This is a genomic window from Corynebacterium coyleae, assembly GCF_030408635.1.
GTDB classification, from domain to species: domain Bacteria; phylum Actinomycetota; class Actinomycetes; order Mycobacteriales; family Mycobacteriaceae; genus Corynebacterium; species Corynebacterium coyleae.
Genome location: NZ_CP047198.1, coordinates 735883 through 792871, shown reverse-complemented (window position 1 = coordinate 792871; position 56989 = coordinate 735883). Strand labels below are relative to the sequence as shown.

At 59.4% G+C, this 56989-nt stretch carries 51 protein-coding genes, 1 tRNA gene, 3 rRNA genes and 1 pseudogene (2 of these 56 running past the window's edge); 22 read left to right on the top strand and 34 right to left on the bottom strand.

The annotated features are described in order from the left end of the window. Positions 1-819: the 3' portion of an IS481 family transposase gene (locus CCOY_RS03895; protein ID WP_092100540.1), read on the top strand. The gene continues 411 nt to the left of window position 1, outside the view; the window shows 819 of its 1230 coding nt (coding positions 412-1230); the start codon falls outside the window, past its left edge; the stop codon is at positions 817-819. 26 nt (positions 820-845) lie between these two features. On the opposite strand, the gene CCOY_RS03890 is transcribed toward CCOY_RS03895, so the two are convergent. Continuing rightward, positions 846-918: transfer RNA gene (locus tag CCOY_RS03890), tRNA-Arg, on the bottom strand. 114 nt (positions 919-1032) lie between these two features. Here CCOY_RS03890 and trhA point away from each other — a divergent pair. The 4 genes from trhA (at position 1033) to CCOY_RS03870 (ending at position 8251) form a co-directional block, all read left to right on the top strand. After that, positions 1033-1734: a PAQR family membrane homeostasis protein TrhA gene (gene trhA, locus CCOY_RS03885; protein ID WP_070614200.1), complete on the top strand. Its 702-nt coding sequence runs from the start codon at positions 1033-1035 to the stop codon at positions 1732-1734. Between the two features lie 37 nt (positions 1735-1771). Further along, positions 1772-2599 (top strand): DUF1906 domain-containing protein, encoded by an 828-nt coding sequence (locus CCOY_RS03880; protein WP_244268702.1) that lies wholly within the window; start codon positions 1772-1774, stop codon positions 2597-2599. A 61-nt stretch (positions 2600-2660) separates the two neighbouring features. Continuing rightward, positions 2661-4184, top strand: a complete 1524-nt coding sequence (locus CCOY_RS03875; RefSeq protein ID WP_143028460.1) for a hypothetical protein — start codon at positions 2661-2663, stop codon at positions 4182-4184. A 344-nt stretch (positions 4185-4528) separates the two neighbouring features. Continuing rightward, positions 4529-8251 (top strand): DUF4062 domain-containing protein, encoded by a 3723-nt coding sequence (locus CCOY_RS03870; RefSeq protein WP_092101864.1) that lies wholly within the window; start codon positions 4529-4531, stop codon positions 8249-8251. A gap of 126 nt (positions 8252-8377) precedes the next feature. On the opposite strand, the gene CCOY_RS03865 is transcribed toward CCOY_RS03870, so the two are convergent. From CCOY_RS03865 to CCOY_RS03845, 5 genes are all read right to left on the bottom strand, one after another. After that, the gene (locus CCOY_RS03865) at positions 8378-10030 is read right to left on the bottom strand and encodes a monocarboxylic acid transporter (protein ID WP_070421456.1); all 1653 of its coding nucleotides are present in this window, start codon (positions 10028-10030) and stop codon (positions 8378-8380) included. Positions 10031-10033: 3 nt separating this feature from the next. Further along, positions 10034-10372: a DUF485 domain-containing protein gene (locus tag CCOY_RS03860; protein WP_070421457.1), complete on the bottom strand. Its 339-nt coding sequence runs from the start codon at positions 10370-10372 to the stop codon at positions 10034-10036. A 227-nt stretch (positions 10373-10599) separates the two neighbouring features. After that, positions 10600-11427, bottom strand: coding sequence for an aldo/keto reductase (locus tag CCOY_RS03855; protein ID WP_092101861.1), 828 nt, complete (start codon positions 11425-11427; stop codon positions 10600-10602). Between the two features lie 10 nt (positions 11428-11437). Further along, the gene (locus CCOY_RS03850; RefSeq protein ID WP_070451706.1) at positions 11438-11797 is read right to left on the bottom strand and encodes an FKBP-type peptidyl-prolyl cis-trans isomerase; all 360 of its coding nucleotides are present in this window, start codon (positions 11795-11797) and stop codon (positions 11438-11440) included. Between the two features lie 110 nt (positions 11798-11907). Further along, positions 11908-13203: a citrate synthase gene (locus CCOY_RS03845; RefSeq protein ID WP_083291997.1), complete on the bottom strand. Its 1296-nt coding sequence runs from the start codon at positions 13201-13203 to the stop codon at positions 11908-11910. Positions 13204-13456: 253 nt separating this feature from the next. On the opposite strand from CCOY_RS03845, the gene sepH reads away from it, so the two are divergent. Together sepH and CCOY_RS03835 are read left to right on the top strand one after the other, a co-directional pair. Then, positions 13457-14371, top strand: coding sequence for a septation protein SepH (sepH, locus tag CCOY_RS03840; RefSeq protein ID WP_070570966.1), 915 nt, complete (start codon positions 13457-13459; stop codon positions 14369-14371). 3 nt (positions 14372-14374) lie between these two features. After that, entirely contained in the window at positions 14375-15214 is an 840-nt protein-coding gene (locus CCOY_RS03835) for a DUF6928 family protein (protein ID WP_070820464.1), read from the top strand. Between the two features lie 14 nt (positions 15215-15228). On the opposite strand, the gene CCOY_RS03830 is transcribed toward CCOY_RS03835, so the two are convergent. From CCOY_RS03830 to CCOY_RS03820, 3 genes are all read right to left on the bottom strand, one after another. Continuing rightward, the gene (locus CCOY_RS03830; RefSeq protein ID WP_092101858.1) at positions 15229-16029 is read right to left on the bottom strand and encodes a TrmH family RNA methyltransferase; all 801 of its coding nucleotides are present in this window, start codon (positions 16027-16029) and stop codon (positions 15229-15231) included. Next, positions 16030-17475, bottom strand: a complete 1446-nt coding sequence (locus CCOY_RS03825) for an NCS2 family permease (RefSeq protein WP_092101855.1) — start codon at positions 17473-17475, stop codon at positions 16030-16032. A gap of 91 nt (positions 17476-17566) precedes the next feature. Next, positions 17567-18241, bottom strand: a complete 675-nt coding sequence (locus CCOY_RS03820) for a DUF3027 domain-containing protein (protein ID WP_083308828.1) — start codon at positions 18239-18241, stop codon at positions 17567-17569. 39 nt (positions 18242-18280) lie between these two features. Between CCOY_RS03820 and CCOY_RS03815 the strand changes: the two genes are divergently transcribed. Both CCOY_RS03815 and CCOY_RS03810 read left to right on the top strand, forming a co-directional pair. Continuing rightward, entirely contained in the window at positions 18281-19078 is a 798-nt protein-coding gene (locus tag CCOY_RS03815) for a glutaminyl-peptide cyclotransferase (protein ID WP_070570971.1), read from the top strand. A 15-nt stretch (positions 19079-19093) separates the two neighbouring features. Continuing rightward, positions 19094-19591 (top strand): DUF2771 family protein, encoded by a 498-nt coding sequence (locus tag CCOY_RS03810; RefSeq protein WP_070421465.1) that lies wholly within the window; start codon positions 19094-19096, stop codon positions 19589-19591. On the opposite strand, the gene CCOY_RS03805 is transcribed toward CCOY_RS03810, so the two are convergent. Beyond that, a complete protein-coding gene (locus CCOY_RS03805; protein ID WP_070421466.1) occupies positions 19592-19975 on the bottom strand; it encodes a cold-shock protein in 384 nt (127 codons plus the stop codon). Positions 19976-20259: 284 nt separating this feature from the next. Between CCOY_RS03805 and CCOY_RS03800 the strand changes: the two genes are divergently transcribed. Then, the gene (locus tag CCOY_RS03800) at positions 20260-20991 is read left to right on the top strand and encodes a resuscitation-promoting factor Rpf1 domain-containing protein (RefSeq protein WP_070421467.1); all 732 of its coding nucleotides are present in this window, start codon (positions 20260-20262) and stop codon (positions 20989-20991) included. A 117-nt stretch (positions 20992-21108) separates the two neighbouring features. On the opposite strand, the gene CCOY_RS03795 is transcribed toward CCOY_RS03800, so the two are convergent. Then, positions 21109-21303 carry a hypothetical protein gene (locus CCOY_RS03795; protein WP_092101852.1) on the bottom strand — a complete coding sequence of 65 codons (195 nt, stop codon included), beginning with the start codon at positions 21301-21303 and terminating at the stop codon, positions 21109-21111. A 53-nt stretch (positions 21304-21356) separates the two neighbouring features. Here CCOY_RS03795 and CCOY_RS03790 point away from each other — a divergent pair, with 53 nt between their 5' ends. Beyond that, entirely contained in the window at positions 21357-23390 is a 2034-nt protein-coding gene (locus CCOY_RS03790; protein WP_092101849.1) for a helicase-associated domain-containing protein, read from the top strand. Here the strand turns inward: CCOY_RS03790 and CCOY_RS03785 are convergent. Continuing rightward, positions 23387-26203: an FAD-binding and (Fe-S)-binding domain-containing protein gene (locus CCOY_RS03785; RefSeq protein ID WP_092101845.1), complete on the bottom strand. Its 2817-nt coding sequence runs from the start codon at positions 26201-26203 to the stop codon at positions 23387-23389. The genes CCOY_RS03790 and CCOY_RS03785 overlap by 4 nt on opposite strands. 56 nt (positions 26204-26259) lie before the next feature. On the opposite strand from CCOY_RS03785, the gene CCOY_RS03780 reads away from it, so the two are divergent. From CCOY_RS03780 to CCOY_RS03770, 3 genes are all read left to right on the top strand, one after another. Next, positions 26260-27138, top strand: coding sequence for an ABC transporter ATP-binding protein (locus tag CCOY_RS03780; protein WP_070840351.1), 879 nt, complete (start codon positions 26260-26262; stop codon positions 27136-27138). After that, the gene (locus CCOY_RS03775; RefSeq protein ID WP_092101839.1) at positions 27138-28331 is read left to right on the top strand and encodes an ABC transporter permease; all 1194 of its coding nucleotides are present in this window, start codon (positions 27138-27140) and stop codon (positions 28329-28331) included. Before CCOY_RS03780 ends, CCOY_RS03775 begins: the two co-directional genes overlap by 1 nt. Positions 28332-28750: 419 nt before the next feature. Next, entirely contained in the window at positions 28751-28924 is a 174-nt protein-coding gene (locus tag CCOY_RS03770) for a hypothetical protein (RefSeq protein ID WP_208856585.1), read from the top strand. On the opposite strand, the gene CCOY_RS03765 is transcribed toward CCOY_RS03770, so the two are convergent. Next, the gene (locus CCOY_RS03765) at positions 28921-29163 is read right to left on the bottom strand and encodes a type II toxin-antitoxin system ParD family antitoxin (protein ID WP_070451679.1); all 243 of its coding nucleotides are present in this window, start codon (positions 29161-29163) and stop codon (positions 28921-28923) included. The two genes, CCOY_RS03770 and CCOY_RS03765, sit on opposite strands and share 4 nt — an antisense overlap. A 43-nt stretch (positions 29164-29206) precedes the next feature. On the opposite strand from CCOY_RS03765, the gene CCOY_RS03760 reads away from it, so the two are divergent. Both CCOY_RS03760 and CCOY_RS03755 read left to right on the top strand, forming a co-directional pair. After that, positions 29207-30847, top strand: a complete 1641-nt coding sequence (locus tag CCOY_RS03760; RefSeq protein ID WP_092101836.1) for a DNA repair helicase XPB — start codon at positions 29207-29209, stop codon at positions 30845-30847. 10 nt (positions 30848-30857) lie between these two features. After that, on the top strand, positions 30858-31502 hold the full coding sequence (locus tag CCOY_RS03755; RefSeq protein WP_092101833.1) for a DUF3239 domain-containing protein: 645 nt from the start codon (positions 30858-30860) through the stop codon (positions 31500-31502). Between the two features lie 244 nt (positions 31503-31746). On the opposite strand, the gene CCOY_RS03750 is transcribed toward CCOY_RS03755, so the two are convergent. The 6 genes and pseudogenes from CCOY_RS03750 to CCOY_RS03725 all read right to left on the bottom strand — a co-directional run bounded on the left by CCOY_RS03750 (position 31747) and on the right by CCOY_RS03725 (position 37941). Beyond that, positions 31747-32712 carry an asparaginase gene (locus CCOY_RS03750; protein WP_070483746.1) on the bottom strand — a complete coding sequence of 322 codons (966 nt, stop codon included), beginning with the start codon at positions 32710-32712 and terminating at the stop codon, positions 31747-31749. Positions 32713-32842: 130 nt separating this feature from the next. Next, positions 32843-33484: a hypothetical protein gene (locus CCOY_RS03745; protein WP_092101830.1), complete on the bottom strand. Its 642-nt coding sequence runs from the start codon at positions 33482-33484 to the stop codon at positions 32843-32845. Between the two features lie 117 nt (positions 33485-33601). Further along, a pseudogene (locus CCOY_RS03740) lies at positions 33602-34516 on the bottom strand (IS3 family transposase); the annotation flags it as partial. Further along, positions 34510-34764: a transposase gene (locus CCOY_RS03735; RefSeq protein ID WP_244268753.1), complete on the bottom strand. Its 255-nt coding sequence runs from the start codon at positions 34762-34764 to the stop codon at positions 34510-34512. The gene CCOY_RS03735 and the pseudogene CCOY_RS03740, both read right to left, overlap by 7 nt. A 156-nt stretch (positions 34765-34920) precedes the next feature. Continuing rightward, positions 34921-35589, bottom strand: a complete 669-nt coding sequence (locus CCOY_RS03730) for a DUF5058 family protein (RefSeq protein WP_435383814.1) — start codon at positions 35587-35589, stop codon at positions 34921-34923. 45 nt (positions 35590-35634) lie between these two features. After that, complete coding sequence (locus CCOY_RS03725) at positions 35635-37941, bottom strand: penicillin acylase family protein (RefSeq protein ID WP_070483753.1); 2307 nt, start codon at positions 37939-37941, stop codon at positions 35635-35637. A gap of 458 nt (positions 37942-38399) precedes the next feature. On the opposite strand from CCOY_RS03725, the gene CCOY_RS03720 reads away from it, so the two are divergent. Beyond that, the gene (locus CCOY_RS03720) at positions 38400-39608 is read left to right on the top strand and encodes an IS110 family RNA-guided transposase (protein ID WP_092100328.1); all 1209 of its coding nucleotides are present in this window, start codon (positions 38400-38402) and stop codon (positions 39606-39608) included. Positions 39609-39663: 55 nt separating this feature from the next. Beyond that, positions 39664-40680: a LysR family transcriptional regulator gene (locus CCOY_RS03715; RefSeq protein WP_092101827.1), complete on the top strand. Its 1017-nt coding sequence runs from the start codon at positions 39664-39666 to the stop codon at positions 40678-40680. A 651-nt stretch (positions 40681-41331) separates the two neighbouring features. Here the strand turns inward: CCOY_RS03715 and rrf are convergent. From rrf to CCOY_RS03700, 3 genes are all read right to left on the bottom strand, one after another. Next, a 5S ribosomal RNA gene (gene rrf, locus CCOY_RS03710) occupies positions 41332-41449 on the bottom strand. 141 nt (positions 41450-41590) lie between these two features. After that, positions 41591-44674, bottom strand: a 23S ribosomal RNA gene (locus tag CCOY_RS03705). A gap of 412 nt (positions 44675-45086) precedes the next feature. Then, a 16S ribosomal RNA gene (locus tag CCOY_RS03700) occupies positions 45087-46603 on the bottom strand. The 16S, 23S and 5S rRNA genes sit together here, the layout of an rRNA operon. A 176-nt stretch (positions 46604-46779) precedes the next feature. On the opposite strand from CCOY_RS03700, the gene CCOY_RS03695 reads away from it, so the two are divergent. After that, positions 46780-47184, top strand: coding sequence for a hypothetical protein (locus CCOY_RS03695; protein ID WP_143028459.1), 405 nt, complete (start codon positions 46780-46782; stop codon positions 47182-47184). Between the two features lie 3 nt (positions 47185-47187). Here the strand turns inward: CCOY_RS03695 and CCOY_RS03690 are convergent, their stop codons facing one another. The 6 genes from CCOY_RS03690 to CCOY_RS03665 all read right to left on the bottom strand — a co-directional run bounded on the left by CCOY_RS03690 (position 47188) and on the right by CCOY_RS03665 (position 52295). Beyond that, entirely contained in the window at positions 47188-47943 is a 756-nt protein-coding gene (locus CCOY_RS03690) for an iron ABC transporter ATP-binding protein (RefSeq protein ID WP_070452053.1), read from the bottom strand. Beyond that, the gene (locus CCOY_RS03685; protein ID WP_070483092.1) at positions 47940-48941 is read right to left on the bottom strand and encodes an iron chelate uptake ABC transporter family permease subunit; all 1002 of its coding nucleotides are present in this window, start codon (positions 48939-48941) and stop codon (positions 47940-47942) included. Before CCOY_RS03685 ends, CCOY_RS03690 begins: the two co-directional genes overlap by 4 nt. Continuing rightward, positions 48934-49911: an ABC transporter permease gene (locus tag CCOY_RS03680; protein ID WP_092101824.1), complete on the bottom strand. Its 978-nt coding sequence runs from the start codon at positions 49909-49911 to the stop codon at positions 48934-48936. Before CCOY_RS03680 ends, CCOY_RS03685 begins: the two co-directional genes overlap by 8 nt. A 7-nt stretch (positions 49912-49918) precedes the next feature. After that, positions 49919-50944: a siderophore ABC transporter substrate-binding protein gene (locus CCOY_RS03675; protein WP_092101821.1), complete on the bottom strand. Its 1026-nt coding sequence runs from the start codon at positions 50942-50944 to the stop codon at positions 49919-49921. A 186-nt stretch (positions 50945-51130) separates the two neighbouring features. Further along, positions 51131-51688, bottom strand: coding sequence for an META domain-containing protein (locus CCOY_RS03670; protein WP_167594506.1), 558 nt, complete (start codon positions 51686-51688; stop codon positions 51131-51133). A 52-nt stretch (positions 51689-51740) separates the two neighbouring features. Next, positions 51741-52295 (bottom strand): META domain-containing protein, encoded by a 555-nt coding sequence (locus tag CCOY_RS03665; protein WP_070483084.1) that lies wholly within the window; start codon positions 52293-52295, stop codon positions 51741-51743. Positions 52296-52450: 155 nt separating this feature from the next. Here CCOY_RS03665 and CCOY_RS03660 point away from each other — a divergent pair, with 155 nt between their 5' ends. Beyond that, on the top strand, positions 52451-53518 hold the full coding sequence (locus tag CCOY_RS03660; RefSeq protein ID WP_070828909.1) for an LLM class flavin-dependent oxidoreductase: 1068 nt from the start codon (positions 52451-52453) through the stop codon (positions 53516-53518). A gap of 374 nt (positions 53519-53892) precedes the next feature. Here the strand turns inward: CCOY_RS03660 and CCOY_RS03655 are convergent, their stop codons facing one another. From CCOY_RS03655 to CCOY_RS03635, 5 genes are read right to left on the bottom strand one after another with little or no spacing between them, the layout of a single operon-like run. Continuing rightward, the gene (locus tag CCOY_RS03655; RefSeq protein WP_092101818.1) at positions 53893-54195 is read right to left on the bottom strand and encodes a hypothetical protein; all 303 of its coding nucleotides are present in this window, start codon (positions 54193-54195) and stop codon (positions 53893-53895) included. Then, the gene (locus CCOY_RS03650; RefSeq protein WP_092101815.1) at positions 54171-54647 is read right to left on the bottom strand and encodes a hypothetical protein; all 477 of its coding nucleotides are present in this window, start codon (positions 54645-54647) and stop codon (positions 54171-54173) included. Before CCOY_RS03650 ends, CCOY_RS03655 begins: the two co-directional genes overlap by 25 nt. Further along, entirely contained in the window at positions 54634-54924 is a 291-nt protein-coding gene (locus tag CCOY_RS03645) for a hypothetical protein (RefSeq protein ID WP_092101812.1), read from the bottom strand. Before CCOY_RS03645 ends, CCOY_RS03650 begins: the two co-directional genes overlap by 14 nt. Continuing rightward, entirely contained in the window at positions 54924-55694 is a 771-nt protein-coding gene (locus CCOY_RS03640) for a peptidoglycan recognition protein family protein (protein WP_092101809.1), read from the bottom strand. Before CCOY_RS03640 ends, CCOY_RS03645 begins: the two co-directional genes overlap by 1 nt. A gap of 49 nt (positions 55695-55743) precedes the next feature. Then, complete coding sequence (locus CCOY_RS03635) at positions 55744-56142, bottom strand: hypothetical protein (RefSeq protein WP_092101806.1); 399 nt, start codon at positions 56140-56142, stop codon at positions 55744-55746. Positions 56143-56527: 385 nt separating this feature from the next. On the opposite strand from CCOY_RS03635, the gene CCOY_RS03630 reads away from it, so the two are divergent. Together CCOY_RS03630 and CCOY_RS03625 are read left to right on the top strand one after the other, a co-directional pair. Further along, on the top strand, positions 56528-56653 hold the full coding sequence (locus CCOY_RS03630; protein WP_280137899.1) for a hypothetical protein: 126 nt from the start codon (positions 56528-56530) through the stop codon (positions 56651-56653). Beyond that, complete coding sequence (locus CCOY_RS03625) at positions 56650-56904, top strand: hypothetical protein (protein WP_092101803.1); 255 nt, start codon at positions 56650-56652, stop codon at positions 56902-56904. The genes CCOY_RS03630 and CCOY_RS03625 overlap by 4 nt, the downstream gene beginning before the upstream one ends. Here the strand turns inward: CCOY_RS03625 and CCOY_RS03620 are convergent. Further along, positions 56882-56989: the final stretch of a collagen-like domain-containing protein gene (locus CCOY_RS03620; RefSeq protein WP_092101800.1), read on the bottom strand. Its footprint extends 2886 nt past the window's final position; only the last 108 of its 2994 coding nucleotides appear in the window; its start codon lies beyond the right edge, outside the window — the gene reads right to left on this strand; its stop codon occupies positions 56882-56884. The two genes, CCOY_RS03625 and CCOY_RS03620, sit on opposite strands and share 23 nt — an antisense overlap.

Sequence of the window (56989 nt, the reverse complement as noted above, 5' to 3'; positions counted from 1 at the left end):
GCAGACCAGCCCAACGAAACATGGCAAATGGACTACAGCGACTGGACCATCGCCGGACACAAACGCGTAGCCATCCTGACCATCCTCGATGACCACTCCCGATTCATCATCTCCTGCCGCGCCTACCACACAGCCACCGTCACAAACGTCATCACAAGCTTTATCGCAGCAGTTCAGGTACATGGCTGCCCACAATCAACGCTCACCGATAACGGCCGAGCATTTACCACCAACACCGACCGGAAAAACCCGTCACGAAACGGCTTCGAGCAACTGCTCATCGACTTGGGCATTACCCAGAAAAACGGCAAGCCCTACCACCCGCAAACCCAAGGCAAAGTCGAACGCTTCCACCACACACTCAAACTCGCGCTAAACAACAAGCCACCAGCACAAACCATCGAGGAGCTCAACGAAGATATCAACGAGATCATCGACTACTACAACTACAAACGCCCACACAGAGCACTCGCCCGCATCACCCCAGCCGAGGCCTACAGCGCACTGCCCAAAGCCAAACCGGCAGCAGCAAACTCCGACCACCACTACCGGCTACGCACCGACAAAGTCAGCATCAACGGCAAGACCACTCTGCGATGGGGCGGGAAATTACGCCGCCTCTACATCGGCCGACGCTGGGGCGGCGAACCCATCACCATGGTCTGCGTCGACAACCACGTCGACATCAAAATAAACGCCACCGGGGCACAAATCGCTGCCTACACACTCACCGACGAAAAGATCTACTACAACCAATCAGACAACGAACTAAACCCCAAACGGGGCAACTCCAAAAACAAAAATCTCGAGACACCGTAGGAACGATGTCTCGAGACAACACATTGCGCCCCAGAGAGGAATCGAACCTCCGACACCGGCTTTAGGAGAGCCGTGCTCTATCCACTGAGCTACTAGGGCAATGGGGCTTAGGTTACCGCAGCGGTTTTCGTTCGCGGAATCGGCTGGGCTACCCACATAAGTTACCAAGTAGTAACATAGCGTCACTGTTCCTCCACCCCCAGTGAGGTCACTATGACGATCCTTCAAGAAGGCCAGGTCCAGCGCTCCTACATCATGGCGGACCGCGGCCCGCGCCCCCTGATTCGCGGCTGGGCCCACTTCGTGGCGGCCGCAGCCTTCGCGCTGGCCTCCACCGTGCTGATCACCTACGGGTGGATGACCCTGCCGGCGCTCCACGCCGCCGGGGTTACCGTCTACGGCGTCGGGGTCGTACTGCTGTTTGGGGTCTCCGCGATGTACCACCTCTACCCGTGGCGCTCCCCGTCCACGGTGCAGTGGTGGCGCCGCGCCGACCACGCGACCATCTCCATCTTCATCGCCGCGACCTACACCCCACTGTGCCTGATCGTGTTCGAGCCGCGAACCGCCGCGACCATCCTCGTCGTGTCCTGGATCGGCGGCCTGGGTGGTGCCGCGCTCAACCTGGTGTGGATCAATCACCCGCGATGGCTGGACGTTGTGGTGTACGTGGGGCTCGGCTGGGTGATCGTGCCGCTGATCCCCACCCTGTGGGCCAGCGCAGGGCCGGCGGTGGTGTGGCTCCTATTCGCGGGAGGCGTGCTCTACACGGTTGGCGCCATCGTGTACGGGGCCCGCTGGCCGGGGCGCGAGGCGCGCTACTACGGCTACCACGAACACTTCCACACTGCGACGATCGTGGCGGCCGTGTGTCACCTCGTCGCCATCTGGATCGTGGCCACGCAGGCAAACTAAGGTGCACAAGAGGCAAAACGAGACTAATGTTACGCAAGTGACTACTTTTGATCGCCGCTCGTTCCTGAAGTCTGCGGGCGCACTCGCGGCAACCACCGCCGCCGCCGGCGCCGCAGCCACCGCCGCCGCCGGCGCCGCAGCCACCGCCCTCTCCCCTGCCGCACAGGCTCAGCAGCGCCGCGTGCTCGGCACCGTGATCGACTACTCCGCCGCCGTCCCATCCGCCCGCGCCGTGAAAGCCGCCGGCCACATCGGCGCCGTGCGCTACGTATCCCAGCCCCGCCCCGACGCACTCTGGATGCGCGGCAAGCCCGTCACCCTCGACGAAACCCAGGACTACAAGGCCAACGGCCTGTCGGTGGCGTCGGTCTACCAGTTCGGCCGCGCCGACACCGCCGACTGGCTCCAGGGTCCGCTCGGCGCTGCCAAGCACGCACCCCAGGCCATCGCCCTGCACCGCGCCGCAGGCGGCCCGACCGGGCGCCCGATCTATGTGGCTATCGACGACAACCCGACGCTCGCCCAGTTCAACAAATTCATCAACCCATACCTTTCCGCCATGGGCGCTGCACTCAGCGCCGCCGGCTACCAGTTGGGCGTGTACGGCAACTACTACACCATCGCCTGGTGCCTGGAGGACGGCATCGGTAGCTACTTCTGGCAGCACGACTGGGGCTCGCGCGGCAACATCCACCCGCGCGCCAACATCCACCAGGTCGCCGGCCGCCAGGCGTACATCCAGGGCATCCAGGTGGACATCAACGACGTCTACACCGCCGACTGGGGCCAGTGGACCCCCGGCCAGAGCGACTCCCTGTTCCAGATGAGCAGCCTGCTGTCGTCGAATGGACTGTTGGTCCGGTAGGTCGTCGATAAGCACTTAGGCTCAATGCTTCTTCCGGAAGCGAAACTTTTATCCTGACACTATGCGGCTCGATTCAAATCGTCTGGTCATCGCATTGTCTGCCACTGCGATTGGCCTCTACAACTGCGGCGTCACGCTTTCGGAGTCTCATAACGCGTCCGTCGTCTCGCTCATCTACGCGAGCATCGCGCCTTTTGCTGCATCGTATGCCCCAGCGCCCGGCCAGCCGGCAGCACCAACGACCTGGATGACGATAGGTTTAATCCTCTCACTCCTCGTCACCTTCGGTGCAGTCATTTCTGCCCTACTAGGAATATCGCGTATCGGGTGGGCGAGAGCAACGAGCAAGCGTCGCCGAGGAGGTCCAGTGGTGATCGGCTCCTCCGAGGAAGCGAACAGCATCGTCCGCTCAGTCCTTGACCAAGAAAGGGAGCTCCCCGTTCATATCTTGGAGAAGGGAAACCCAACAGCCAAAGGCACGCTTGGCTTAGGGTACAAACAGCATCTGAGCGATGATCGGCTCGTTGCTCAAACTGTCAAACATGCTTCCCACGTGATCATCGCTGCCGAAAATGACATCGAAACAGCTCGCCTGAGTTCTGAGGCGCAGGACCTCCGTCACGCACAATGCGGTGAGGCGGTATCAATATTCCAGCTTCTTCGGTCCCCCGAGTTAGCAACCTCAGCACGCTTTACCCACATCGCTCAGCGACGACCCGTTGAAGCATTTCATCCAGCCGACCTCACAGTTCGCGCAATCACAGACAAAATACTCCACCTGCTGACCACACTCGAAGCTCACACTGTTGAGGTCAAGCAATGCGGCCCGGGAGATGAAAAGCGTGAGTTGGACGCGTGGATCCACAATTACAACCGGTTCGCTAACGAGCTGGAAGTTCAACAGATTGTGAGCCCTCAGGTAGAGGGCCTGGCAGATATGGTTGTCCTCGTCGGCGATCCAGTCCACGTCGCTGCTCAGATCCCCTCCCTCAGGAAACGTCGAGCGATTATTGCGGTGACTGACCACATACTGCAGGGTCTTGTCTGGAACGATGCCGAAGCCGGAACAGTTCTGGAAGTTATTGACCCACAAAAGGTTGGGTTGAGCATCGACGCCATCCGCGATTCCGCCTTCTCCGTCTGGGGCTGGGCATTCGACATCGCCTACACGTCGCTTTATGGCCCGCCATCCCCATCGCAGAAGCTTTCTCACGACGACATCCTGAAGGCACGACAAACTTCTGAAGCAGCCGCTCGGTACATGGTTAAAAACCTACGCCTACACGGTTTTCAGCTTGTGAAGGACGGCTACGGGTGGGAAGAGCATCCCGCGGAACAGGAGATCACCTCGATGGCGGAAGCCGAGCACAATGATTGGATGCTCAAGCGCACATGGATTGATAGCAACGGAACCGAGCGTCGAGCATCCTATGACTACAGCAAGGAACCTCCTGCTCGGAAACCCTCATACAAACCGTTTGCAGAGCTCGACTCGCACACCCAGGATTACAACCACAAGATCGTGAAAGTTGTGTACCCCGCCCTGGCGGGGATGTTCGGTTACGGCATTTCTAGGATCTCGTAGGCCTCGGAAAACTCCGCATCTGGCACTGGCCAACACTCTCCTGTTACGCCACGGACCACCCAATCACCTGCGTGTGCGTGAGCCTCTCCCTCCAGCGTGGGGATCATAGCGTCCTCTTCGAGTCGGCGGGCTTGGACCCTTCCCGTTTTCCTGTATTCACCCGGCGCGACTTGGCTGTATGACTTGTCGAAAACCTCAGACGCAACTGTCCATGTTCGTGTCCCGTCAGTGACCTCCCAGTCCCCCGCCTTTGCGTGAAGGACGCTGCCAGTGGAAGTCCGCCACTGCGCGTCTTTGTCCAAGCGTCGGGCCCTAACCTTGCGGATCGGTTTATACCATGCAGCATGCGCGAGATGCTGGTCAAGGCGCTCTTGGGACCATTTTTTCATGCAGGCGATATTAGCGGGTTGAGCGAAAACCAAGCGGTCGTCGGCCTCCTAATATGCTCCGGTTGGCGCATAATGAGTGTTCAAACACTGACTGCGCTAAGGGGCCTCATGCTCAACATTCCTGTTTTTGTGTCATCGACCTTTCGCGATTTCCATACGGAACGTGACATTCTCAATGGTCCCGTAAGTGACCGGCTCAACGAATCTTTGCGCCGATTCGGCGCAAAGATGCACTTTATTGACCTGCGCTGGGGAGTCGACACCAACGACATGGATGAAGAGGCGGCTGGGCGCAAGGTATTAGACGTATGCCTTGACGAAGTCGATCGCGCGGCCCCGCTCTTCCTCGGGCTCATCGGAGACCGCTACGGTTGGATTTCAGACGACAAGTCTCTCCTCGAATGGACGGCACAGCGCGTTGGACTCGACCCCGAGAGGTCTCGCGAGTGTTCTATCACCGAGTTGGAATTCGCCAAAGCTGGTCTTTGGGACGCAGATGATACAACCACACCGTTCATCCTTTTCCGGCAGGTCGAAGGCACCCCACCGCACGGCTGGGCCGACTCAGACCCAACCCGAATTTCTGACTTCAAAGACGAGGTATCTCAACGATGGGGCAATGCGGAGACGGTGAAACGCTACTCCGTTGCCTTCGACCAGAATGGTCAGTGGCCCACTGCTTCAATGCAGCACTTCGAGGATCTTGCGGTCAGTCTGCTTGAACCGCAGCTTCTGGAGCGAGCCCGCAGCATCCCGCGCGACGGTACCGCGGAGGAGGTCCTGTTTCGAGGTTCCCGCACTCGTAATTTTGGGTCAGAGGAACTGCTCAAATCGATCGATTTTTTCCTCCGCATCGATTCGCCTGTCGTAGTTTATGGCGAGTCGGGCGCGGGTAAGTCTTCACTTCTGTTGGCACTCGAGAAGTATTTGGCGGCCTCCGGAGAATCTATATCCGGCAAGTTGCCTATCACCGTCATTATGGGGCTGGACGACCGCATTTGGACGGGGGACGAGCTCGCATTCGAAATTACGCGATGCATAAACGCAACCTTGGGCCTGTCGCTTTTCGACGATTGGCGGGGCTCTCCCGAAACTTGGCGTGCGCGCTGGAGACAAGAAATGGAAAAGGTTGTAGCTGAGTATCCTGATCTGCTTTTCATCGTCGACGGTTTAGAGCAGCTTGTGGATGGAGCCGGCGGATTCTGGCCAGTGGAATGGCTCTCGTCTCGCACCGCGTTGGCTGTATCTTCTTCCTCGCGCTCGGACGTCACTCTGTTGAAGAACTCCGATTTCAAAGAAGTCTTGGTTGGGCCAGTGCCAGCCAACATTGCGCGAGAATTCGTAGAGGACTGGGAGCGCAGAATTAGGCGCGAGATCGGAGGCGGCGCTCGCCAGATCATCGCGTCCAAACAACGCTTACCTCTTTGGATAGAGCTTGCGCTGGATCTACTTCTCGATATCGATGGTGATGATTTCAAGTCCATCGAGGATGAACCTGATCAAGCCAGCGCAATCCAAAACATGCTTGCAGACCGCGCGTGGCTCATCCCCGATGACCTGTCAAGCGCTGCCCACCACTTTTTGGAAACCTCCATCGCATCTACCGATCGTGCCCTCGCCCGCGCTGCAGTAGGTCTCTTGGGTGCTTCTAGGATCGGGCTTTCGCAAGAACAAACCGTCAACGCGCTGCGCGACGCTGGCTTCACAACAAATACTGAGATTTCGGTTGCCCGACTTTTCCGTTCTTTGTCGAATCAATTAGCACCAAATGGGCCGGAGAAACGGATGCGCTTTACGCACCGAGTATTTGGCGAGGCCGCGGAGAGTTTTGGTTCACCGCTCACGCATTCCCTACTCATGCGCATTTATGAATCCGATCTGCGCAACAGTGTCGAGACCACCCCAAAGTATGCGGCGCTCGAAAGCGAGGATTATTACGACATTGAGCATCAGTGGAAGAACCAGCGCAAACTCGCGGAGGCGTTCCTGTTCCACCTCTTTTCATCGCCTGCTCCCAAGGGTCCTCAAAATCTAGAGAGCATTCCGTTGGCGCTCGACTGCCTTCCGCAAACCACAGTGTACGACGCAGCAATTGTGACCAACTTGCTTCACTTGCCCTACGCAATCGAACACCTTCAGCATCTGCGTACGGCCGGTGCATCATTCGAAGCGCTGCGAACGCTCTTAGCGGCTGCTGATCTTTCCCCTGACCCACAAGTACAAACAAGTGTGGCCTCAATTTGTTTTGAGGTATTGAACGATTTCCCTGTCACGGCGAAAACGGTTTTATTGCGCTGCCAAGCTCTCACGATTGCCGCTTCACACACCGAAGATGTGGAGGAAGCTCGCCTACTGCTGTACCTGGCGTTTAAGAATATCGACCCCCTGTACGACGCCGAGCCAAATCGGGTTTTACCTGCTGTTTTCTATTCCCGAGCCCAACGTGAGATGGCACTTCTGGATGCAAAGGCGGGAGACACCAAATCAGCCCTCGAACTGCTATTTAGCTGCCAAGACATGCTTGTTCCTGCGCTCCAAACCAGGGATCCTAGAGCCATCGAAGAAGCGATACGCGTGCTCATTCAGATCGCAAATATCCATGGGTCTACAAACAATGGGCTTGTGATCCCCACCTTGGATGAAGCCATGGAGATCGCTGCCATCCTGGTTGACGGCGGCGACGGGCCAGCTGCTTCCTTCGCATTGGCAGCGGAAGCCACGGCGATAAGAGCACAGTTTGTCCGGAAGCTTTTTCCGAATATGGCCCCACCGGTGGAGCTGCTCGAGGATGCTGTCAACCAATTCGTCGTAGCAACGCAGAAGGTTCCCTTCGGCGGCAAATACTCAACCGACATACTTCGGACCAGCATCGAACTAGCGAATATTTACATCGAGATGCAGAAAGAAATGGACGCTTTCCTACGGCTTCGCGCTTCGGTGGTGGCGCTTGTCCCCTTCCTCAACTCCGCCCCGCCGGCCGGCTGGAACGAGTTGGCTAAGGTATTTGCTCTTCTTCTTGAGCTCTGTGAGAGCGCCCATTCAAGGGAGGTTCGCGTCGGGGCAGCAAGGTTTGTTCGCGTCCATACTTCTCGAGTACTTGCGGAAGCATCAAGCGTTAACCTGCCTGAGGCGTTCGCCATTGCAAATGCTGCGCATCACGCACTGCTGATCGGTCTCTCCCAAGCCGAAAACCTAGAAGCAAGGCTCCGCTTCATGGAGGCACTTACCGATATTGCAAAGTGGATCGCACAAACACACCCCGATGTTCAATGCCAGCTCAACTACAGCTACTCGTTGAGGAAGCTCTACGAGCACTACGCACGTGTTGGCCGTCATGAAAAAGCCCGGGCAGCCCTTGATACCGTGCGCAAACGGGACATAGGTTTGGCCGAACTTCCGGAGGATGGGCAGGCGCTTTCTCAAACGTCGCAGGTGTTGACCCAGTACTGCACCGCGCTCGTGTCAGAGTATGACAGTCCCGATGCGACGGTACCGCGCTTTGCCCATACGGTTGTGCTTGCAGCACCACTGATCCTTCGTGGGGTTCCTGATTCTCTCCGCCAGGAGTTTGCTTCCGCCGTGCACGATTCTTGTGTCACCCTGCTGCAAACTGACAGCGGTACACCCGAGCAGCGCAGCATGTGGGAAGCGATGAAGGAAATCGCAGAGCAGATGTAGTCATCGCGGTACTTCCCGGTGTTCCTCAGTGCGCGCAAGCTTGAGTTGCGCGGCTGGCTAAAACAAAGCAAACGCAAAAACGGGCTCAGCATCACACTGAGCCCGTTTCTTGTTATTCAACCAGGATTAGTGGTCGACCGGAGCCTCCACACCAACACCGGTGAGGGAACGAACCTCCATCTCGGCCTGGAGTTCATCGAAGTTGTCCGGCTTGCCCAGGAAGGTGCCGATAAGACCACCCAGGAAGCCGAGCGGGATGGACACGAGGCCCGGGCTGGTCAGCGGGAAGATGGACCAGTCGGCGTCCGGGAACATCGCGGTCGGGCTGCCGGAGACCGCCGGCGACAGGGCGATCAGCACCAGCGCGGAGATCAGGCCGGTGTAGATCGACGCAACCGCGCCGGTGGTGTTGAAGCGCTTCCAGTACAGGGAGTACAGGATGGTCGGCAGGTTTGCGGATGCCGCGATCGCGAACGCGAGGGACACCAGGAAGGCCACGTTCTGCTGCATCGCCAGGATGCCCAGGACGATGGAGACGATGCCGAGCACCACCACGGTGATGCGGGAGACGCGGACCTGCTCATCCTCGGTGGCCTGGCCGTCGCGAAGCACTGCGTTGTACACGTCGTGCGCGATGGATGCGGAGGCGGTAATCGCCAGGCCTGCCACCACGGCAAGCACCGTTGCGAAGGCGACCGCGGAGATCAGCGCCATGAAGATGGAGCCACCGAGCTCGAATGCGAGCAGCGGTGCCGCGGCGTTCGCGCCACCAGGTGCGGCAAGGATGCGGTCCGGGCCGACGAATGCTGCAGCAGCGTAGCCGAGCACCAGGGTCAGCAGGTAGAACGAACCGATGAGAACGATTGCCCAGGTCACGGACTTGCGGGCTTCCTTGGCCGTCGGCACCGTGTAGAAGCGCATGAGCACGTGCGGCAGACCCGCGGTACCAAGCACCAGGGAAAGGCCCAGCGACAGGAAGTCGAGCTTCGAGGTGGTGGTCGCACCGTACTTCAGGCCCGGCTTGAGGAGATCCTCGGCCTGGTAGCCCTTCTCCGCGATGTACTGGGACGCGGCGTGGGTGTCGATCGCCTGGTTGAGCACCGCATTCATGCCACCCTTGGCCATGATGAAGGCGAGGATCGACATGATCAGCACGCCGGCGATGAGCAACACGGCCTTGATCATCTGCACGTAGGTGGTGCCCTTCATGCCGCCGATAAGGACGTAGGCGATCATGATCACGCCGACGATGGCAACACAGATTGCCTGTGCGGCGAAGGAGTGCAGGTCCAGCAGCACGGACACCAGCGAGCCGGCGCCGGCCATCTGTGCGATGAGGTAGAACAGCGACACGAACAGGGTACCGAAAGCGGCGGCCACACGCACCGGCTTCTGGCGGAGGCGGAACGACAGCACGTCCGCCATGGTGAAGCGGCCGACGTTTCGCAGCGGCTCGGCGACCAGCAGCAGGGCGACCAGCCATGCGACGAAGAAGCCGATGGAGTAAAGGAAGCCGTCGTAACCGCTCAGCGCGATGGAGCCGACGATGCCCAGGAAGGACGCGGCGGACAGGTAGTCGCCGGCGATGGCGAGGCCGTTCTGGGTGCCGCTGAAGGATGCGCCGCCGGTGTAGAAGTCGGCGGATTCGCTGGTGGTTTTGCCAGCGCGGGTCACAATGAAGAGGGTGACCACGATGAACGCGCCGAAGATGGCGATGTTCAGCAGAGGGTTGCCGGTGGCGGTGCTTTCAGCCGCTGTGGCGTTGATGTACGTCTGCATGGCTTAGCCCTCCATTTCCTGGCGAATGTGCGCTGCACGGGGTTCGATGTTCTTGTTTGCCCACTTCACGTAGACCCAGGTGATCAGGAATGTGGTCAAGAACTGTGCAAGTCCGAGCCACAGTCCAAGGTTGAGGCCTAGGAAGGGCCGCGCCATGACATCGGGCGCGAAGGTAGCAAAGACGACATAGAAGACGTACCAGAGGAACGCCGCAATCATCACCGGGAAGGTGAAGCCACGGAATGTTCCACGCAGATCTTGGAATTCGGGGCTCTGTTGCATTGCCACAAACTCGTCTGGCGTGGGCTCGCGGCGCTGCGGGACAGCGGGGGAACCTGTCATTGCCTCGATCCTTTCTTGTTCACGGGATTGGGTCTTGCCTTGCCGACAATTCGCGATTCTCGACTCAACAATGTGGAGTGTAACGTATCACACACTCACGGAGACTTGTTTAAATCCTCTCACCCCTACCCCTACCCCCGAAAAGTCACGCTTTTCGTTGCGACGAGAAAAGCCCGCCCGGCCGCTTCCACGGCCGAACGGGCTCAAATCCACTCCCAGGAAAACCTTTATCCCGGGAACGTCAGGGGATCCCCTGACATACGCTCCCCTTGCACCGCATCGAGGGTGGCAACATCTTCGTCGGTGAGCTTCACATTTACCGCGCCAAGATTTTCGACAAGGCGCTGCGGGTTCTTCGTCTTCGGCACCACGGAGCAACCAAGCTTCATCAGATACGCCAGGCATACCTGTGCGGGCGTCGCCTCGTGGGCCTGCGCGACCGCCTGGATCGCGGGGTCGTCGAAGTTGGAGCCGCGAGCAATCGGCGCCCACGCCTCGGTGAGAATGTTGTGCTCCTCGTGGTAGGCACGCAGCTCTGGCTGCGTGAAGCCGGCGTGCAACTCCACCTGGTTGAGCACGGGCGTGATACCGGTGGCGTTAATGATGTCGTCGAGAACCTCCGGGTAGAAGTTGGCGACACCAACCGACTGGAGCCGACCCATGCCCTGCAGTTCGGCGAGCTGCTCGAAGGCCTTCACATACGTGCCGTTCTGCGACCAGGGCCAGTGCACGAGGTAGAGGTCGATGAACTCCAGGCCGAGGCGCTCGAGAGACTCGTTGTACGCCTCAAGGGCACGCTCCTGGTCGTCGTTCCACAGCTTGGTGGTGATGAACAGTTCCTCGCGCGTGACATCCCCCGCCTTGATCGCATCGTTGACGGCCTTACCTACCTCCACCTCGTTGCCGTAGAGCGACGCGGTGTCGATGTGGCGGTAGCCCAATTCGATAGCGGTGCGCACGGTCCGCTCCACGTCCTCGCCCTGGAGCTTGTAGGTGCCCAGGCCAAGCAGCGGGAGATCGTAGCCGTCGTTGAGCGTAGTTACCGGGATTCGCATGCGCTTTCCCCTAACGGGCGTCGAGCAGGTCGATAATGAAGATCAGGGTGCGGCCAGACAGCGGATGGCCGCCACCTGCCGGGCCGTATGCCTTCTCCGGCGGGATGGTGAGCTGACGGCGGCCGCCAACCTTCATGCCCGGGATGCCTTCCTGCCAGCCTGCGATGAGGCCCGCGAGCGGGAACTCGGCTGCTTCTCCGCGGTCCCAGGAAGAGTCGAACTCTTCGCCGGTTTCGTAATCGACACCCAAGTAGTGGACTTTGACGAAGCCGCCAGCCACCGCTTCTTCGCCCTCGCCGACGGTGATGTCCTGGATAACCAGATCAGCTGGTGCCGGCCCCTCGGGGGCTTCAATGAATGGCTTTTCCATTTCCATGAGTGAGAATCTCCTTGAGGTTTGTGCGGTCGGCATTAAAAAACCGCCGGGAACTTCCCCCGCGAATTATAGGGGACGTGTTCCTCGGCGGTTGAAACGTTTGGTTAGCGCTGGTCGCGCGGGACGAAGTCGCGCTTCTGGTAACCGGTGTAGATCTGACGCGGGCGGTTGATCTTGGTGTTCATTTCAAGCTGCTCGCGGTACTGTGCGATCCAGCCCGGCAGGCGGCCGATGGCGAACAGGACGGTGAAGAAGTCCGTCGGGAAGCCCATGGCGCGGTAGATCAGGCCGGTGTAGAAGTCGACGTTCGGGTAGAGCTTGCGCTGGATGAAGTACTCGTCGTTCAGCGCGATCTCCTCGAGCTTCATCGCCAGGTCGAGCAGTTCGTCGCCACCCAGGTGCTCGAGCACCTCGTGTGCGGTGTCCTTGACGATGGCCGCGCGCGGGTCGTAGTTCTTGTACACGCGGTGGCCGAAGCCCATGAGGCGGACGCCCTTTTCCTTGTTCTTCACGCGGTTCATGAAGTCGGTTGCGTCGCCACCGTGGTTGTTCTTGATGTCCTCGAGCATCTCGAGCACGGCCTGGTTTGCGCCGCCGTGCAGCGGGCCGGCCAGGGCGTTGATGCCGCCTGCGATGGAGACGAACATGTTCGCCTGTGCCGAGGCGATCATGCGCACCGTGGAGGTGGAGCAGTTCTGCTCGTGGTCGGCGTGCAGGATGAGGAGCTTGTCCAGGGCCTTCGTCAGGACCGGATCGACGTGGTAGTCCTCGGTCGGGTAGCCGAACATCATGCGCATGAAGTTCTCGCGCGGGTTCAGGGAGTTGTCCGGGTACATGTACGGCTTACCGCGGGATGCACGGTAGGCGTATGCGGCGAGCATGGGCACCTTAGCCATGAGGCGCACGGTTGCCTTGTCCAGCTGCTCTTCGTCGAGCGGGTTGAGCTGGTCCTGGTAGTAGGCGGAGAGAATGTTGACCGAGGAGGCAAGGACGGCCATCGGGTGCGCGTTGCGCGGGAAGATGTTGAACGCGGCCTTGAAGTCCTCGTCGAGCAGCGTGTGGTGGCGCAGGTCGGAGTTGAAGTTGTCCAGCTGGTCGGTGGTCGGCAGTTCGCCGTTGATCAGCAGGTAGGACACCTCGTTGAAGGTGGCGTTTTCTGCCAGGTCTGCGATGTCGTAGCCGCGGTAGCGCAGGATGCCCTCTGCACCGTCGATGTAGGTGATCTTGGACTCGGTGGAGCCGGTGGAGACGTAGCCCGGGTCGAAGGTGACCAGGCCAGTTTCACCGAGGAGGTTCCCCAGCACGACACCGTCATTGCCTTCGGTGGCGCGCATGATGTCCATTTCATACTCGCCGCCCGGGTAGTGGAGTACGGCCTTGTCCTTGTTCTCAGTAGCCACTGGTTTCCCTTTCCTACGTTGGGTGTTGCTCTCGTTTTTCGGGCAACCTTTTTACGTAACGCACTCTAGCAAATATTGTGATGCGTCCGACAATGCTGCGATTGTCCTGGATGTACCACATATTTTTATGGCGTCATTGGTCGTATTGGGATGGTATCGCTTTGCGCCGTCGGGTGTCTTGGGGCTGGTTGCCTGATGTGGGCACGTGCGTCCGATAGGCTTAGTTTTCGTATTGCCAGGCGGAAGGAGTCCTATGCGCGAGCTTGTTTTCTTGGAAGACGAGTCGACGGAGACGTTTTTTGTGCTCCGCGACGAGGAGGGTGTGCGCTATCAGCTTGCCCGTGAGGAGCTTGCGCCGTTGCTTATCGACGACTCCCCCGCCCCGGAAGAACCAGCCACCGATACCGAGGTGACTGAGGAAGAGCAGCCTGCGCAACCGGTGGCACCCGCCCCGGAGCCGCGCCCACTGCCGGAGCCGGATCCGCTCTACGCCACCCCGTTGTCGATGCGTCCGAACGAGATCCAGGCACGCATCCGCGCCGGCGCGACCGCCGCGGAGTTGGCAGAAGAGATGGGTGTGGCCGAAAGCCGCCTCGAGTCCTATGCCCACCCGGTACTGCTTGAGCGCGCCCAGGTTGCGGAGGCTGCGAAGCAGTCCCATCCGGTGCGCGAGGATGGCCCGGCGAAGCAGACGTTGTTGGAGATCCTGGCTACCTCCTTTGCTGCCCGTGGTCACTCGATTTCGGATGCGGAGTGGGATGCCACCCGCGAGCAGGGCGACACCTGGGTTGTGCGCGTCACCTGGCAGGCGGGCCTGACGGAGAACGAGGCCTTGTGGTCGTTTAAGCGCTCCATGGGCGCCGCGGCCCAGACTGAGGCGCGCAACGCTATGGCTGCGGATCTGACCGATCCAGATTTCGCCCAGCCGGTGCGCTCGCTGTCTGCGGTGCGTTCCTTGCACGGTGAGCAGGATGAGGATGCGCCGGCCGCGCCCGTCGAGATCCTTCAGGATGCACCCGCCGAGGAGGGCGAGGTGCTCGAGGGCGATTTCCTGCGCCACCCGGATGAGGAGGAGCAGCCGCAGAAGCGTCGTCGCAAGTCGGTGACGCCCCACTGGGAGGACGTGCTGCTCGGCGTGCGGACCAACACGAAGCGTCCGAAGCGGTAAGCCATGAGTTTCAACGCCGTTGTCACGTTGTGGTTTGTCAACACTGCTGAACCTGCGGAGGTATTGCGCCGCGAGCCGAAGGCCGACCGCGGGTTTGGCCGAAAGCTGCTGGCTCAGGTGAATCCGGCGTGGCCAATCACGCCGATTGGGTCGTTTCCGTTGAACCGCTCGTCGGTGCCTGGCCGCGACGAGTTTTATATTGCGGGCTTCCCGGGGATTTCGGTGGTGCGCATGCGTGTGGACGTCACCGAGTTGTCCTCCCCTACCCAATGGCACACCGCGCTTCCCGCAGCGGACGTGTTCGTTATCGCGCTGGGTACGGATAGCGACTTTGGCGGCTTCGCCCACTTCAATGGCGAGAAGGTGTCGCGCAGTTTCTGCGCCACCCGCACCAGTGTTATCGAAGACATCGGCCTACCCGAGCCGTTTGAGGCCCCCTACTGGGCGGGCGAGAAGGCGGAACAAGCAGGCGGGATCGCGCTGCCGTTTGAGCCGAAGGACCTTGCGCTTGCCGCCGAGGAAGCCTGGCTGGGTGCGGAGATCGGCCAGAACGGCCCGGACATCAACGTGGTGGGCTATGCCGTTGACGGCCGGCCTGAGCCGAAGATTGAGGAGCCGAAGCCGGCCACCAAGTCGGTCAACGAGGTCGCCGCGAAGTTCGCGGAGCGCGATAAGGCTTACGACGACTACGAGGCCGAGCAAGAGAAGCAAGAGGGCGACGAGTTTGCCGAGTTGGCGGACGCGTCCGTCGCCGCCGCGAAGCGCATCGGCCGGGGTGTGCGCCGCCGTGCGGTGCAGTGGGCGTCTGCGCTGAAGGAGCGCATCCGCCACATCGACCGCTAACCGGGCTAGCCCGGTTAGCGCATGCGCTCGTAGAACGCGATCGCGGCCGAGGTGGCCACGTTCAGCGAATCGGTGCCCGGCGCCATCGGAATCTTGGCGCGCACGTCGGTAGCACGCATGGCGTGCGGGGTCAGCCCCGGGCCTTCCCCACCAACAAGGAAGGCAACTTTGTCGTGGCCCTGGATGGCTTCTTTAAGTTCGACGGCGTCGTCAGCGGGGGTCAGTGAAATGAGCCACCAGCCGTCGTCGTGAAGTTCGGCGAGCGAGCGCTGCCACGTCGTCGGGGTGCCCTCCAGGTGCGCGAACGGGGTGCGCAGCACGTGCCCCATGGACACGCGCACACTGCGCCGGTAGAGCGGGTCGGCGGTCGCCGCTCCGAAAAGCACGCCGTCGACCCCCATGCCGGCGGCGTTGCGGAAGATGGACCCGATGTTTTCGTGGTCGCCGACCCCTTCCAGGATCACCAAGGTGCGCGCCCCGTCGAGCACCTCGGCAACGGTGAGCGGCTCCGGCTTATCGGCGGAGACCAACAGGCCGCGGTGCATGTCGTATCCGGCGACCTCCCCCATGATCTGGCGGGTGATCTCGTAGACCGGGATGCCGCGGCGCGACAACTCCTCGCCGTAGTCGGCCATGAATGACTCGAGCCGTCCGCCGAAGCCGAACACGGCGCGCACCGGGAAGCGCGACTCGACCAACCTGCCTGCCACCAGCGGGCCTTCGGCGAAGACAAGGTTTTTCTCCTTGTCGGAGTGCTTCAGGTCGCGGATGTCGTCGAGACGGGGGTCGAGGGGGTCGTCGATACGCAATTGCATTTAGCCAATCGCTGCCATGATCGGGCCCTGCGCGAAGTACACGACGAACAGGGCGGAGATGAGCCACATGATCCAGTGGATGTCCTTCGCCTTACCGGCGAACAGGGACAGCAGTGCAAACGAGATGAAGCCGACGCCGATGCCGTTGGCGATGGAATAGGTCAGCGGCATGGTGACGATGGTCAAGAATGCCGGCAGCGCGACCGAGAAGTCGTTCCACTGGATCTGGCCGACCTGCATCATCATGAGCGCACCGACGACAACGAGGACCGGTGCGGCGGCCTCGATGGGCACGACCTCGTAGAGCGGGGTGAAGAACATTGCGAGCAGGAACAGCACACCGGTGACCACGTTGGCCAGGCCGGTGCGTGCGCCGTCGGCGATACCCGCCGAGGAGTCCACGAACACCGTGTTCGACGACGCCGACGCGCCACCACCCACGACTGCGCCGAAGCCTTCGACAACCAGGGCACGCTTCATGTCGGGCAGGACGCCGTCATCAGCGGCGAGGCCAGCCTGACGGCCAAGGGCGGTCATGGTGCCCATGGCGTCGAAGAAGTTGGCCAGCACCAGGGTAAACACGAGCAGCGACGCGGAAATGACGCCGATGTTGATGAACGCGCCGAACAGGTCGATGTTGCCCACGATGGACAGGTCCGGGATGCCGCCGAAGGAATCCGGCAGCTCCGGCACGGCCAAGCTCCAACCCTGCGGGTTGTCTGCGGAAGAACCGGAACCCGTGATTGCCTCCACAATCATGGCGACGATGGTGGTCAAAATGATGCCGATGAACAGGCCGCCGCGCACGTTGCGCACAACCATGAAGCCACAGATGAACAGGCCGACGATGAAGACGAAGGTCGGCCAGGACGCGATCGAACCGCCGGTGCCCAGCTGGACCGGGACGGTGGTCATGGCGGCGTCCGGGATGCGGCGGACAAAGCCGGCGTCCACGAGACCGATGGTGGCGATGAACATGCCGATACCGACACTCATGGCCACCTTCATCGAATTCGGAATGGCGTTAAACACGGCGGTGCGGAAACCGGAGATGGCCAGCAGCACGATAATGATGCCGTCGATAACCACCAGGCCCATCGCTTCCGCCCAGGTCAGACCCTGCTGGCCCACCATGGTCACGGCGACGAGCGTGTTAATACCCAAGCCGGCGGCGATGCCGAAGGGGTACTTGGCAACCAGGCCGAACAAGATACACATCACGCCAGCAGCCAAAGCGGTGGCGGCCGCTACCTGCGGGATGCCCAGCACGGTGCCTTCGCGGTCGGGGCTGGTGCCGATGATCAGCGGGTTGAGTAGCACGATGTATGCCATCGCGAAGAAGGTCACTACCCCGGCACGCACTTCGGTGCCCACCGTGGATCCGCGCTCTGTGATGTGGAAGAAGGCGTCCAGCCCGCCGCGCGGCTGCGGCTGGTCCTTATTCATTTTTGCTCCCGTGGTCGTACTCACGGGGGCTTAGCTTTTCACTCCCCCTGGGCAAACGCAACTATTTTGCTGCCCCAGTGATTGGAATTACTTAGGAGTTATCTACTTCCGTGTCCGAGTGCGCGCCGCAACCGTAGGAAGACGCAACGACATGGCCGTCGGCGGAATACTCGTTGGTACAAGCACCGAAGTGCTCCCCCACCGGTTCCGCCATGGGGATATAGAAGGCGCAGGTGCGGCACGACAGGGCTGCCTTTTCGGCAAACTCGCTGTTTGGCCCGTAGTCGCCAGTGCGCCAGCGGTACTTCGCGTCCTCCAGGCCTTGTTTGGTCAGGTAGTGCTTGGTTTCGCGGCCCGGGAAGGTAATGGCGTCGCGGGCAAAGGAATCGTCGGTGACGCGTTCGTCGTCAGGCAGGAGCTCCAACACATCGCCTGGGCCCAGGTCGCCGGGGCGTAGCCGCTCGGAGTACGGCACCCAGTCGGGCGCTTCGAGCGCACCTTGGGAGGGTACGAGCGCGACCTCGTTGACGGTGACCACGTTGGAGCCGTCCGCGCAGGCGATGACGGCGTTCCATTCCCACCCGGCGTATCCGGGCACGTCGGCTTCGAAGCGGTGCGTGGCAACATTGCGGGTCAGCCCGGTAACACCGATGTGTTCGCCGATGTCGCCGTCTGCGATTTCTTCAAGCGCCTCGAGCGCAATAGCTATTGCATCGTTGCCAAGCAACGGGTTGCGGGAGCGAGTGCGTTTTCTGGATCGTGACACGCTTACCCATTATGCGCGATGTAGTGCAGGATGTAACCCATGGGTCATCGTGAAGCTTTGTCCGCTCTGTCTGTTATCGCTGCGCTTTCGGGCGGTTTGCTTGCTGGCTGCGCGCCGGAGTCGTCCACCCCAAGCGTCGAGCACCTTCGCGCCGAGGTGATCGAGCGCCTCCCGTTCGACCAGACCAGTTTCACGCAGGGCCTCGAGGTCACCGCCGACGGCAACCTCTACGTTGGCACTGGCCAGGAGGGCGAATCGCGCCTGTACACCCGCACTATCGCTGGCGATGAGCTCGCGTCGGTTGATTTGGATCCGCAGTTTTTCGGCGAGGGCATTACGCGTATCGACGACACCCTGTGGCAGTTGACGTGGCTCGACGGGACAGCGATTCGTCGCAACGCAGAAACGCTCGAGGAGATCGGCCGCGCCTCCTATCAGGGCGAAGGCTGGGGGCTGTGCTCACGTACGGAAGCGGACGAGGTGATCTTCTCCGACGGCACCGAAGAGCTGCGCCGCATGGATCCGGAAACGCTCGAGGAGCGCGAACGCTTCACCGTCACGCTTGATGGCGAGCCGGTGGCGGGCCTCAACGAGTTGGAGTGCGTCGGTAACGATGTCTACGCCAACGTGTTCACCACCACCGACATCGTGCGCATTGACGCGGAAACGGGCGAGGTCACCGCACGTATCGACGCCTCCGCCCTGCCCAATAACGCCACCGACGACCCGAACCACGTCCTCAACGGCATCGCCCACATCCCGGGCACTGACGAGTTCTTCCTTGCCGGCAAGCGCTGGCCGGACATGTACCGGGTGCGCTTTACCCAGGCTGACTAGTTAGGATTTCTCGCCATGGCACAACGTTCAGGCAGCAAGCAGTGGAAAACCATCGTGGTCGCCCTCGTGGGCGTCCTGGCACTCGTCGGCGTGGTCTACGCCGTCATGGAGTACCAGCGCACCCGCCCCACCACTCCGGTCGATGAACTGACGGTGTCGGTGGCTGCTAACGGTGAGCGCGAGGACATCGGCGTGTACACCGTGTGTGAGTTGGACGAGGAGTGTGCCGGCGGCGACGCCCCCACCATGCAGCGCGGCGAGGGTGATGTGGTGGTTACGGTTCCTGACGAGATTGCGTCGAATAGCTGGCGCCTGCTGCTCATTTACGACGACCCGGAGGCCAACTCCGAGCGCGTCTTCACCTCCGGCGAGGCAACCGAGGAGACCGTGCCGGCTACGACCGAGTCGGGCGCGAAGCTCGTCGTTGCCGAGGTGACCACCCTGGACATTAAAAAGGGCGATGACGGGGAGGAAACCCCTGTCATCGCCACATGGTCCGTGGGCTTTAACTAATTACGCATCCAGCTCGCGCGCAACGGCCCGCAGGATCTCCGCCACCTGGCGGCCTTCCTTGCGGTCCGGGTAGCGGCCGTTGGTCAAAGCAGGCTGGACCTGGGTCTCGATGAGCGTCATCACGTCCGCGAGCATGCTTCCCAGCTCCTCCGGCTTACGGCGGTGCACTGGGCGGCGCTTCGGGGTGTCCAGCACCTTCACGCGCAGCGCCTGTGGGCCGCGACGGCCTGCGGCGAAGTCGAACTCGATGCGCTGGCCTGCGACCAGCTCCTCAACTCCCTCAGGCAGCACGGACTTACCGATGAAGACATCCTCGTCTCCCGGGTTGGATGCGAAGCCGAACCCTTTTTCGGCGTCGTACCATTTCACCTTTCCGACAGGCATGGCGCTCTCCTTCCGTAACGCATCACTTATGCAGTATCACTCGTGCAGATGTACCGCCAGTAAGTAAAACAAAATCAAAACCTTACTATTTCCGCCCGAAAATCAAGCAGTTCACGCCAGTGTGACCCAGAACACATATTTTGCATGTCGCGCCTTCGAGCTGGGGAAATGTGAGGCTTTTTCGAGTATTGCGCCCCAAAACGACACCGTTACGTGACACAATCGTTATACAACGTTAGGCTGTCCCGAGAAATTGGCGGTCAACGATGAGAGGAAACGAAACAATGGGACGCCACTCTAAGAAGACCACCTCCATGGGCAAGAAGGCTCTGGCAGGTTCTGCAGCAGCAGCTGCACTGGCTGGCATTGTTGCCCCGCAGGCAACCGCAGCACCGGATTCCGACTGGGACAAGCTCGCACAGTGCGAGTCCGGCGGCAACTGGGCTATCAACACCGGCAACGGCTACTACGGTGGCCTGCAGTTCTCCTACGGCACCTGGCTGGCATACGGTGGCGGCGAGTTCGCCCCGACCGCTAACCTGGCAACCCGCGAGCAGCAGATCGCTGTCGCCGAGCGCACCCTGGCAGGTCAGGGTTGGGGCGCATGGCCGGCTTGCTCCGCTCGCTACGGCCTGAACTCCGCACCGACCAACCGCGACGCGCAGGTATCCAAGCCGGCCCCGCAGCCAGCACCGGCACCGGCACAGCAGGCCGCTCCGGCTCAGCCGGCAGCACAGGCCCAGGCTCCGGCCGCACAGTCCCCGCAGGTCGATGCCCTTTACGCACAGGTGCGTAACGCTATCCAGGCATTCGGCTTCCAGGTTCCGGCTTCCGTGCAGTCCAACTACGTTGCTAACCGCAACGACTACAGCGCGTTCTACGCTGCAAACCAGCCGCTGATCGACGCTGCCCTCTCCGGCGACTTCGCAGCCGTGGCAAACCTGGTCGGCGCTAACTTTGCCAACCAGGTCAACAACACCGTTGCTTCCGTGCAGCAGTCCTTCCAGGCTCGCTAAGCAATAGCGCACAGCAATCGTCCGCCCCGTTCAGGTTGTGAACGGGGCGTTTTGCTTTACGGCACAACAAAAACCGGCACGGTCAGGCACCGTGCCGGTTTTTTAAGTTCCGCTGGTTTAGCGGTTGATGCGCGTCGTCGGGTGGACGTAGCCCGTCTCTTCTGCCGGCATCGGCAGGATCAGGTCGTCGCCGAACGGGCTGGAAGCACCGGTTAACGTCGAGGTGATCTCGGTGACCGGGTGCAGGTTACCTGGGGTATTAGCGGGCCATGCGGGGTTTGCGCGCCCAATCTTCTTCACATCTTTAGCCATGCCCCTCATTCTTTCACGACGGAGACAAAAACGCACGTAAACTCACCCCCGCAATGTCTACGTTCCCTAAATTCTTGAGTTCGCTCGATGACGACGCGCTGCACGCCCTCATCGAGGCACGCCCCGATGCCTTCTTCCCCGCCCCGCCGTCGGTGGGCTCACTCGCAACCAGGCTCGGCCTTCCCGGGTCGGCATCGCGCGCGTTGCGTCTCCTCAACGCCGCGGATCTGGCGGTGCTCGAGCAGCTCGCGGATGCCGGAGCGGAGCTTGAGCCTGTGAACGCCACCGGCTTCGGCTCCACTCACCACCTGCGCGAGTTGGCGCTCGTATTCGGTCCGGATGAGGCGTTGCGTATCGCCCCCGGCACGCTGACTGCCCTGCCTCCCGGTTGGCGCGTGACCGATACGCTGCCACCCGGCGCGACCGAGGCGCTGGCGTCACTGCCTGCGCGTGAGCGCAAGGTGTTGGACACCCTTGCGGCGTCCGGCGGGGTGGGCACAACCGCGGCGGCTGCACCCGATGCGGACCCGGATGCGCCGGTGGCCAAGTTGCTCGCGCTTGGCATGCTTGTGCGCGTCAACGAGACCACGGTGCGCCTGCCCCGCCCGGTGCGCGACGCGATGCGTGGCGCAACGCCGCGCGTGTTCCCGCTTGCACCACCCGCCGCACCAGAGATCGATCAGGCCACTATCGACGAAACCGCAACCGCCCAGGGCCTCGACGCGGTGCGCCAGATGCGCCAACTGGTCATGACGCTGATGGATACCCCGGTGGTACTGAACAAAGACGGCACTGTCGGCGTGCGCGCGGTGGCAAACCTGGAGAAGGCACTTGGGTTCGACCCGAGCCTGCTTATCACCATCGGCGAGTCCGCGGGTCTTGTTGGCCGCGGCAACGTCGACGACGAGGACGTGCTCGCCGCTACCCGCGACGCCCTGACCTGGCTTGACGCGACACTGTCCGACCAGTGGGCGATTGTGCTCGCCGGCTGGGTGGCCTCCCCGTGGCGCGTGGATACAGGGGCGAAGTTGCTTAGCGACGACGCCCACGCCCCGGCGCTTCGCCACGCCCGCATGAGCATTCTGCGCCATGCGGGCGACATGGACCGGCTGCTCTTCCACGCCCCGCTGGAATCGTCGGGGTTCTCCGACAACCTCATCGCCGCGGTTGTCCGGGAAGCCGAGTTCGTCGGCGCGCTGGCCAACCATGCACAGCCGACGCCAACGCTCGCGCTGCTCAACGGCGAGGACGTCGCCGCCGCAACCGCTACGCTCGTGCCTGCCTCGGTGGACACGTTGATCGCCCAGGCCGACATGACGGTGCTGGCCCCGGGCCCGCTCGAGCCCGCAATGGCTGGGTTCATCGAACGCATCGCGGACCTGGAGTCGCCTGGTCTTGCCAGCGTGTGGCGTATCTCGGAGGCGTCGGTGCGCCGTGGCCTGGACAGTGGACTGACCGCCCCGGAGATCCACTCCTGGCTCGCAGACCACGTGCTCGGCGAGGTCCCCCAGGCCATCACCTTCATCATCGACGACACCGCGCGTACCCACGGTGCCATCCGCGCCGGCGAAGCACTCTCCTACATCCGCTCGGAGGACCCGGCGCTCATCGCTACCGCAGCAGAGAAATTAGGCCTGCGGGTCCTCGCCCCCACCGTCGCCATCTCACACCTGCCGCTGGCAAAGCTCATGACGGCGCTGCGCACCGCAGGACTACAACCCACCGCAGAGGACGACCAGGGTGTTTCCGTCAACATGGCTCCCGAGCCCGCCCTGGTTGCGCCGACGCCATCGACGCTTCCGAAGTCGCGGAGGGTGGCGCCGGAGCAGGTGCGTGCGATCGTCGCAAAGCTGCGCTCTGCCGAAAGCACCGATGCTGGCAGCGGGGATGCGTTTGAAACGCTGCGCGCGGCGGCGCGGGCGCGCAGGCACGTCACGGTGGGGTACGTGGACAAGCAGGGGCGCGGCAAGACGATCACCGTCCTGCCGCTGAGCGTGACCGCTGGGCAGGTGGACGCGCTCGACGAGGCCAAGGACCGGGTCGTGCGCATCGCCCTGCCGCGGGTGACAAAAGTGGTGCTGGCCTAGCGGCTGGCGCGCTCCAGGATTTCCAGGATGTGCTCGTAGTCCGCGCCGGTCGCGGCCGTCAGGCCCAACTCGCAAGTGCGGTTCGACGACGCGTGGCACGCCGAGCCGAACTCCTTCGCCTGAGCTGCCTCGCGCTTGGTTGCCGCGTGGGTGAGCTCGGGGTGCAGCATGCCGCGATCCCCCGCGTAGCCACAGCAGTTCCACTCGGCCGGAACGTTCACGTCCTCTGCAGCGGCGGCCGCAACGTGCTTCAGCGTATCGACGATCCCCAGGTGGGTTGCAGAACACGTCGGGTGCAGCGTCACCGACGGCACCTTGTGGTTGACCGTAAGGCGATCGAGCACGTGCTCGTCGACAAACTCGATGGCGTCGATGACCGTGATGCCGATGTTTTCGGCCATGTCGCGGAAGCCGTGCGTACAGCTCGACGCGTCCACCACGACCGGCAGGCGCCCGCCGTCGGTGGCGGCGATGAGCTGGTCGTTGACACGGCGCTGCATTATGTCGTGGCCGGTGCTCATGCCCTTCGAGGTCCACGGGGTGCCGCAGCACATGCCGTCGATACCCTCCGGCACCACCAGCGACAGGCCGGCGCGCTCGACGAGTTTCGCAAACGCCTCCGAGGCGCCGACGCCATCGCCCTGCGGGCCGAACATGGAGTTCACACACGCCGGGACAAACACACCGACAGGCTCCGCGCCCGGCGCGCCGACCTGCGTGCCAAACGCCTTGGAGCGCTTCACGCCACCCTTGGAAAGTTCGGGGCGGTACTGCGGAACGGTGTCTTCCCCTACGAGGGCGCGGGCGACGTCAGTAACCTTCTGCACCAGGCTCGTCGGCATGACGTAGGCGCCGGTTAGCGCTGCAGAAGCCAGGGTGTTGCCCGGGCCCCACACCTTCGCGGCGGCCGCCCAGCCGGCGGACTTCACAGCACCGGCCTGGCCGCGGCGCAGCGACTTGATGAACTTGCCGGTGTCAATACCCACCGGGCACGCGGTGACACACATGGAGTCCACCGCACAGGTGTCGATGCCGTCGTACTGGTAGGCCTCGTCGATGTGCTTAACCAGCTCCATGTCGCCTTCCTGCAGCGCCTTCGCACGTGCGCGGCGCACGACGATGCGCTGGCGCGGGGTCATGGTCAGGTCGCGCGAGGGGCACACCGGCTCGCAGTAGCCACACTCCACACAGGAGTCGATTTCGTCTTCCACCTGCGGGTTGAGCTTGAAGTTCTTCATGTGCTCGCGCTCGTCGTCAGTGATGATCACGCCCGGGTTCATCACCCCGCGAGGGTCGGCGGCGCGCTTGAGCGCCGCCATCACGTCGTAGAGTTCCTCGCCGTACTGGCGGCGCACGTACGGCGCCATGACGCGGCCGGTGCCGTGCTCAGCCTTGAGGTTGCCGCCGGCACCGAGCACGAGGCCCACCATGTCCTCGTTGAAGCCGTCGTAACGCGTGAGGTTCTCGTCGCCCTCGAAGCGGTCGGTGATCAAAAAGTGGATGTTGCCGTCCTTGGCGTGGCCGAAGATGACGGCGTCGTCGTACCGGTAGGCGTCGAAAAGCTGCTGCAGCCCGCCGCAGGTGTCGGCGAGATCCTCAACGGGCACCGCGATGTCCTCAAGCAGCGCGGTGGTGCCGGACGGACGTGCCTCCGCGACCTGGGCGTAGAGACCCTTGCGGAACGCCCACGCCTTGGCGGCCTCGATGGGGTCGGTGCTGAACTGCGCCGGGGTCTGCAGGTCGAACTCGCGCAGGAGTTTGGAGCCAGCCTGCTCGTATTCGCACAGCTGCTCGGCCTCGTTGGCGTGGTATTCGATGAGCAGCGCCGCCTGGCCGCCGAGTTCGAAGCCGGTGATCTGCTCCGGCACCGAATCGAAGGTGCGGCCAACCTTAATGGAGCGCGAGTCCATCAACTCCAGCGTCGCCGCCTTCGACTCAAACAGTGCCGGCAGCGAGCGCGTCGCGGCGTCCAGCGTCGGATAGACCGCGATGGTGGTCGTCTTCAGTTTCGGCACCTCGATGGTGCGCAGGACCGCCTCTGCGATGAACGCGAGCGTGCCCTCGGATGCGACCAGCAGGTGCATGAAGATGTCCAGCGGCGAGTCGTAATCCAAGAACGAATTCAGGCTGTAGCCCATCGTGTTTTTCAGCGCGAAGTGGCGCTCGATGGTGTCTACGGATTCCTTGTTGTCGCGCACACGTCGCTTGAGCTTCTCGATCGTGTCCACGAGCTCCGGCTCCTGGCGCGCGAACTGCGCTTCCGCATCTGGGTGGGCGGTGTCGATCACCGTGCCGGAGGGCAGGACGAAGGTGACGGACTCGATGGTGTTGTAGGTATTGAACTCCGTACCGCACGCCATGCCGGAGGAGTTGTTGGCAATCACGCCACCCATCGTCGCGGCGCCCTCGGACGCCGGGTCCGGGCCGATCTTGCGGCCGAACGCGGCCAGGTGCGCGTTGACCTGGCGCACCGTGGAGCCGGGCTGGACGCGCACGCGCTTGCCACCGTCAAGTACCTCCACGCCGCGGAAGTGCTTGCGCACGTCCACCAGCATGCCCGCGCCGCCTGCCTGGCCGGACAGGGAGGTACCGCCGCCGCGAAGCACCACTGGGGCGCCGGAGGATGCCGACGCGCGGAACGCCGCCGCGACATCATTCGCGTTGCGCGCTTCGACCACCACATCGGGGGTGTAGAGGAAGTGGGATGCGTCGTGGGCGTACTTGATGCGGTCGATCGGGCGCGTGGACAGCGCCTCGTCGGAGCCGAGTTCGCGGGCCAGATGCGCCGCTGGGGATGAGATGGTTGCAGTCATGGGTTCATAGTAAACCCGCCCTGAGCGATGTCGTATCTTTTGGTAGTTTTTGTCGGGTGACTACGTTTCAGATTCAGGACCTTCACAAGCGCTTCGGCGACGTCCAGGCCCTCGACGGAATGGACTTCACCGTCCGCGACGGGGAGATGTACGGCTTCGTCGGTTCCAACGGCGCCGGTAAATCCACCACGATGCGCATCGCATTAGGCGTGCTCAGCGCCGATTCCGGCGAGGTGCTCCTCGATGGGCGCCCGCTTGACGACGACTCCCGTCGCCGCATCGGCTACATGCCCGAAGAGCGTGGCCTCTACGGCAAGGAAAAGATTCTCGACCAGTTGGTCTTCCTGGCCAAACTCCACGGCGTGGACGGCGCGGCCGCAAAGCAGCGCGGCACCGAACTGCTGGAGGAGTTGGGCCTCGGCGAGCGTCTGGGCGACAAGCTCGACGACCTCTCCCTGGGCAACCAGCAGCGCGTGCAGTTGGCCGCCAGCCTGATCCACGACCCGGAGGTGCTCATCCTCGACGAGCCGTTCTCCGGCCTGGACCCCGTCGCCGTGGACGTGATGAGCACGATGCTCACCGACCGCGCCCGCGCCGGCGTACCGGTGATCTTCTCCTCCCACCAGCTCGATTTGGTGCAGCGGCTTTGCGACCGCATCGGCATCGTCACCCGCGGCCGCATGGTCGCCGAGGGCACCGTCGACGAGTTGCGCTCGGGTGGCCCGGTGCGGTTCCGCGTCGGCACGCAAGCGCGCGGCTGGATTCCCGCAACTGCCACGCTTATTAGCGACACCCCAACCCACGTCATCGTCGAAACCACTTCCGCCGACAACGACCAGGACATCCTCCGCGCCGCCATGGCCGCAGGCCCCGTCCACGAGTTCACCCGCGTCGTGCCGGATCTGGCCGAGCTGTTCAAGGAGGTTGTGAAGTAATGAAGACCTACTCCCCCATGCACACCATCACCACCACCGCGAAGCGCGAGGTGCAGATTCTGCTGCTGAAGAAGGGCGTCATTGTCACGCTCGTGATCATGCTGCTGGCCATTCTCGGCATGATCGGCTTCGGCTCCTGGATGCAAAACAAGGGCGAAACGGAAGCAGAGGCCGGCGGCCCGGCCGTTGCCGCTGTGGGTATCGCAGAGCAGCTTCTCGACGACGCCGGCTACGACGCCCGCACCGCCACCGACCGCACCGAGGCCGAACAGTTAGTCCGCGACGGCGACGTGCAGGCCGCCCTGATCGTCGAGGGAGACACCTGGGAAGTCCTTGCAGACGGCTCCCCCTCCACCACCATCCTCACCGGCCTCGACGCCCTCTCCCAGCAGCAGGCGCGCGCCGAAACCCTAAGCACCCTGGGCATTAGCCCCGCCGATTACGAGGCTGCCTCCCCGCAGATCAACGTTGTGCCGGTGGACATCAACGACACCGAAGGCGACGACACCGCAGAGCAGTTGACCCGCCTGCTGACCACCTTCTTCGCGCTGATCATCGTCATGTTCACCGTGATCACCTTTGCCGCCCAGGTGGGCAGTCGCGTCACCGAGGAAAAGTCCTCGCGCGTCGTCGAGCTCATCTTGGCCTCCGTTCGCCCGCTGGACTTCCTCGCCGGCAAACTGCTGGGCACCGTCATCTTCGGCTTCCTCGCCACAGCAGTGTTGCTCGCTGTCGGCGGCATTGGTCTGAAGGTCTCGGGGCTTATCGACGATGTCGAAGTCGACTGGTCCGCCCTCCCCATCCTGCTTATCGCCTGGCTGCTGTCCATGCTGTTCTTCGGCGGCCTCTACGCCGCCGCCGGCGCGATGGTGCAGCGCACCGAGGACCTGCAGTCCACCCAGATGCCGATTCTGATCCTGCTGATGGCGTGCGTGTACATCTCGTCGTTTGGTTGGTCCAACACCGACTCAACCTTCATGCAGGTCGTCAGCTGGATCCCGCCGTTTTCGATCTTCAGCGCGCCCTTGACCTACGCAGCTGGCGACTTCACCGCCATCCAGCTCGCGGGCTCCTTCGCACTCGCTGCGGTCACCACTGTGCTCGTCGTGTGGGGTGCCGCCCGCATTTACAAGCGCACGATCCTCAACAACGGCAGCGTGACCAAGTGGTCACAGGTGCTGCGGAGGGGTTAGGATCTTTCGCGCATTTTGGCGGTGAGCTGTCGAAAACGGAGATTCTACGAAGGTACAAAAGTGGCACAAAAGCATTGCCATACCAATTAGGACAATTTAAACTGTGGTCCAGGTAACTGTACAACTTCGAGGATCGGGGCGGAATGTGAAGAAAACTAGTATTTTAAGTTTGGTCTTTGCCCTAGCTTCCATTCTCATTCTCGTGACGGACTCTGCCCCTATGCTTGTCCCGCTCGCGTTGGCTTCCCTTGCACTCATTGTGTTTGCGCTGGGCTCTGAGATAACGAAGGATCTCCGCTAGTTTGAAATCTGCCTAAACTACATTTCTAGTTACACGGTCGGCCAGAGTCTGGCGCAACACATGGGAACGGTCCTTACCGTTCCTGCAGTCCCCGCTGGCCTTCCTTGCCTGCAAACCGTTGGGTACCGTCAACTTCATCTCCCTCGCCGCCACCACCCAGCTCGCGGGATCCTTCGCACTCGCTGCGGTCACCACCGTGCTCGTCGTGTGGGGTGCCGCCCGCATTTACAAGCGCACGATCCTCAACAAGGGCAGCGTGACCAAGTGGTCACAGGTGCTGCGGAGGGGTTAGGACCTTTCGCGCATTTTGGCGATGAACACATCGGGGTCGAAGTCGTGGACAACCTCGCTCAACTCCCCTTTTTCCAGAGCATCGTTGAGTGCCTTAAACTTCTGCTCTCGCTCCTCCACTAGCCGCAGGCCTTCGCGCAGGACTTCGCTGGCGGAGGCGTAGCGGCCGTCTTCGAGCAGTTGGGCGATGAATTTGTCGTAGCGTTCGCCGAGGACAACGGATGTGTTTTTCGCAGCCATGCCCGTAGACTACCAACGCCTACTATCAGGAGGAGTAGATCGCATGGCTCTCGGCGACGGCCCGCTCATCGTCCAGTCGGACAAGACTGTGCTGCTCGAGGTCGCACACCCGGACGCACCCAAGGCCCGTGCTGCGCTCGCCCCGTTTGCGGAGCTCGAGCGCGCACCTGAGCATATCCACACCTACCGCATCACCCCGCTCGCGTTGTGGAACGCGCGCGCTGCCGGCTTCGACGCGGAGCAGGCCGTTGACGTGCTCGAACGGTTCTCCCGCTTCCCCGTCCCGCAGCCGCTGCTCGTGGACGTCGCCGAAACCATGGCGCGCTACGGCCGCCTCAAGCTGGTCAAGCACCCCGCGCACGGGCTCATCCTCGAGACCGACGACCCGGCAATCCTCACCGAGGTCACTCGCTCCAAGAAGATCATCCCGCTTGTCGCATCGCGTATCGACGACACCACCATCCCCGTCCACCCCTCCGCCCGTGGCCAAATCAAACAGGAACTGACCAAACTCGGCTGGCCTGTGGAGGACCTCGCCGGCTACGTCGACGGCGAGTCTCACCCGATCGCGCTCAACCACGACGGTTGGGAGTTGCGCGACTACCAGCAGTACGCCGCCGAGTCATTCTGGGAGGGCGGCTCCGGCGTCGTCGTGTTGCCGTGCGGCGCGGGCAAAACCATTGTGGGCGCGGCGTCGATGGCGCAGGCGCAGACCACCACGCTGATCCTGGTCACCAACACCGTCGCTGGCCGCCAATGGCGCGACGAACTGCTGCGCCGCACCACGCTCACGCCCGAGGAGATCGGCGAGTACTCCGGGGAGAAGAAGGAGATCCGCCCGGTCACCATCGCCACTTACCAGGTGGTCACCCGCAAGACGAAGGGTGAATACCGCGCGCTCGAACTTTTCGACTCCCGCGACTGGGGCCTCATCATCTACGACGAAGTCCATCTCCTGCCCGCCCCCGTCTTCCGCATGGCCGCCGACCTCCAGTCCCGCCGGCGCCTGGGCCTGACCGCCACGCTGGTGCGCGAGGACGGCCGCGAGGACGACGTGTTCTCCCTCATCGGCCCCAAGCGTTACGACGCCCCCTGGAAAGAACTCGAAATGGCCGGCTACATCGCCACCGCCGAATGCGTCGAAGTGCGCACCACACTTGGCGACGACGAACGCCTCACCTACGCCACCGCCGAAACCCGCGAACGCTACCGGTTGGCGGCGTGTTCGAAGGCGAAGCTTGGGGTCGTCGATAAGCTGCTTGCAAAACATGAAGGCCAGCAGACCTTGATCATCGGCGCCTACGTCGACCAACTCGAGGAGATCGCCGCGCGCATCGACGCCCCACTTGTCGACGGCAAAACCACCACCAAGAAACGCGAAGAAGCCTTCCAGGCCTTCCGCGACGGCGAAATCTCCACGCTGGTGGTGTCCAAGGTGGCGAACTTCTCCATCGACCTGCCCGAAGCCGCCGTGGCCATCCAGGTTTCCGGCACCTTCGGCTCCCGCCAAGAAGAAGCGCAGCGCCTGGGCCGGCTGCTGCGCCCTAAGGCCGACGGCGCAGAGGCCGTGTTCTACACCGTGGTCGCCCGCGACACCCTTGACGCCGAATACGCCATCCACCGCCAGCGCTTCCTCGCCGAGCAGGGCTACGCGTATCGACTCGTCGACGCCTCCGACCTCTAAACTCTTCCCCATGAAGGTTTTCAAGTTCGACGTCGACGAAGACTACGCAAAGCAACACAACGAAATGATCCGCGACACCCGCAGCCTCGTCGCTTCGGGCGTCGCCCTCTTCGTGATCTCGCTCGCCGGCGCCGTCGCCGTCTGGTTCTTCGTCGACCCCGAATCCCCCTGGCACACCCTAGGCACGTACGGCCTCGCCCTCTTCGGCCTGATGATGCTCGTCGTGGGCCTGCTCATCCCCCGCAGCGTGGGCAAGACGCAAGAACTTTACGACGCCAACCCGCTGGCCCCAGCCATCATCACCGAACGCGTCGGCACCACCATCACCCTGACCGCCCTGGTGAACATGAACGTCGAGCCCTCCCTGCCGCCCCGCTGGGGCATCACCTCCCGCGTCTATCACCCGATCCCGAACACTTCCGACAAGGTGGGCACCAAGGTCCCCGTCGCCGCCGTCGGTGCGCAGCGCTCCGCACAGAACAAGAAGATGTGGCAGATGATCACCCCGATGCCGATCGCCTGGGGCACCCCCGACGTCGCCGTCATCGACGAGGCCCGCAACGCCGTCCCCGGCGACCAATGGTCCAAACTCGAGCGCGCCCGCAAGAAGAAGGACCTCCTCGAGCAGTCCAAGAACACCGTCGTGGAGTTGTAGTTCTGTCCTTTGCGGGCCCTCAGGCACCGCCTGCTTCGGTTGCTCTGGCGGCTCCGCCAGCTCTGCGCCATGCTGCGCCACGCCTCGCTGCGCCACGACGCGCCAAAATGTAAAACGTGACATCATACCTTTCGCTGACCTGGGCGGAGTGTAAAATCACGCAGCCAGCTGAGCTACATTTTGCACCGGTGTCAACGGGAACCCGCGCTTCTGTCTAAAACTCCAAGTCCCCTAGCCGAGCATCTCAACCGCGTAAACGGATAAATCTTTCGCGGAACGCCTGAAAATTTTCTGCGGTACTTGCGGCGACTGCGGCCAACACCCTGGCCTGAAAAACGCTTAGGGTTCCTGCAGTAATTGCCCCTGCTCTGACCAGGTCAACACCTCCACCGTTCCCATACATCGGAATCACTGGACCTTCTTCAACGCGTGTTGCAAGAATAACGGGAATATCCGATTCAGCAGTTTTAGCAATAGCCTCTGCAAACCCTATTCCCGCATTGCCAGAACCACAGCCTTCAAGAACTATTGCCGTAGGATCTGTAGCGCGTGCCGCTTCGAATAGGACTGTATCGGTTCCAATGCCATAGGTAATGATTGGAATGTTTCCCTCAGAAAATTTACCAGCATCAAAATCAAGAGTCTCGTTCGTCTCAGGCAAAGCAACGAGCGTAAAGGCGTCCTCGTAAACCTCCCCTACTTTCGTTCCAGTGAATGCCTGCGACTGGATCGTGTGACACTTCCGAACCCCTCGAGCGTTCCAAACATTTCCTGCAAAACACACCACAACTCCGAGATTACGAGCCCTCGGCGATGCAGCAACCGTCAAAGAATCTTGGAGATTCCGTGGTCCATCAGAGTCCGGTGTATCGAAAGTACGTTGGGCACCAGTAAGCACGATAGGCTTATCAGTCGCAATTACAAGGTCAAGAAAATAAGCAGTTTCCTCCATCGTGTCTGTCCCGTGCGTGATCACGGCACCAATGCAATCAGAGTCCTTGAGAGATCGGTTTACGACATCGGCAATCACTGACAAGTCCTCAAATGTGAGGCGGTAGCTGCCCTCTGAAATGGCATCGACCCGTCTTACTTCCAGATTGCTTTCGGTCCCTAAATCAAACATCTCGGCTGTCACCCCGACGGAAGCTCCATCCTCTGAACGAGTTGAAGCAATCGTTCCGCCAGTCGCAATCAATGCAACGTACGCCATATCCGTCTCCTATTGACCAAATGCGTTGTTATCGGAAAAGCGCTCTCTTTCTTCTTTTCCCAATTTCACCCATCCCAGTGTCAAGGATCAAGACACTGGGACTGTGAGGCGAGCAGACTCTCGAGATCGATTAAATCTCAACTCTTCCGGGGACAGTTTCCTTGCCACCATCTTGCGCTTTGTTCGCAGCACGAGAACCGAAGAACATTGATGCGGCGACCGAGCTCAGTACAACAATCGGTAGAGAGAATGCCGTCCAGTCAGGGAAAGCAGGCGCGAAAGCGAATACGACTCCGGCTGCAGTCACAAGCGAAACCAGTGTCGTGGGAATCGACTTAACCACTACAGCCAATTGCACAAAGACTGCACCAATAATCGCGGGAAGAATGTAGTCAAAAGTTGCGCGAACACTCTCAGGAAGAACTGCAATAATCCAGTTGCCGAGAATAGCTACTGCAAGGATCATCACTGTTACGTGAACAATAACAGCACCAGAAATAGCGGCAACTGCTGTTAGCTCTGCTTTCTTCGTACCTGGCTTAGCATCGACTGCTGCTTGTGCTGTCACAGACGCGGGAAGTAACTTGTTAGAGATATTTCCTACGAGCCAGGCTTGATAAGTGCCTGACACTCCCAGCATCGGGAAATAGGTTGCAGGTTCAACAACCCAGTTCGCAGCATAAATTACGGCAACCGCCAAGAAACATGTGCCGAGTACTCCCCACCCCGGAAACAACCCTTCGACCGTGAAGAGGTAGATCGGAGCGGCCATTGCCAGAATCAACCCGAGCCCAACTGTGATTCTGCCCCAAAAATTAATCCGGTTAATGTAAACTGGGCTGTGTCAAATTTTGTGGACGGGTAAACCCGTTGTGTTTGGTTGTGGGGGTTAGGCTGCGGCGGCGTGTGTGTCGGCGCAGCGGGTTTTGAATTGGCGCATTGCTTCGGCGGGGATCAGCCCGGTGGTGGAGTGGATGCGGCGGCGGTTGTAGTACGCCTCGATCCAGTGTCCGACTTCGTAGCGGGCGTCGAACTTCGACGCGAACTGCTTCTTTTCGTACAGCAGATGCAGCTTCAACGTGGAAAACATCGACTCCGCAACCGCGTTGTCCCAGCACACACCGACCGCGCCGGTGCTTAAACGCACATCGAGTTTCTTGGCTGTTTGCGCGAACTGCTTCGAGGTGTACTGCGAGCCGCGGTCGGAGTGAAACACCGCGTTGCCCGCGACGAAACCGGCCGCGTGCGCCATGGTCAGCGCGTCGACGACAAGTTGCGCACTCATCCGGTCTGCGATCTGCCACCCGACAACCATCCGTGTGCTCAGATCGATCACGACGGCCAGATACATCCATCCCTGCGCGGTGCGCAGGTAGGTGATGTCGCCGCACAGATAGGTTGTCGGCATCGCGGGGTAGAAACGGCGCCGAAGCAGATCAGCTCGTGCGCTCGCCTGCGGGTCTTGGATCGTGGTGCGTTTAAACGCGCGACGGTACTTGGTGTGCAGCGTGTTGTCAGCCATGATCTTTCGCACCGCATACAGCGTGGTTGCAACGTTTTGGGCCTGAAGCTGCCGGTAGATAGTGCGCGCCCCGGCAAAACCGTTGTGCTCGTTGAAGATCTCGATAACCAGATCGGTAATCGCCGCGCGTTTCGCCCGCGGTGTGCCACCGGTCGGCGGAGTATCTCTACGCTTGCGCCAGGCGTAATAGCCGGAGCTGGATACTTCCAACACACGGCACATCATTGACACTGGGTAGCGGGGGCAGGGGTTGCCTTCTTCGTGGAAGTGGGCAATTACCGCGAAGAGGTCCTCGTGGTGTGCTCCGTGGCGAAGAAGGCGGCCGCTTTTTTTAAAAACTCGTTTTCACGCTCGAGCTCTTTGATCCGCTTTGCCATCTCTGCCGGGTCCTGCGACGCGGCATCAGCAGCGCGCATGTGGCTGCCGGAACCAGTGCCCAAGGTGCCTTCGGCTTTGGCCACCCAGCGTCCCAACGACGAGGACGACACCCCGTACTCCTGGGCCACGGCACCACGAGTCTTGCCGAACATCAACACCTCATCAATGCACTGCTGACGAAACTGATCCGAATACTTACGTGGCATGATTTAATCCTTCCAGATCGGTGGGTTTCACCGTCCACCGGAATCATGACACCCCAAACGTCATCAGACATTGCTTTGGTCTTCATTTCAGATGCTCCTCGATTACGCAGCCACAAAGTATGCAACTGCTAGGCCAATAATCATTGCAAAACCAAGCGCCCACTCTCTGAGCCAACGCATATTCAATCGCTCCGACAACAGTAGGAAGATCACCATTGCACCGGAGGAGCCCGCCATGACGGCCAGGTTCTTCGATCCGCCAGAGGCCTGACTGACAGTCAGGAAGGCAAAAGCACCCAGAAGTGCGCCTCCTGTTAGTGCAGCCATAGCCCATGGCTTCCATTCGCTTAGCTTCTCGGACATCTTGCCCATCGCACTAGTTGCTAGAACTACCTCGAGCATCCAGACTCCTGCGCCCAACGCCATTGTGAAGAAGACCGTGGCGAAAACAACTGCGTCAAAGTTCTCGCTCCCCATCGGTGCATTCATTGATTCAGCTGCAGCATTTGCGGCAGCCAGCTCATACGGCACCGATCCAATCATTCCGATACGCATTAGGACGGGCGGAGTACCGAAGATAGGAATCAGGGACAAGGCCACGATCCCCACTGCCACAGACGGTCCAATCGCTGAAATAGCCCCAGCCCTCATTGCCTGCATAAGTTCTTTATTCTCAATATGGCCTTCCTGGGCATTTTGCTTGGCTAGGCGAAAGAACACGACTGCCTGAAAAACAATCACAGCCATTACGGCTAGCGAAAACATCCACATGGCTGGCGATTGAGCATACGAAATATAATCGGGCATTTTTCTCTCCTATCGCGGCTTCAAAATAATTAGTTGACGGCGGTGTTTTTCAATTAGACCTTTGGAGTACAGCAAAGGAAATGGCTCTCCTTTCACCCATCTGTCCATGTGTTCAAACTGGTATCCAGACGAGAGATCTCCGCTTTGCCCTGGTCCATTAAGCGCAATTGAGTTGTCCCATTCCCCAACGTCAATCGCTACCCTGAATGAGCTGCCATAGATCTGCCTGTAATCCCCCGTACTGGCGTATCCAGCCAGGCCAACTGTCTCTCCACTTCCTGGCACTTCATATTCCCCAGAGCGAACCAACTTTTCTTCTACACCTGCTTCGATGAGCAAATCAGCAAACGCGTGATCGGCGTAGCGCATATGAACATCACCCCAGGGGCAAAGCTTGTCCATGTCGACAAAGGCGTCAAAACTGATAAGTGCATGTTCTACAGCAAGATCAAGCTTCCTTTGGTCGGAGTCAGCCCAATCCCGCATAAGGCTCAAAGCAACTCGAGAATCTCTCTCAGCAGCCAGGTCCGGAATAAGAATCCCAAGAATCTTCTCAGCCTCGCCCTCGTATCCCAAGGTCTTAAGTTGAGAACGCAGGACGGTAGGGACCAAGTGTTCCCAGAAAAACAGTTCCCATGCATGCGCTTGTGTCGACCCAGCCGACATCCGAAAATCCCATGCGTCAACAAGTCTCCCGAGTGCATGGTCCTGAAACTGCGCGACTTGCTTGAGTACGACGATCGTTTCCCGTGCATGCAGGTTTAAATCATCTGTTTGAAAATCAAATGCTTCCCGAATCGTGACCTCTCGTGCGTCATCTAGCCACTCTTTGATACGCCGATAACGGACATCGTCGTACCACTCATAGGAGATATGCACTTCCCGTGGGAATTCTTCTGGCAAAAGATACTGGTTCGCAGTGGCAAAATAGCCGCTATCTTTCGCGAACCCAGGCAGAACATCGTTGTCATAGAAGCCATCCCAAACGTACTGACCATCACCCGGAACCGGGAACAGACCATTCCAATTCTTCCGCTTGGGAATAATGCCACCAGGTTGCCAGGCGATTCTCCCACCAGGTTCGGCAACGATCTGGTTTTCAGGCGGAGCACACCATCGATTCATCGCCTCGAGAAACTCATCAATATTATCGGCCCGCATGTATTCAATAGAACCGAGATAAGGTGCCCCTCCAGGCTCTAGCCAAGCGGCTGCCAGTGATACTGCGACGTGCCTCTCAGGGTCATGATAGATAACTGGACCAAACTCTGAGAAACGGAGAACGACCGTCTGCTCCGGCCCATCGCACGAGTGAATCTCCTCCGTAACTTCTGAGAACTTTCGCCAAGCACCTTCAAATTGATACTCATCTGGGTTATTCGGATTCAGCACATGGACAAAGAGATCTTCCTGGTCAATGGCGAAAATCGTAAGCCCGAACGCGACTTTGCCATTGTGTCCAATAGAAACCCCCGGGAGTAGTGGCTCTCCACCACCTATTACATCGAAGTCCCTACAAGATAGGTGCGCAATATACCGCAATGACGGCATACTCGACGTAACGCGGTGGGGGTCGTTACAAAGAATTGGCCTTCCTGTAGAGGTCAAATCACCAGACAGAACCCAGTTGTTTGAACCATCACTTGGCTGCTGCACACGACCGATTCCAGAGTTGGAATCTTCGGATCGAACAATAGGCCCAGTTCCAAGCCAATAGTCTTTCATCACGTCTTCTGCGAACACAGAAAAATCTAGCCCCTCAGGAACTTCAAACTCTATTGCGGGCTCAAAAAGCTTGCGCAGACTCGCAACTGAGTGGTTCCATTCATGAGCTAACCGCGCCCGTACTGCCTCTTCCGCGGCATTAAAAGACAGAGAATGGGAACGAAGCCTCAGTAGATCCTCTGGCGCCCATTTCTCGGGTAGGTAACCTAACTTTTCGAATTCAAGGGGAAGCGGCATAGCACCACTCACCACCAAATCAATGAAGCCATTCACCCCATTTACAAAACTTGTCACGATAGCTTTCGCATCGTTACCGTAGGCAAGCCACTCAGCACGAAAATCTCCACGGTAGATAAAAAGACGTGCAGCCCTGTCCCATTCCACGAAATCACTACCGAATACCTCGGCGAGCCGTCCGAGCCCTCTTCTTCGGGAAAAATCTAACTGGAACAGACGATCTCGCGCAGCGTTGAAGCCTTGCGCTAGAAAGACATCGTTTTTCGTTGAGCCGAAAATGTGTGGAACGCCCCATTCATCAACATGAATTTCAACCTCATCTTCGAGGTAACGCAATTCGAAATAGTCAGCCATCACACCCTCCTCATAGTGCCTTCGCTTACATCAATTGACCATTTGTGCCTGCGCTCACAATTGGATCCCAGAAAACTAACATCTTGCCGCTATGCTTTGAATAACTATCAACCGTTACCCATTACGTTGTTAGCAGTTCCACCCCAGGGCACCGAAGATTCATAGGCCGTCCACCCGATTGGGCGGGTTATGTTTACTTCCGTTCCCTCCGTTCGCAAGAACAGTGGAACTAGTCGCTGGCTTCGGTATGGCTTATTCCTGTCCCTGTCTGAAAATGATCCGGGGGGTGATGTCGCCGAAGACAGTGACATACTCAAACTGCTAATAGGAACTTGACCCAGCCCAGGTGGTATGAGGTCTCACAGTAATGTGGATGCCAGTGCAAGTATGTCCGACCAACCCCAGCGATGAAGCATAAATAATCCAACTTCTCATTCATCGCTAGGAGGCACACACCCATGGCCTATGACTTCGTCATTGGCGTGGACGTCGGCAAATACTTCCACCACGCCTGCGTCCTCGATTTCCAAGGCAGACAAGTCCTGTCCGAACGCATCAACCAGCATGAAGGCTCACTACGCAAGCTCTTCGGCAAATTTCTCGCCGATGACGCTTCGGTTCTTGTCATTGTCGATCAACCCAACAACATCGGCCGGTTAACCGTCGCAGTCGCCCAAGACATGGGGGCCGACGTTCGCTATCTACCGGGGCTTGCGATGCGGCAGCTCTCTCGCATCCACGTCGGCAACTCCAAGACCGATGTGCGCGACGCCTACGTCATCGCCCATGCCGGTCTTAAACTTCCGGATGCCTTGCGCAGCGTCGACCGCGTTGAGGAAGTCTTTATCCAGCTGAAAGTGCTCAACGGTATTGACGAAGATCTCGCCCGGGCCTACACACGCCTGATTAACCAGATGCGATCCGCGCTCGTGGGAACCTATCCTGCATTCGAACATGTTCTGCGCGGACAGGTGATTCATCGCAAGTGGATCCTCCACCTACTTGCCAAATACGGTGGCCCCACCAAGATTCGACGCGTCGGTAGAGCACGTCTGGCAGCCTTTGCGCGCAGTCACAGGGCGCGCAATCCTGAGCCTGTCATCGATGCCATGCTTGCTGCCATCCACGGGCAGACCGTGTCCATTGCCGGGGCAGAATACGCCGAACTTGGCGTAGCAATGTCCGCCAAAGATGCATTGGCCAAACTCGAGCATCGTAAAGAAATCGAGGCGCAGGTGCTCAAGCTCATCCAGGACATTCCTCACACCGAGATTCTTTTATCCATGCCCGGCATCGGTCCGCGTAGCGCCGCGCAGATCCTCATGACCGTTGGCGATATGTCCGACTTCCCCGATGCAGCGCACCTAGCGTCCTATGCAGGCCTATCACCGCGGACGAATCAGTCGGGAACGTCCATCATGTCGAATTCGCCCAACCGGGCTGGCAACAAAAAATTAAAGAACGCCCTATGGCAATCGTCTTTTGCATCGATCAGATTCCACGAGCGTTCCCGACAATTCTATGAACGAAAACGCAAAGAAGGCAAAAGACACAACGCCGCAGTTGTCGCACTCGCACGCCGACGCCTAAACGTTCTCTTCGCCATGATGCGTAGCGGCGAGCTCTACCGAGACATCTCCACAGTCCAAGAGGTCACAGCAGCTTAGAACCAACAGCTCCCATCCAAGCCGATTGAGCAGCAAGCCCAATCGGCTCCTCGAGATGCCCGAAAACAACATTCACACGGCGAAGCAGAAGCCCTTCATACCCCCAACAACCTCACCCACGGAGTTGACAACCTATATAGGAACACCCCCCATACCTCTAGGACATACCTTGGACTTAAGCGAAATTCGGACCCTCCATACTGTGGTTAGCGAAGGGTCGATGAGTCGGGCAGCCAGCTTTCTAGAACTGGCGCAGCCAACTGTCTCCAGACAAATTCGCGCGATCGAAGAAGAAATCGGGACACAAGTCTTCTACAGGCGCTCTACAGGCACTGTTCTCACGCCAGCCGGGGAAGAGTTCGTATCACTTACTAAAGGAATTCTTCTCGAACTCGACAGATCGATAGCTCTCATGAAACTGAGATATTCAAGAAAATCTGTATTCAAAATCGCATGCACACAGACCACAGCGCACGCAATCCTCGCCCCGTTCATTGCCGATGTAAACCCCCCAATCATCGACCTAGTAATCGTTGACGCCACTGAAGCGGACAAGCGACTTGAGACTGGAGCCGACCTGGCCATCACGACTCTGAGACCTCCCCCAGATCGTTGTTCAATGGAGGTTGCTAGCCTAAATATCAGGGTCCAAGCGCCAGATATTGCTATACAAAAAGTATCGAAAGAACACCACTTCATCGATCTAGAAAATTTCAAAGACGAAGAATGGATACTCCCAAGAACCGGCGTGCCCCACGCCGTATTCTCTAAATACAACACACTGAATAGCGAGGTTCGAAAACGTTATGTAACCACGGGGGTAGTTGCACAAAGCCTCGCCGCAAATGGATACGGCTACGCCATAGTTACCGAATTACCCGCTCTAGGGTTAGCAGCAAAAACCGCGCGCGCAAATGGCGAACCAATTACCTGCCCCCTTTTCGCATCCTGGGATACACGGCATGAGGCCGACGAAGAACTACGATCTATCGCAAATCGCTTAGCCTTCTGGTTAAAAAACGCACCCGGAGCAGCTGGAATCACCCCCGAAAATGACGCTTTCGAATCATGACAAAATTACAAAAAGCGCCCCGCAGACGTGCCGACGTTCGCATTTGCCGGAGAGCGTCGTGCAGCATACTACAGACAGGTTGTAGAACTACTCGACTGCCTTTGGCCACATGAAAATTTCTCCACATTGCCGACAAACGTACTCCGCATTGCGGACAAGTGGGGATACACCAACTATTTCGACATGGTTGCTGGGATACCTCTTTAAGAGCACGGTCAAAAACTGGGCTGATGCGACAAGGACAAACTCCGCGTTGCGGACAAGTTGGTAAACACCAACGATTCTGATGCAGTCAACCTCGTCGCCGATACGTCAATAAATGCCCATGACTATGCAGGGGCATAGTGGCGCCCGCTGACCCCTCACCCGCATTGCAGACACTGCGAATCTGCATTGCGGACAAGTGGGTGGTCACCAACGATTCCGGTGCCAGCGATCTGATTGCGGACCTTTGTTCTCCGCGTTGCGGACTAGTGGGGACTCACCAACTATTTCGACACGGTCAGGAACTGGGCCGATGCGACAAGGGCAAATTCCGCGTTGCGGGCTGGTGGGTGTGCACCAACTAATAAGAGGGGTGGGTATGCGTGAAAAACACCCAGGAGCAACCATGCGGTTGGTCCTGGGTGTTTTAGTGTTGTGAAGTTGTTGGGTCGGCGGTAACCTACTCTCCCACTCCCTCCCGGGAGCAGTACCATCGGCGCGGGCGGGCTTAGCTTCCGGGTTCGGAATGGGACCGGGCGTTTCCCCGCCGCTATCAACCACCGACACATCTATAGGGGTTCATAGAGTGTCCATGTGTCGTGGACTGTATTGAGATGTCATTGTGACAATGTGGGTGTGTTGTGTCAGTGACTGCATAGTGGACGCGAACAGTGTTTCGTTTTGTGTTTGGTTTGTTGAAAAACCGGGTGTTGGTTTGTTTGGTGTATTAGTACCGGTCGCCTCCACACATTGCTGTGCTTCCAGTTCCGGCCTATCAACCCAGTCGTCTTCTGGGAACCTCAAATGAAACCTCATCTTAAAACAGGCTTCCCGCTTAGATGCTTTCAGCGGTTATCCCTTCCGTACGTAGCCAACCAGCTGTGCTCCTGGCGGAACAACTGGCACACCAGAGGTACGTCCGTCCCGGTCCTCTCGTACTAGGGACAGCTTTTTTCAAGTTTCAACGCGCGCGGCGGATAGAGACCGAACTGTCTCACGACGTTCTGAACCCAGCTCGCGTGCCGCTTTAATGGGCGAACAGCCCAACCCTTGGGACCTACTCCAGCCCCAGGATGCGACGAGCCGACATCGAGGTGCCAAACCATCCCGTCGATATGGACTCTTGGGGAAGATCAGCCTGTTATCCCCGGGGTACCTTTTATCCGTTGAGCGACACCACATCCACAAGTAGGTGCCGGATCACTAGTCCCGACTTTCGTCCCTGCTCGACTTGTAAGTCTCGCAGTCAAGCTCCCTTGTGCACTTACACTCTAAACACCTGATTGCCAACCAGGCTGAGGGAACCTTTGGGCGCCTCCGTTACATTTTGGGAGGCAACCGCCCCAGTTAAACTACCCACCAGGCACTGTCCCCAACCCAGATCATGGGCCAAGGTTAGATATCCACTACGGTCAGAGTGGTATTTCAACAACGACTCCACAACCACTGGCGTGGCCGCTTCAACGTCTCCCACCTATCCTACACAAACCGCACCGAATGCCAATACCAAGCTATAGTGAAGGTCCCGGGGTCTTTTCGTCCTGCCGCGCGTAACGAGCATCTTTACTCGTAGTGCAATTTCACCGGGTCTGTGGTTGAGACAGCAGGGGAGTCGTTACGCCATTCGTGCAGGTCGGAACTTACCCGACAAGGAATTTCGCTACCTTAGGATGGTTATAGTTACCACCGCCGTTTACTGGGGCTTAAATTCTCCGCTTCGGACACAATGTCCTAACAGGTCCTCTTAACCTTCCAGCACCGGGCAGGCGTCAGTCCGTATACATCAACTTAACCGTCTTCGCACGGACCTGTGTTTTTGATAAACAGTCGCTCCCCTCTATTCTCTGCGACCCACGCCAGCAACCACGATCGCATAGATCGGGCACCAGTTTGGGTCCCCCTTCTCCCGAAGTTACGGGGGTAATTTGCCGAGTTCCTTAACCACAGTTCTCCCGACCGCCTGAGTATTCTCTACTTGACTACCTGTGTCGGTTTCGGGTACGGGCCGTATACACACATCGCTAGAGGCTTTTCTCGGCAGTAGAGGATCACCAACATCACCCATATATGGGCTACGCATCACGCCTCACACTATTGACAGCCGCATTTGACATGCTGTCGTGCCACACGCTTGCACCGCAATCCAATAAGCGGCTTGGCTACCTTGCTGCGTCACCCCATCACTGACCTACAACGGATCAGGCCCCACGCATCACCACCAACCACACATCAAAGATGTGCATGTCGGCGGATCTGGGTGGTTAGTATCACCGCTTCGATACTGGGCGCGTATATACGGGTACGGGAATATCAACCCGTTGACCATCGACTACGCCTGTCGGCCTCGCCTTAGGACCCGACTCACCCTGGGAAGACGAACTTGACCCAGGAACCCTTAGTCATTCGGCGGATACGATTCTCACGTATCATTCGTTACTCATGCCTGCATTCTCACTCGCGTGCAGTCCACCGCTTCTTCCGATACGGCTTCACCCCACACACGACGCTCCCCTACCCATAGTAAAAACTATGCCGCGGCTTCGGCGGTGTGCTTGAGCCCCACTACATTGTCGGCGCAGAACCACTCGACCAGTGAGCTATTACGCACTCTTTCAAGGATGGCTGCTTCTAAGCCAACCTCCTGGCTGTCTTCGCGATCCCACATCCTTTTCCACTTAGCACACCCTTAGGGGCCTTAACCGGCGATCTGGGCTGTTTCCCTCTCGACTATGAAGCTTATCCCCCACAGTCTCACTGCAATGCTCAAACTTCACCGGCATTCGGAGTTTGGCTGACGTCACTAAGATGATAGTCCCGCTCGGCCATCCAGTAGCTCTACCTCCGGTAAGCACACATCACGCTGCACCTAAATGCATTTCGGGGAGAACCAGCTATCACGGAGTTTGATTGGCCTTTCACCCCTACCCACAGCTCATCCCCTCAGTTTTCAACCTAAGTGGGTTCGCGCCTCCACAACCTCTTACAGCTGCTTCACACTGGCCATGGGTAGATCACCCCGCTTCGGGTCCAGGACATGCCACTTGACACCCTCTTAGGATTCGCTTTCGCTACGACTACCCCACATAACGGGTTAACCTCGCGACATGCCGCTGACTCGCAGGCTCATTCTTCAAAAGGCACGCCATCACACACAAACGGTGCTCTGACGGATTGTAAGCGCATGGTTTCAGGAACTCTTTCACTCCCCTCCCGGGGTACTTTTCACCATTCCCTCACGGTACTATTCACTATCGGTCACACTGGGTATTTAGGCTTACCGGGTGGTCCCGGCAGATTCACAGCAGATTTCACGAGCCCGCTGCTACTCGGGGAAAACATGATCAGACAACATATGCAACGCCTTCACGTACGGGGCTAATCACCCGCTCCGGCACGCCATCCCAGACGTTTCCGCTAACGCACACACACCATCTTGCGGTCAGGTAGCCCGCAACGATCACACCCCACAACACCGCACACGCAACCCCTACCCAGGTATCACACGCACACGGTTTAGCCTCATCCGCTATCGCTCGCCACTACACACGGAATCACAAATTGTTTTCTTCTCCTGTGGGTACTGAGATGTTTCACTTCCCCACGTCACCTCCACACAGGCTATGCATTCACCTGCAGGTAACACCACACAACTGGTGTTGGGTTTCCCCATTCGGACATCCTCGGATCAACGCACTGTTGGCAACTCCCCGAGGCTTAACGCAGCCTCACACGTCCTTCATCGGCCCAGCATGCCAAGGCATCCACCATACGCCCGTAACACAAAACAACAATTACGGTCGCTACAAAAACTGCAGACAACTCAACAAACAAAAATTACACAAAAGAACAAGATGCTCGCGTCCACTATACAGTTCTCACACAACACACACCCCACGAAGACCAACCACCACAACAGATGATCAACCAACAATGGAATGCCACAAAAAGGAACACACAATGTTGCCCCAGACACCCAACAGCATGCCAACACACCATCATTTTCATTGCTGCATACACACACTTGATATCCATGCACCCAAGCGTGCACACCCCACAACCACACCCCATACTCACATAAGCATGATGATCATGGTTGGGTGTGTCTCCACCCGGACATTTTTAAAACAAACTGGTGGCAGTACCACACTCGGATACTCAACCACCACACCCACAACTGTGGGCGAAAAATAAAAGCTCCTTAGAAAGGAGGTGATCCAGCCGCACCTTCCGGTACGGCTACCTTGTTACGACTTCGTCCCAATCGCCGATCCCACCTTCGACAGCTCCCATGACAGGCCACTGGCTTCGGGTGTTACCAACTTTCATGACGTGACGGGCGGTGTGTACAAGGCCCGGGAACGTATTCACCGCAGCGTTGCTGATCTGCGATTACTAGCGACTCCGACTTCATGGGGTCGAGTTGCAGACCCCAATCCGAACTAAGGCCGGCTTTCAGCGATTAGCACACCCTCACAGGCTCGCAAACGCGTTGTACCGACCATTGTAGCATGTGTGAAGCCCTGGACATAAGGGGCATGATGATTTGACGTCATCCCCACCTTCCTCCGAGTTAACCCCGGCAGTCTCTCATGAGTCCCCACCATCACGTGCTGGCAACATAAGACAAGGGTTGCGCTCGTTGCGGGACTTAACCCAACATCTCACGACACGAGCTGACGACAACCATGCACCACCTGTACACCAACCACAAAGGGAAACCGTATCTCTACGGCGATCTGGTGTATGTCAAGCCCAGGTAAGGTTCTTCGCGTTGCATCGAATTAATCCACATGCTCCGCCGCTTGTGCGGGCCCCCGTCAATTCCTTTGAGTTTTAGCCTTGCGGCCGTACTCCCCAGGCGGGGCGCTTAATGCGTTAGCTACGGCACGAACCCCGTGGAAGGGACTCACACCTAGCGCCCACCGTTTACGGCATGGACTACCAGGGTATCTAATCCTGTTCGCTCCCCATGCTTTCGCTCCTCAGCGTCAGTTACTGCCCAGAGACCTGCCTTCGCCATCGGTGTTCCTCCTGATATCTGCGCATTCCACCGCTACACCAGGAATTCCAGTCTCCCCTACAGCACTCAAGTTATGCCCGTATCGCCTGCAGTCCCGCAGTTAAGCTGCGGGCTTACACAAACGACGCGACAAACCACCTACGAGCTCTTTACGCCCAGTAATTCCGGACAACGCTCGCACCCTACGTATTACCGCGGCTGCTGGCACGTAGTTAGCCGGTGCTTCTTCTCTAGGTACCGTCACATAACGCTTCGTCCCTAGCGAAAGGAGTTTACAACCCGAAGGCCGTCATCCCCCACGCGGCGTCGCTGCATCAGGCTTGCGCCCATTGTGCAATATTCCCCACTGCTGCCTCCCGTAGGAGTCTGGGCCGTATCTCAGTCCCAATGTGGCCGTACACCCTCTCAGGCCGGCTACCCGTCGACGCCTTGGTAGGCCATTACCCCACCAACAAGCTGATAGGCCGCGAGCTCATCCCACACCGAAAAAACTTTCCACAATGGCATCCAAACCACTGTCCTATCCGGTATTAGACCCAGTTTCCCAGGCTTATCCCGAAGTGCGGGGCAGATCACCCACGTGTTACTCACCCGTTCGCCACTCGAGTACCAGTGCAAGCACTGGCCTTTCCGTTCGACTTGCATGTGTTAAGCACGCCGCCAGCGTTCATCCTGAGCCAGGATCAAACTCTCCACAAAAAATGTTTCAGCAGAAACAGGCCGTGAAAAGCCCAATACCTAACCAAAAACAAACCAACCAACACCAAAAAACAGATGCTGGACTGGCACAAAAATAAAAAATCCAAAAATTACTGGAAGCCAAAAAACTTCCAACCAACCCCCACCCTGACGGGGCAAAAACAAGGGTTGGCAACATGCATCATGCACTCACAAAAGTGAAGCACACCACACAGATGATCAGGCAATCAATGGTTCACCCAACCACCACCGGCACACACCAAACAAGGCATGCACACCATGGCACACAACACCAAGCACACAACAACAAAAAATGCATTGGCACACTATCGAGTTCTCAAACAACACCAGCACACCCAACAACCACAACTTACAAAGTCACGGCCGTCAAAGCGGCGGAACCAGAGACTACAACACAACGTAAACCAAAGTCAAACCCAAGTTCAACAACCGTTTACCTTGCACAGCAACCTCATGAAATTAACTCGTTCCCTCTCGCCAGCCCCTCAAGGCCGCTCGAAGCAACGGATGAAGATATAACCACGAACTCACAAACAACACAAATCCGCAGTACAGCGTAGGTTTTAGTGATAACACGCAATAGGTCCATGCGGACCTTCAATAACCTCCACCGGAGTATTGAAGATGGAGCTCAGCAGACTGTCGCGCATGATCTCGTCAACCGCACCAAAGGCGGCAACTTCCCCGTCCTTTACTGCGCAGATGTAGTCCGCGTAGCGTGCGGCGAAGTTGATGTCGTGCAGAACGATCACGATGGTTCGGCCAAACTCGCGGGATGCGGAGTGCAAGTGCTTCATCATCTCTACGGAGTGGGAGATGTCGAGGTTGTTCAGGGGCTCGTCGAGAAGCACATAGTTCGTTTCCTGGCTAAGCACCATCGCAACGTAGGCGCGCTGACGCTGACCACCGGAGAGCTGGTCGAGGAAGCGATTCTCCAGCTCGCGCAGGCCGAGGAAGTCGATGTAGCGCGAGACGATCTCTTCATCTTCGGGGGTCAGGCGCCCACCCGAGTACGGGAAGCGGCCGAAGCCGACGAGTTGGCGCACGGTCAGGCGGGTCACAAAGTGGTTTTCCTGACGCAGGATGGACACGACTTTGGCCAGGTCCTTCGAGCGCGCCGAGGTGACGTCCAGGCCTGCGACTTCGATTTGGCCGGAGTCAAGGTCGAGGAGCCTGCCGATCATCGTCAGCAGGGTCGACTTACCTGCACCGTTCGGGCCGACGAGGGCGGTGATGCCGCCTTCGGGGATGTCCAGGGTGACCGGTCCGATGTCAACACTGCTGCTGTAGGCCTTGCGGACTTCTTTGAGTTGAATCACAGGCGTCCCTTTCTCAAAATCACGATTAGGAAGGTCAGGCCACCGACCAGTTCGATGATGATGGAGACCACGCCTTGCGCGTAGAAGATGTGGTTCATCACAAAGTACGCACCCGACAGGATGCAGTATCCGAGCAGTATCGCCATGGGGAAGACGTAGCGGTGGTCGTAGGTATCCGCGGCTTGGTACGCGAGTGTGGCCACGAGGAAGCCGAGGAAGGTCATCGGGCCGACCAGCGCGGTCGATACCGCTATGAGGATGGCCACCAGCACGAGCGTGTAAATCGCGTGCTTTTTGTGGTCCACGCCTAGATTCATGGATACGTCGCGCCCCAGAGACAGGACGTTGAGCGCGCGCGAGTTGAAGATCAGTAGTCCCGTCGCCACGATGACCAGCGGGATTGCCAACGGGTAGTACTCCGGGTCGGCGTTGTTCACGGAACCAAACAGGCGCGCGGTGAGCACGTCGAACTCGCTGGGTGTGAGCATGCGTTGCATAAACGTAGATACTGCACCCAGTCCCCCGCCGAGCACGATGCCGACCAGCAGCATGGCGTGCATGTCGGGGTTGTTGCCGGCGAGCAGCCATGTGTAGAGCACCAGGCTGAGCCCGATCATGAGCACGAGCTGGAAGACAAACATCTCCAGGGTGTGCGCGTTGATCAGCCCGGCTGCGCCGAGGAAATACACGGTTGAAGTGTGGATGGCGACGTAGAGCGATTCGAACCCCATGATGGACGGGGTGAGAATCCTGTTGTTTGTCACCGTTTGAAACGCCACGGTTGCTGTCGCTTGGCACACAGCCACGATGGCCATCGCGATCACCGCGTTCATGCGACGTTGCGCAATCAGCCAGTAGCCGGTGGACCCGAACTCCATCGGGTTGCCGTACGCGAGCAGCCCCGCGGTAAATAGCAGTGCGGCCACCGCAAGCGCGGCAATAATCATCCAGTAGCGCTTTTTGCTTTTCGACGACTGGAACGCCCCGATCTCACGCATTCCGGCTCCGCCTCACAATCATGGCGATAAACACCGCGGCGCCGACAACGCCGAGGATGACGGACACGGGCATTTCAAACGGCGCGATGATGGTGCGGCCCAGAAGATCGCAAATGGTCACCACTCCAATGCCGGTGAGGCAGACCCATGGAAGGTTGGAGCGGAGGTCGTCGCCACGCAACATGCTCACAATGTTCGGCACAATCAGGCCCAAGAATGGCAGATTGCCCACGACAACCGTAACCACGCCGGCGGCCACCGCGACCAAGCTGGTGCCGACGAGCACGATCCGGTTGTAATTCAGACCAACGTTGGTGGCCACGTCTTCGCCGAGGCCGGCCACGGTGAGCCGGTCGGCGTAGAAGAACACAGCGATGACCACAAACAGCACGATCCACAGCACCTCGTACTGGCCAGCGATCACGCTGGTGAACGAGCCTGCAAACCACACGCCGAGCGATTGCAACAGGTCGGCCTGCAGCGCCCAATAGGTGGAGACTGCGCTGACCACGGCGCCGAGCATGATGCCGACGATCGGCACGATCAGGCTGGAGCGCAGCGTGACCTTGCGCAAAAAGGCAAAGAACACCATCGTGCCCACAAAAGCGAAACCGACGGCAAGCAGCATGCGCGTCATGATCGTGCCGTTTGGAAAGAACACGAACGACGCGAGCAGGCCAAGGCCGGCCCATTCGGTGGTGCCGGTGGTGGTCGGCTCGACGAAGCGGTTCTGGGTGAGCATCTGCATGATCAACCCACTCATCGCCATCGCCGCGCCGGCGAGCACCAACGCGATGGTGCGCGGGACGCGGGTAGTACGGAACATGGCCCAGCCGTCGTCGCTATTCAAAATGTCGTACTGCCCCACCGCAAGCGAGGTCAGCAGCAGTAAAACGACAACGACAACACCCACCCCAAGCTTCCAATCGAGAAGCTTGGGGCGGGTGGTAGTCGCAGTTGGATGTGTCATTCGGGGGTTACTTTGCAGCCTCGAACTTGTCTGCCAGATCGTTGAGGATCTCGGTGTAGGTGAGGATGGATTCGTTGGTGTAGGTGTCCTTCGGTGCCACGTAGACGTGGTTTTCCTTCACCGCGGTAACGTTCTGCAGCGCGGCAGAGTCGTTGATCACGGACAGAGCCTCCGGGGAATCCTTGGCGGACTTGATCGCTGCATCGCGGTCGAGAGCGAAGATCCAGAACGGGTTCGCGTCTGCGATTGCCTCGACGGAGATGTCATCACCCTTGTGGTCGTTAGAGGCGTTCTCCACCTGAAGCGCCGGAGTGAAGCCGATCAGGTCGAACAGCGGGCCCCACATGCGGCCGACGCCCGGTGCGACGTAGCCGATCTCGCCACCGGAAACGTTCACGGCCATGACGGTCTGGTCCGGGTTGTACGTGGAGCGGGCGCGCTCGATAGCCTCAGTGAACTCCTTGACGGTCTGCTCAGCCTCGGTCTGCTTGCCAAAGATGTCGCCAAGGGCGAGGGTCTGGCGGATGAGCTCGCGGTCAAACGGCTCGCCGTCGCGCGGCTCGAACTCGACGAGCGTAGCGTTCGGAACCAGCTTCTCAATTTCCTCGTCGTACTTGCGGAAGCGCTGGCCAGAGACGATCACATCCGGGTCAGCGGCCACGATGGCCTCGAGGTTCGGCTCCTTGTGGTTGCCGATGTTGACAATGCTCTCATCGTCCGCGATACCCGGAATGGTGTTCGGGACGAGATCGCGCGCTGCTGCGACCGGCTTAACGCCCCAGGCGTCCAGGAGCTCGAAGGTGCGGTTGTCCAGAGCGACGACGCGCTGCGGGTTTGCCGGCACTTCCTTCTCGCCGTAGTTGTCGGTCACCTTGACGGTGCTGCCATCGGTGGTGGCGGAGGTTGCAGCCTCGGAGGTGGCTGCTACAGAGGTGGTGGTCTCAGCGGCCTGCTCTGCGTTGGAGCAAGCGCCGAGGGTCAGCGAGCCTGCGGCTGCGAGGGCGATCAGCGCGGTGCGCGGGAAACGGATCATTGTCGTCCTTCCAGACTTAGGTAAGGGTTACCTGGAACATATTAGGGTAGCCATACTTAAAGTCAACCGGCACCCCCGGTTTCCGCCCATTTAGACTACAAAACTGTGTTGTAAATGGCCGAGGTGGGGTCGTCGCAAAGCAAAAAGCCCCAGGATGACCTGGAGCTTTGCAGTCTGTCGCGATTGCTAATCGACGACACGCACCGGCAACTTCACAAACTCAATCGATTGCCCCTGCGCCGCCAGCGCAAGCGTGGACGGATCGACCTGGAACACCGCCGGGCCGGCGCGCAGGATCGTCTTTAGATCGTTCGCGGCAACCTCCGCACCCGGAGGGCACGCCATGCGGGTCTCGTTGAGGTCACCGACGCGCAACCTGCCGGTCGTATCCACCTGGTAGGTGGAGTTACCCGTGTTGCAGCCATCGTTGTAGGTCAGCGTGCCGTCCGGGCGGAAATCAACGGTGACCTTGTCATTGTTCTTGGCACGCAAGGTGGTGTCCAGTGCGGGCTGGACTTGGTCGTTAGGCAACTGCGTCGCGCCTTCCGCAAGCGGAACCATCAGCCCAGTGCCAGCGGGCTGCTGCCCCGCCGGGTTAGAAAACAGGGAGGAACTCATCTGGACAAACTGGTCAATGCTGCTCGAGCGCTCCTGCGCGCCAGCCGTGCCGACACCAAGGGTGCCGCCGGCCAGGGCCGCGAGCGCGGTTGCAATGGACAATGTTTTCTGAGTCTTGATACCCATGCCCCACACGGTAGCGGCCGGATTCGCGGGTTCAAGGGGTTTCATGGGATGCCTATGCAACTCCAAGAAACTCAATCATCTTGCCTTGGGCGCCAAGGGCGATGGTGTCGTCGTTAAGTTTGTACACAGCGGGACCCGCTCGCAGGATCGACTTCAGTTCATCGGACTTGTTCATGCGGGTTGGGTCGCAAAGACGCTGGGTCTCAGCGAACGCGCCCACCTTTACCCCACCGCGAGCGTTGACCTTGTAGGTTGCGTTGCCGACGTTGCAGCCGTCGTCGTAATTGAGCCGGCCCTGCGGCGTGAACGTCAGGGTGATCGCGGCATCTTCCTTCGCCTGCAGCGGCTGTGCGAGAGCTTCCTTTACATCCTTTGCTGCCAGTGGCTTGGCGTCCTTCGGCAGATCCTTCAGCAACATGCCTCCCTTATTGCCCAGCACGGCGCCGGTGTAGGTGTCCCAACCCTTCTGCACCAACTGGTCCAGGTTCGGGTTGGCCGACGAGAGCTGCGCTACCTGTGCGTGCGCGGTGCCAGCACCAATGAAGCCGCCGGCGAGGGCGGCTAGGGCGGTTGCAGCGGACAACGTCTTCGCAGTCTTTGAAATCATGCGCACGACCGTAGCGCCGGGCTGTGGTCGCGCCAAGGGATTTAATAAACCTTTTAAGCTCCTCCAATACAACGTTGAGGCCGTTTTTCGGTTGCGCTGCTCGGCACAGGCTATGATATTTGTTGATATGTCACATAACTGATCTGGAGGACTCCATGAAAGCATTCGGTTTCTTGAGCTTCGGGCACTACGCCATCGGCGGCCAACGCGGCCCCTCGGCAGAAAAGGTAGCGAGAATCCACCTCGAGATCGCCAAAGCTGCCGACGAGATCGGCGTCAACAACGCATCCTTCCGCGTCCACCACTTCGTCCCGCAAGCCTCCGCCCCGATGCCGCTGCTCGGTGCAGTTGCAGCCTCCACCGAGCGCATCGAAGTTGGCACCGGCGTGATCGACATGCGCTACGAAAACCCGCTCTACCTCGCCGAAGAAGCCGCCTCCCTCTACCAACTCTCCGGCGGCCGCGTCGCCCTTGGCGTATCCCGCGGCGCCCCCGAGGTCGCCGAGCGCGGCTGGGAAGCATTCGGCTACAAGGGCGAAGCGCCGAACGGTGCCGACGTCGCCCGCAACCACCTCGAAACCTTCATGGCCGCCGTCGACGGCCACGGCTTCGCCACCGCCGCGCCCCTCGAGCGCCAGTACCCCAACATGTTCCAGCCCGGCTCCGCCCTGCCGGTCTTCCCCATGGCACCCGAGCTGCGCAAGCACATCTTCTACGGCTCCGGTACCCACGCGTCTGCCGAGCAGACCGCCCGCGACGGCCTGAACCTCATGTCCTCCACCCTGGTTTCCGAGACCACCGCGCAGACACTTGGCGAGATCCAAGTCGACCAAATCAACCGCTACCGCGCAGCTTGGAAGGAAGCCGGCCACGACTGGACCCCGCGCGTGTCCGTGTCCCGCTCCATCTTCCCCATCGTCGACGGCGCCGACATGGCACGCTTCAGCATGCAAGCCTCCGGCTCCGACCAGGTAGGCATGCTTCCCGAGGTCGGCGCCTCCACCTTCGGCCGCACCTACGCCGCCGAGCCGGACAAGCTCATCGAGCAGCTCAAGGCCGACCCTGCCGTCATGGCCGCCGACACCCTTCTGCTCACCATCCCGACCGGCATGGGCGTGGACGTAAACGTAAAGATCCTGGAGAACTTTGCCACCCACGTCGCCCCAGCACTCGGTTGGCAGCCGAACACGGAGGGCCCGGTCACCGGCTACGAGATCGTCTAGCTCCCCTTCGGGTGCCGCTAGACGGTCTCGCAGGGGCCTCGACGTTTCCCCAGGTCATATTGGGGACCGTTTTCAGTATGGAGCTGATCGTCTGGTTGCCCGCGCGGGGAGCTAGACGATGTCGAGGAACTAGACGATGAGCACCGCAGAGTGAAGGCCGCTCTGGGCGCAAGTTCCCCGACAAATAAAAAGAAACCCCCAGGCCCGTAAGGGTCTGGGGGTCTCTTTCCAGTGGAGCCGCCGGGAATTGAACGCAGAGCGGTATCTACATGCCGATATACCGGGGTGAAAACAGGGCGTGGTCTACACGTGGTCTTTATCTAGCGCGACAAAGACCACGCCGAACTCTTAAATATTCTTAAACAGTTCGAGGACTACAAGTCCGCTTCTACAGACTCATGCACCTCAACTTTGAGACCGGGATAGCGGCGCCGCACCTTCCGCAGCGCATCGAGCGACAGGTTGTACTTCTGCTGCAACACCTCCTGCGTCTTCTCAAGTTTGGCGACACGCTCCAACAGCGTTTTCAGCAGCGACTGCATCTGCTGCTGCGCGGTATCGACCGTGTCCTTACCCCTGATGTCTGCTTTCGGCTTCTCACGCGCAGTCAAATATCCGAGGTACGCCGGAATCACCGCCGCAAGCACGATGGCTAGGCTCTCCCAGAACTGTTCCATCCTGCCTCCTTCGGGTCCGCTCGAATATCGAGTGTGATTTCACCGCGCTTTCCCCTCCAGACCGCCCACATCGTCATCACGGCAAGCGCCAAATACACGCTGCCGCGCTCCAAGAAATTTGCGAGCGAATCTGGAAGGAACGCCATGCCCCACAAACTGATCAGCGTGACCGACAACGCCAAGGTGATCACGCCAACCGTCGTTTGATGCCACACTGCCGCCACAAGACACACCACACCGAGTGTGACAGCGAGCGCCACCCAAGCCGCGACCGGAAGGCCAATCAGTTTCAACGGGTGCGGGCCTGCCGGCCCCTTCTGAATCAACCACCCGGCGCCGCGCGCCAAGAAGCAGAACCCAAGAATGAGCAATGCAGTCGCGTCGGTCATTAAAAAGGCCCGCAGGCCATAGGCTGCGGGCTGATACTTCTGAGGCAGTTTATCGATCGGCATACGCATCACCGTCTTTGATCACCCGCTCCAGGCGCGGCGCCATCGACGGCGTCATCGCATCAGGAGTAAACCGGTTGACCAACACGCCGGCTACCGACACCACCATCGTGAGCACAGTGCCCGTCGTCGTGCCCTGCCAATCCGGCGACTCCGCCAACTGCATGAGCACAGCAACCACACCAGTGATCACGATGATGATCGACCCCTTATACCTACGCCACCACGGCTCGGACGAAATAACCTCTTCTGCCGCGCGCACCAAAGAATGCTGTCCCATTACTTACTCCCCTTCATGTCCTTAAAGCCGGGGATGCCGAGCGTCTCGCCGATTACGCCGAGCGCATCGACAACAGTGCGGCCACCCAGTTGCGACCAGCCCGGATACTCGCCCAATTCACCAGACCCGGTCAACTGCGCCTTCGTGTCCTTGCTATACCGCTTCGCCTCGTCAAGAGCGCCTACCTGTTCCGGTCCAAACATCGTGGATCCTTTCTCCTTAGTGGGTGATGGTTTCGGTGCAACCTTCTTGGCTGCAAGATCGTCATAGAAACGCCGCGCTTCGCGCATCAGCGGCGAGTTGTACTTACCGCCCGGCGCGAGGTGGTACGGGCAACTCGTAGAAGTGAACTCGCGGTGATAGCGGACGTTTTTGCCGTTTACTGGCCGTCCCAGCCCGTAGTAGTGGCACACTGCGGCGATAAGGCGTCCTGCCTCGCGGATGGCGATATCGGTGATCGGCCAGTCTTGTGCGGCACCTGCCGCGTTGGAGACTTCGATGCCGATCGAGCGTTGGTTCATCCAGGTGTTCGCGGCGTGCCACGCGGTGTCGCGGTCCCATACCAACTGTCCGATCTCGCCGGTGCTGGTGACTTGGTAGTGCGCGGATGCTGGGCGGTCCTGCCACACTTGCCAGATCTGGTCGATCGAGAGGACGCCTGCGTTGTGATGGACGACGACGTACTGGATCTTGTTTCCGCCTCGACCTTGGGTGAAGTGACGGGTCATCAACTTCACCCTGTCGGGCTCTAATGTGAGCCAGTTTTTCATGACTGCTCCTTTCGTGCTTCGGGCATAAAAAATGCCCCTACAGTGGGGCTTAGTTGGTCTCTGCGACCTGACCTGTGACAGGTACCCATCGTCGACCCATGATCGGGTGCACTGCTTGCGGGGCTAACATGATTGCGCCGTCGCCGGTCGCCTGCCACTTCTTTCCCTCAAAAGTGACGATGTCGCCGTCGATATACGCGCCGGTGATGTTCTCGGGTTGCTTCCACGGTGCCCCTGCTTCCGGCGCGTTGCCAAGTGCGGTACGCAGCGACTTAATGATCTGCGTTTCGTTCGCCCAGACATATGGGAGTGCTTGGCGGCGTTGCCGCTCCTGGTCAATGTTGTTGGATCGGTCCCAGCACTGGCGTTGATGCTCTTCGAGCTGGGTGTCAGTGAGGTTTTCAAGCGCGATGTTCCACAGATCGCGGGTTTCATGTTGTTCAGCCATGGTGGCCTCCTTCTTGCTTGGTTGGTTTGTTACTGGGCTTGACCGCTGCAGCGGTCATGGTGGCTGTCACTTCGAGTTACACACGCTCACCCCCTTTCGCTTTCTACATGTTTAGCCTGTTTGGCACGTTCAGCGCGTTATTGCTATAATGGTTGTAGTGCGAGTGAGAGACGCACTGAAGTAAGAAAATTCAATAGTGGAAAGGGGTACAGATGATAGAAATCATCGCCCTGCTGCTCAGTATCTGGGTAGCAACTCTCCAAACCGTGGACTTCTTCCGGAAGCCCCACGATAAGGACGAGTAAAAAGACCTCGCGGTTCTGATTACCCAAACTAACCAGAACCGCGAGGCACCCCTCCACACTACCCCGGAAAGGAACACACTATGCGGCTCAACCTTCCGCTAATCCTCATCCCCCTCGGCGTACTCACCGGATGGCACCCGATCACCCTGCTCATACTTTCTGCAACCGCCGTCTACATCCACTTCCTCGACAGGAAATCAGCATGAACATCCACATCACCGATACCGACACCGGGCGTGAACTCTGGACCGTGCAACAATGCGCCAACCACTGCAACGTCACCGACGCCACATGGCGCTCCTACAGCCGAGCAAACAACAAACTCGGCGTGCCCACCCCTGTCGCCCGGCTAACGAAGCAAACACCACTCTGGGATGCCGAAGCCGTCAAAACCTGGCACGCGAACCGGCCCGGCAGCCCTATCCCCAACTCGCCTAGTCGTACAACTGATAAATAATCGCCCAATGCTTGACCACCTGGTTCAACCCGCCATACACGCTGAACTGGGCATATTGGTCAGCATCGACGTTGAACCCCTGCAT

Excerpts from the sequence above, each read along its gene's own strand:
- CCOY_RS03650 (WP_092101815.1), bottom strand. The coding sequence starts at position 54,647 with ATGCCGATCGATAAACTGCCTCAGAAGTATCAGCCCGCAGCCTATGGC.
- CCOY_RS03660 (WP_070828909.1), top strand. The coding sequence starts at position 52,451 with ATGAAAGCATTCGGTTTCTTGAGCTTCGGGCACTACGCCATCGGCGGC.
- CCOY_RS03775 (WP_092101839.1), top strand. The coding sequence starts at position 27,138 with ATGAAGACCTACTCCCCCATGCACACCATCACCACCACCGCGAAGCGC.
- CCOY_RS03695 (WP_143028459.1), top strand. The coding sequence starts at position 46,780 with ATGCATCATGCACTCACAAAAGTGAAGCACACCACACAGATGATCAGG.
- trhA (WP_070614200.1), top strand. The coding sequence starts at position 1,033 with ATGACGATCCTTCAAGAAGGCCAGGTCCAGCGCTCCTACATCATGGCG.
- CCOY_RS03800 (WP_070421467.1), top strand. The coding sequence starts at position 20,260 with ATGGGACGCCACTCTAAGAAGACCACCTCCATGGGCAAGAAGGCTCTG.
- CCOY_RS03750 (WP_070483746.1), bottom strand. The coding sequence starts at position 32,712 with ATGGCGTACGTTGCATTGATTGCGACTGGCGGAACGATTGCTTCAACT.
- CCOY_RS03805 (WP_070421466.1), bottom strand. The coding sequence starts at position 19,975 with ATGCCTGTCGGAAAGGTGAAATGGTACGACGCCGAAAAAGGGTTCGGC.
- CCOY_RS03825 (WP_092101855.1), bottom strand. The coding sequence starts at position 17,475 with ATGAATAAGGACCAGCCGCAGCCGCGCGGCGGGCTGGACGCCTTCTTC.
- CCOY_RS03810 (WP_070421465.1), top strand. The coding sequence starts at position 19,094 with ATGGCACAACGTTCAGGCAGCAAGCAGTGGAAAACCATCGTGGTCGCC.
- CCOY_RS03765 (WP_070451679.1), bottom strand. The coding sequence starts at position 29,163 with ATGGCTGCGAAAAACACATCCGTTGTCCTCGGCGAACGCTACGACAAA.
- CCOY_RS03670 (WP_167594506.1), bottom strand. The coding sequence starts at position 51,688 with ATGGGTATCAAGACTCAGAAAACATTGTCCATTGCAACCGCGCTCGCG.
- CCOY_RS03625 (WP_092101803.1), top strand. The coding sequence starts at position 56,650 with ATGAACATCCACATCACCGATACCGACACCGGGCGTGAACTCTGGACC.
- CCOY_RS03725 (WP_070483753.1), bottom strand. The coding sequence starts at position 37,941 with ATGGCTGACTATTTCGAATTGCGTTACCTCGAAGATGAGGTTGAAATT.
- CCOY_RS03735 (WP_244268753.1), bottom strand. The coding sequence starts at position 34,764 with ATGTTCGGCAAGACTCGTGGTGCCGTGGCCCAGGAGTACGGGGTGTCG.
- CCOY_RS03655 (WP_092101818.1), bottom strand. The coding sequence starts at position 54,195 with ATGGAACAGTTCTGGGAGAGCCTAGCCATCGTGCTTGCGGCGGTGATT.
- CCOY_RS03860 (WP_070421457.1), bottom strand. The coding sequence starts at position 10,372 with ATGACAGGTTCCCCCGCTGTCCCGCAGCGCCGCGAGCCCACGCCAGAC.
- CCOY_RS03685 (WP_070483092.1), bottom strand. The coding sequence starts at position 48,941 with ATGCGTGAGATCGGGGCGTTCCAGTCGTCGAAAAGCAAAAAGCGCTAC.
- CCOY_RS03760 (WP_092101836.1), top strand. The coding sequence starts at position 29,207 with ATGGCTCTCGGCGACGGCCCGCTCATCGTCCAGTCGGACAAGACTGTG.
- CCOY_RS03665 (WP_070483084.1), bottom strand. The coding sequence starts at position 52,295 with ATGATTTCAAAGACTGCGAAGACGTTGTCCGCTGCAACCGCCCTAGCC.
- CCOY_RS03795 (WP_092101852.1), bottom strand. The coding sequence starts at position 21,303 with ATGGCTAAAGATGTGAAGAAGATTGGGCGCGCAAACCCCGCATGGCCC.
- CCOY_RS03790 (WP_092101849.1), top strand. The coding sequence starts at position 21,357 with ATGTCTACGTTCCCTAAATTCTTGAGTTCGCTCGATGACGACGCGCTG.
- CCOY_RS03730 (WP_435383814.1), bottom strand. The coding sequence starts at position 35,589 with ATGTGGATGTTTTCGCTAGCCGTAATGGCTGTGATTGTTTTTCAGGCA.
- CCOY_RS03785 (WP_092101845.1), bottom strand. The coding sequence starts at position 26,203 with ATGACTGCAACCATCTCATCCCCAGCGGCGCATCTGGCCCGCGAACTC.
- CCOY_RS03815 (WP_070570971.1), top strand. The coding sequence starts at position 18,281 with ATGGGTCATCGTGAAGCTTTGTCCGCTCTGTCTGTTATCGCTGCGCTT.
- CCOY_RS03680 (WP_092101824.1), bottom strand. The coding sequence starts at position 49,911 with ATGACACATCCAACTGCGACTACCACCCGCCCCAAGCTTCTCGATTGG.
- CCOY_RS03640 (WP_092101809.1), bottom strand. The coding sequence starts at position 55,694 with ATGAAAAACTGGCTCACATTAGAGCCCGACAGGGTGAAGTTGATGACC.
- CCOY_RS03720 (WP_092100328.1), top strand. The coding sequence starts at position 38,400 with ATGGCCTATGACTTCGTCATTGGCGTGGACGTCGGCAAATACTTCCAC.
- CCOY_RS03830 (WP_092101858.1), bottom strand. The coding sequence starts at position 16,029 with ATGCAATTGCGTATCGACGACCCCCTCGACCCCCGTCTCGACGACATC.
- CCOY_RS03755 (WP_092101833.1), top strand. The coding sequence starts at position 30,858 with ATGAAGGTTTTCAAGTTCGACGTCGACGAAGACTACGCAAAGCAACAC.
- CCOY_RS03630 (WP_280137899.1), top strand. The coding sequence starts at position 56,528 with ATGCGGCTCAACCTTCCGCTAATCCTCATCCCCCTCGGCGTACTCACC.
- CCOY_RS03870 (WP_092101864.1), top strand. The coding sequence starts at position 4,529 with ATGCGCGAGATGCTGGTCAAGGCGCTCTTGGGACCATTTTTTCATGCA.
- CCOY_RS03645 (WP_092101812.1), bottom strand. The coding sequence starts at position 54,924 with ATGGGACAGCATTCTTTGGTGCGCGCGGCAGAAGAGGTTATTTCGTCC.
- CCOY_RS03715 (WP_092101827.1), top strand. The coding sequence starts at position 39,664 with ATGCCCGAAAACAACATTCACACGGCGAAGCAGAAGCCCTTCATACCC.
- CCOY_RS03850 (WP_070451706.1), bottom strand. The coding sequence starts at position 11,797 with ATGGAAAAGCCATTCATTGAAGCCCCCGAGGGGCCGGCACCAGCTGAT.
- CCOY_RS03865 (WP_070421456.1), bottom strand. The coding sequence starts at position 10,030 with ATGCAGACGTACATCAACGCCACAGCGGCTGAAAGCACCGCCACCGGC.
- CCOY_RS03745 (WP_092101830.1), bottom strand. The coding sequence starts at position 33,484 with ATGGCCGCTCCGATCTACCTCTTCACGGTCGAAGGGTTGTTTCCGGGG.
- CCOY_RS03875 (WP_143028460.1), top strand. The coding sequence starts at position 2,661 with ATGCGGCTCGATTCAAATCGTCTGGTCATCGCATTGTCTGCCACTGCG.
- CCOY_RS03855 (WP_092101861.1), bottom strand. The coding sequence starts at position 11,427 with ATGCGAATCCCGGTAACTACGCTCAACGACGGCTACGATCTCCCGCTG.
- CCOY_RS03675 (WP_092101821.1), bottom strand. The coding sequence starts at position 50,944 with ATGATCCGTTTCCCGCGCACCGCGCTGATCGCCCTCGCAGCCGCAGGC.
- CCOY_RS03635 (WP_092101806.1), bottom strand. The coding sequence starts at position 56,142 with ATGGCTGAACAACATGAAACCCGCGATCTGTGGAACATCGCGCTTGAA.
- sepH (WP_070570966.1), top strand. The coding sequence starts at position 13,457 with ATGCGCGAGCTTGTTTTCTTGGAAGACGAGTCGACGGAGACGTTTTTT.
- CCOY_RS03835 (WP_070820464.1), top strand. The coding sequence starts at position 14,375 with ATGAGTTTCAACGCCGTTGTCACGTTGTGGTTTGTCAACACTGCTGAA.